Source organism: Halomonas citrativorans (genome assembly GCF_900163645.1).
GTDB lineage: Bacteria > Pseudomonadota > Gammaproteobacteria > Pseudomonadales > Halomonadaceae > Vreelandella > Vreelandella citrativorans.
In genome coordinates this window covers 57,265-114,935 of record NZ_FUKM01000011.1, presented here as the reverse complement: position 1 = coordinate 114,935, position 57,671 = coordinate 57,265, and the positions used below count along the sequence as shown (strand labels likewise).

Genomic DNA, 57,671 nt, shown 5'->3' with positions numbered 1-57,671 from the left:
AAGGCGACCGTTTTACCAGCGTGTATGCCGTTCGCTCAGGCAGCCTAAAACAGGTAACCAGCGAAGGTAATGGCAACGACCAGCTCACTAACTTCTTTTTGCCCAGCGAGCTTGTCGGATTGGACGGCATTGATGAAGAACACTACCCAGGCAGCGTGATTGCCTTGGAAACCACCACTATCTGCGAAATCCCCTTTGACCGGCTGGACCTGCTTTCAGAGGAGCTGCCAGAGCTTCGTGGCCAGCTATATCGCAGTATGAGCAAGGAGCTTCGCGATGACCGACGCATGATGCGCCTGTTGTCGCGCAAAACCGCCGACCAGCGGCTGGCCAGTTTCCTGCTGACGCTTTCAGAGCGTTTTCGGCGTCGGGGTTACTCCCCGTACAGCTTTAGGCTTTCAATGGCGCGTGCGGATATCGGCAATTATTTGGGGCTGGCGGTTGAGACGGTCAGCCGTATCTTGAGCCGTTTTCAACAGCAAGACGTGGTGGCCGTCTCAGGGCGGGAGGTTAACATCCTCGATATGCAGCGGCTTATAGCGCTTGCCGAAGAGGAAGAGCCAGTGATTAGCTCACGCTAAATGCTTCAATACGCCCCGCCATGAGCGCTTCCTGTTTGGCTTCCAGCCCCGCAAAGTCAAACAGGTCGCGGTCAGCTAGCTGCGAAGGCGCGACGTTAGTGACCGCTTTAAACATACTTTCCAAACGCCCCGGATGCTTTTTATCCCACTCGGCCAGCATTTCCTTAACAACCTGACGCTGCATATTCGGCTGCGAACCGCACAGGTTGCAGGGAATAATCGGGAACTCCATCAGGCGCGAAAACTCTGCGATATCCGCCTCTTTACAGTAGGCCAGCGGACGAATCACGATATTCTTGCCGTCATCGGAAAGCAGCTTGGGTGGCATTGCCTTCAGGCTGCCGCCAAAGAACATATTCAGAAACAGCGTTTCCAGAATATCTTCACGATGATGGCCAAGGGCGATCTTGTTGGCGCCAATTTCTTCGGCAAACCCGTAGAGCGACCCGCGCCTTAACCGCGAGCAAAGCGCGCAGGTCGTTTTGCCTTCCGGCGTTTTTTCCTTCACTACCGAGTATGTGTCGCGCTCCAGAATGCGGTACTCCACGCCGAGTTTTTCCAGATACCGGGGCAGTATATGCTCAGGGAAACCAGGCTGTTTTTGATCCATATTGACCGCCACCAGTGAAAAATTCACCGGCGCATTGCGCTGAAGATTGCGTAAAATCTCAAGCATGGTGTAGCTGTCCTTACCACCCGACAGGCACACCATGATCCGATCACCTTCATTGATCATTTGGTAATCGATAATCGCATTACCTACCTCGCGCCGCAGTCGCTTTTGCAACTTGTTGAATTCGCGCTTTTGTTTGGCATCCTCAAGCGCCGACTGGTCCTGTAGGTCAGGCGTCGGTGCAACGGTTGCTGCGGCGGGGTCAAAATGATCAAGGTGTTGCATGGTATAAGCACTGCCAATGGTAGAAGGAGCAGCCGCTATTCTAACAATACTCCCGTCGTTCACCCAACTGGCAAAATCACGTCGTCACTATGGTCATTACTACGGCTATCACTCTGGTTATCACTCTGGTTATCACTACGGTTATCACTACGGCCATCTGTATGGACGCCACTACGCTAGAAGCTAGCCCGATTGCGTCATATCACGCTGTAAGCGCATATACAGTAAGGCGCTTGCGGTGGCTTTGCCTAACAACCCTTGGGTCGAGATAGCAGGCACTTGCCAACAATCCAACGCCTCGGAAAACGGTTGGGAAGACTCCACTAGCGGATGTAAACGGCGTAATTGGCGCTGATGTAGTTTGGCCACATCGACCTGAACATTGGGCAGCCCAAACCCCAGGTGCGTTCTAAAGGCACTATTAAGCATGCAAAACTGCTGGTCCAGTTGCCACCCGACCAGCGGCCGGTTGCCAATAAAATCGGTAAACGCATGCAGTGTCTCGGCACAGGGGAGTACCGCCGTAGCGGTATTATAAAGCTGCTGATGCTGGCGCAGCGCCGCCTGGTCAACCGTTTGTGGGTCGGCAAACGTTGCCACCCACGGCTGGCTTGTGTGCACTTGCTGTTGATTAAGTACTACGGCAGCCACACTTAATACCGACGTTTCACCGGGTATTGATTCACAAGCCAGCGCCACTAGCTCTTCCCCCATATAGGGCTGAAAAAGCCAAGCGTAAGGCGAATTCGCATAGCGGCGCCGATCTCGCTCACGCTTAAATATTCTGCGCAGCGTTTGCCCCAGCAGTGCCATGCCTTTTTTACCGCCTTGCATAGCGCTGCTCATGAATACTCTAAATGGTAACGATAGGAGAGGCGCTGTTTAAAGTCTTTAACGATATGTAGCGACTCGCGCAATAAATCTCGCTCAAGCGACGAGAGCTCTTGCACCACCACGTGATTGGAGCGTGCATCGTCCATATCCTGCCCGCTAAGTTGCTGCTTGAGACGCAGCTCGGTCAACAGTGAAAGTGCCTCTCCTAAATCATCAGCTGTGCGTCGTTCAAGGCGGCCGTCATCAACCAGTGCCGTCAACCTGCCCAGCGTCGAGGTTACGCTGATGCGCCGCTCAAGCGCCATGGTACGTACACCGTGGACAATCGGGAAAATGCCGCCTTTTTTGATATCAATACCGTGCTGAGGCTTTTTAAGCGAGCCAAAAAGCGTCAGCGGTGTCGAAAAACGCAGAGCCGCACGTGCAAAGTAGGAAAGCAGAATTTCATCACGGGCACAGCGCTCAAATAGCGCCTCGCGCACGCTTTCAAGTAAACATGGATTACCTGCCATTGAGTGGGCATCCAGCATAATGGCAAGCCTCATTAAACTATCGCCATCGCGCACATTGGCCCATTGAGCAATACGCTTCTTCCACTGAGAAACGCTGGCAACCCACTCGGGATTAGAGACCATAATATTACCAGGGCACGGCGGGTAGCCCAGTTTTATGAGCGTCTCGGTTAAGGCCTGCATATCGTCGGCGACACTTGGCCACTGGGCGTCGTCGTCTAAAATCAGACCATTATCCTGATCCGTTTTCAAAATTTGCTCGCCGCGCCCTTCACTACCCATCACCATCAGGCAGCTATGCTGATGATGCTCCTCATTGATAACAAAATCCCAGGCCTTGCTCATAATCCGGCCATTCAAGGCCGCTAGCAGATCCATGGCAAAATTAAGCTTAACGCCTTGTGCCATAAGGGCTGTGACGAGTTCAGGGGTACGATGACTAGCAACCGCCAGCGTTTCCAGGTCATCAGCCTGCTCCACCTGCAGACTAACAACATAACTTCGGCTGGAAAAATAACTCAGCACATCCGTCAGCTCGACCACGCCTTTTAGCGCAGCCTGCTCCATCACCACAACGCGGGTAACCTTGTGCTGGGTCATTAATACCAAGGCTTCAAACAGGTACTGCTCAGGCGTTACCGTGACAAGGGAGAAGTGCGCTACCTGATCCACCAGAGTGGCTGGCGTGAAGCCGCTCACAACCAAGCCATTGAGCAAATCGGTTTTCGTCACCATTCCAAGCTTGCCCTGGGTTTCCACCAGCAGACTGTCGGCATGGCTTTCGTTAAGCTTTTCAACCGCCCCGGCAATAGTGGTAGAAGCATCCATCAGCAGGGGCGCTCGCATACATTCACTGATGCGGGCCAGCATAAAGCCTGCCATGGTGACACCACCGTCGGCGCGTTTTTCTGTCAACAAGCGCGCCTTGTGAGCAAGTGACTGCCTAAAGAACTGCTCAAAAGGAGGGTACTGGCGACAAAGCTGGCTAAACAGAAGGCTGGGCATGATGTAGCAAAGGCACTCCTGCTCAGCCTGAAAACGGTAGCGGCTTTTTCCGTTCAAGATGCTAATGGCGCCAAACAAGTCCCCTGCCGTGTAGTGCCCAATGTGAGCACTTGCCGCAGGCAAGGAGGGGTCTATCTCAGCGACGTCCCCCTTATGAATAAGAAAAACGTAAGCACCCTGCTCGCCCATTTCCAGGATAATGTCATCGCGGTCAAAATAGGCAAGGTCCATGCCTCGACGAACATGCTCGCGCCCCGTGTCATCAAGCAACGTAAATGGCAGTTGGGACAGATCAACATCAACCATGGGGCATGTCCTTACACTACAAAAGAAAAAAGCGACGTCCGTAAAATTGGAAGTACGTCAATCAACGGGTGAGGTACTTCTTTCTGGTTTACGGTGTTTAAGAGCCAGCCTACTACTTTTTATTAGTAACGGTAGAGTCAGACTACTGCCTAGCATAAGCCCTTCTCAATAAAGTAAACCAATTAACCCAAATAAGCCTGTACAAAACCTGCCACTAAGAAACACATACTACTCTATATACCTTTATCTATTATTCCAACGTCGCCCCGACGTTGGTTTAAACGACTAAAGTAGCACCTCCCCAGCAACTAACCGTTAGCATTGAACGCTATTTTAAAGTAGCAAATATTATCTTTTAACCAAACCCTAGACCATCGTTCAACTAACGAGTAGTCTGCTGAAAAAATGTACGTAAAAACGCTAATATTCAGCCATTTGAAACTCTTTATTTAGTCTATAATAGATAGTGATACCAAAGTCTGGGATTATTTTTTAGCGATTATTGTCCAGTATTGACAATGCATCATTCAGGGTAATTGCACAGTGCTAACCAAAACTTACCAAAATCTCATAGAACGCTTGTATCAACGGCAATAATCAATAACCAACCAAGAGACAAAACCAAGCGGTAGGTAGTTTTAGCGTGCAATTACCCTGACATGCTAAACGCTATTCCTGGTGAACTTTCCAAACCTAAAAACACAAGTGGAGAGCAACACAATGGCAGATGACAAATCCAATGCTGCGGAATACTGGAAAGCCAACGTTCGTTTAATTACCGGATGCCTTATTGTGTGGGCCTTCGTGTCTTACGGATGCGCGATTTTGTTTAGACCGCTTCTAGCAAGCATTCAAATAGGGGGAACAGACCTGGGCTTCTGGTTTGCTCAGCAGGGCTCGATCCTTACCTTTATTGCTCTGATCTTCTTCTACGCCTGGAGAATGAATCAGCTCGATAAGAAATTTGGCCTTGAGGAGTAAGTCAGAATGAGCCAATTTGCAATTAACCTGCTTTTTGTAGGCGCTTCCTTTGCGCTCTATATCGGTATCGCGATATGGGCGCGTGCGGGCTCCACAAAAGAGTTCTATGTGGCTGGCGGTGGTGTTCACCCGATCACTAACGGTATGGCCACAGCGGCCGACTGGATGTCAGCGGCCTCGTTTATTTCCATGGCGGGCCTGATCGCCTCTGGCGGTTACGCCAACTCAACCTACCTGATGGGCTGGACCGGCGGCTTCGTTATTCTGGCCATGCTGCTCGCTCCCTACCTGCGTAAATTCGGCAAGTTTACCGTTCCAGACTTTATCGGTGAGCGCTTCTATAGCCGTACCGCTCGGGTAGTTGCGGTTATCTGCCTGATTATCGCATCGGTTACTTATGTTATCGGGCAAATGACCGGGGCTGGCGTTGCCTTCTCACGCTTTCTGGAAGTACCCAGCACTTGGGGCATCTGGATCGCTGCGGGAATTGTTTTCCTGTACGCCGTCTTCGGCGGCATGAAGGGCATCACCTATACCCAGGTCGCCCAGTACATCGTACTGATTGTGGCCTACACCATCCCGGCTGTGTTCATTTCCATGCAGTTGACGGGCAACCCCATCCCAATGTTCGGTATGTTCAGCTCCCACACGGAATCTGGCCTGCCGTTGCTGCAAAAGCTTGATGATGTCGTCATGGCACTTGGGTTTCAGGATTACACCGCCGACGTCGACAACAAGCTGAATATGGTGCTGTTCACGCTCTCGCTAATGATCGGTACCGCTGGCCTTCCCCACGTTATCATTCGCTTCTTCACGGTTCCCAAGGTGGCTGACGCACGCTGGTCTGCGGGCTGGGCGCTGGTCTTCATCGCGCTGTTGTACCTAACAGCGCCAGCCGTCGCCTCCATGGCACGTCTGAACCTGATGACCACCATTTATCCGGAGCTAACCGGCCAGGTTGACAATTATGAGGAGGCCGGTGCCGAGCCAATCCTCTACGAAGATCGTCCTGAGTGGTTCCGCACCTGGGAAGAGACTGGCCTGATCACGTTCTTTGACTTTAACGATGACGGCCGCATCCAGTTCTATAACGATGCCAACGCTGAGTTTGACGTTATCGCTGATAGTCGCGGCTGGGAAGGCAATGAGCTGACGGTCAACAATGACATTCTGGTTCTGGCTAACCCAGAAATCGCCAACCTACCCGGCTGGGTAATTGGCTTGATCGCAGCGGGCGGTATTGCGGCTGCCCTCTCGACAGCGGCGGGTCTGCTTCTCGCTATCTCGTCGGCGATCAGTCATGACTTAATCAAGAACACGATCAATCCGAATATCAGTGAGAAGAAAGAGATGTTAGCAGCACGCATCTCAATGGGCGGGGCTATCTTGCTGGCCACCTATCTTGGCTTGAACCCGCCAGGGTTTGCGGCACAGACCGTCGCCTTGGCCTTCGGTATTGCCGGCGCCTCGCTGTTCCCGGTACTGATGATGGGTATTTTCTCAACTCGCATGAACAGCGCCGGAGCCGTGGCCGGTATGCTGTCAGGCTTGGTGTGTACCCTGCTGTATATCTTTACCTACCTCGGTTGGCTCTTTATCCCGGGCACCAACATGCTGCCCAATACGCCGGATAACTGGCTGTTCGGTATCTCCCCGCTCTCCTTCGGTGCGGTGGGTGCCATGATCAACTTTGCCGTTGCCTTCCTTGTCTCTAGCATGACGGCGCCGCCGCCTAAAGAGATCCAGGAGCTAGTGCAAAGCGTACGCTATCCAAAAGGTGCTGGTGCCGCAGTTGATCACTAAGCCATAATCGTTCCTGAATGCGCTCGCCAGAGCGCATTTCACGGAATCCATGTCGAACCGGGCTTCCTTTGGGAAGCCCGTTCTCTTTCAGGAAATCGCTTTATGATATGGCACTTGATTGCCGCTATTTTTGCTGCACTGGCCGCTGCGGGCATTGGTTTGATTCTGCGCAATCTATCTCGCAATCGGCTTCCTAAATGGATAGTGCCGGTGTTTGCGGGGCTGGGTATGCTCGGTTATCAGATTCACGTGGAGTACTCGTGGTTTGAGCACAAACAACAGCAGTTACCTGAATCATCCGTCGTCGTCAGTAGTGCCACCGGAACAGAAGTATGGCGCCCATGGACGTTTGTTTTCCCCATCACGACCCAGTTTAGCGTGGTGGATAGCGACAACATTATTACCCGCGATATTGAAGGCGACCAGGTGGTGGAGTTTATTCTTTACCAGTTCATTCGCCGTCATACCGACTTTGTGTCTACTCAACCCTATTTGCTGAACTGCGAAAGCCGTGAACTGGTGCCGCTAAGCAACGAGGCTGGCGAAGCGCAGTTGAGCGAACTTCGTCTCTTGCGCGAAACATCCACGCTGTTAGCCACCGTGTGCGGGAATGCCGGCGCATAGGAGAGACGCAAGCGTTGCTCTTCGCCTAGAATGGGCCTCTTTACACGCGCCGCTCGCTGGGCGAGATAAACGTTGGTGGGGGAAATAGGCATGTTTCACGGTGGGCTGCTGGTCGCGGTATCCTTTATTTATATCGCGATTCTCTTCGGTATTGCCTGGCACGGCGACCGCCGTGCCCGTACCCACGGCGCCAGCCGCCGACGCCCCCTCATGTATAGCCTGGCGCTGGCCATTTACTGCACCTCCTGGACATTTTACGGCGCAGTAGGCCAGGCAGCCACGGCAGGCTGGTCCTTTGCGAGTATTTTTGTTGGTCCTATCCTGACATTTTTACTGTTTTGGCCGGTTCTGGCCAAAATGATCCGCGTTGCCAAACACCAAAACGTCACCTCTATCGCGGACTTTATCGCCTCGCGCTACGGAAAGACTCAGTCGCTTGCCGCGTTTGCAAGCCTGGTCGCGCTGATCGGAACGCTTCCCTATATCGCGCTACAGCTAAAGGCCGTCTCGACCACGTTTAGCGTACTAACCGATGCCAGCGATAGCGTGGGAAGCCCGCTCTTTGGCGACACCGCCTTTTATGTAGCCGTTATTATGGCAGTCTTTGCCATTTTGTTTGGTACCCGTCATACCGATGCGACCGAGCACCATGAAGGCTTGATTCATGCCGTCGCGTTTGAATCCATCGTCAAACTTGTCGCATTTATTGTGCTAGGCGCGTTTGTTACCTGGGGTATGTTCGGTGGCTTGGGCGAGTTAATGGGGCACGCAGAGAGCCAGCTTGGCCTTCAGCGTCAACTCGCCAACCAGGACTTCGGCCAAAGCTTTTGGGCACAAACGCTGCTCGCGATGCTGGCGATCCTCTGCCTGCCACGTCAATTTCATGTGGCCGTGGTTGAAAATATTCACCCAGATGACGCCACCAAAGCCCGTTGGCTGTTTCCGCTTTATCTGTTGGCTATCGCTTTTTTCGTTGTGCCCTTGGCAGCAGCCGGATTACTGCTCTTTTCAGAGAGCGGCGTAGAGCCTGATACCTATGTGTTGGCACTTTCCATGGCCTCGGGCCATGAGTGGCTAACGCTGCTGACCTTCATTGGCGGGTTCTCAGCCGCCACCGGCATGGTGATTGTTGCAGCGGTCGCGGTTTCCATCATGATTTCCAATGAAATTGTTATCCCGGCCCTGTTTCGGTTGCGCTGGTTTGATACCAAAGCCCGCGACTACGGACGCTTGGTCCTGCGAGCCCGTCGCATCACCATTGCTGTCGTGTTGGCGATGTCCTACGGCTTTTACCGACTAATCGCCGAGCTCACTTCGCTTGCGTCTATCGGCATGCTCTCCTTTGCGGCCGCCGCGCAGTTTGCCCCTGCCGTCATTGGCGGGCTTTACTGGAAACGCGGTAACCGGCTGGGCGTTATCGTGGGGATGAACGCAGGCTTTGCCATCTGGGTTTACAGTCTCTTGATGCCCGCCATGACTAATGCCGGCGTGCTGCCCTTGGCATGGCTCTCTGACGGCCCTATGGGAATTGCCTGGCTCTCTCCCACCGGCCTTTTTGGCCTGAATCTGGGCGATAGCTTTACCCATGGTGTCATGCTATCGCTGGGCATTAACCTGTTTTGCTATATCTTCATCTCTCAGGTGACCTCGCAGCGAGTGGTTGAGCGTATCCAGGCCTCGCTATTTGTCGATAGTGTTGAAACTCGCCAGACCTCGGTGAACCGCCCGTGGACAGGCGCCACTACGGTGGGTGACCTAAAGGTATTATGTGAGCGCTTTTTGGGCGCAAGCCAGGTGGAACGGGCATTTGAGGATTATGCGCGCCGCCTGGGCAAGCCACTGGACTACAGCACACGTGCATCCATTGATGTTATTCAATTTACCGAGCGATTTCTTGCCTCGGTACTCGGCGCATCATCGGCACGCATTGTCGTTAACTCAGCGCTGCAAGGACGCGGAATCGGCATTTCCGATGTTATCTCTATTGTTGATGAAGCGTCACAGGTGCTGGAGTTCAACCGGGCGCTGCTACAGGCCACTATCGAAAACATTAACCAGGGGATTAGCGTTGTTGACCAAAATCTGTGCCTGGTCGTCTGGAACCAACGCTATCTTGAGCTGTTCCGCTTTCCCGACCATTTAATTCGCGTCGGCGCACCGATTGATCGCATCTTCCGCTATAACGCTCATAACAGCGAATATGGCCCGGGCGACCCCGAAGAGCATGTCCAGCTACTGCTGGATAATATCCGCGACGGTCATCCTCATCGCTACGTGCGCTATCGTCAGGATGGCAGCGTGCTGGAAGTTCAGGGTAATCCGATGCCCGGCGGTGGATTTGTTTACACGTACCAGGATATTACCCAGCAAAAGCGGATTGAAGAGGCACTGATTCGTTCCGAAAACAATATCCGTATTTACACCGATAATGTCCCTGCGCTCATTGCCTACTTTGATAAAGAGTGCCGCTACCTGTTTACCAACCGCGCCTATGAGCAAGCGTTTAGCATTGATCGTAATGCGGTGATTGGCCGACGCTTTGAGGATGTGTTGTCACTTAAGCAGTCAGAAGAGCGTGGCCCTTGGGTCGCCCGAGCACTGAACGGAGAGCGGGTAAGTTTTGAAGTCTCCATGCACGTCAACGATGTCATGCGCCATATGCTGGTGACCTATACCCCTCACTTTGGCGACAGCCAGTCGATTCTTGGCTTTTTCTCGCTTTATCAAGATATTACCGAGCGCCGTCAAGCTGAAATAGCGCTTGAAGAGACCAATGAAACACTAGAAGAGCGCGTTCGCGAGCGCACCCAAGCGCTTTCTGAAGCCAACGCCGCCCTGCGTCAGGAGAACCGTGTTCGCGCCGAGGCCGAGCAGGCCCTGCGTCAAGCCAAGCAACTGGCGGAAGATGCCAATGCCTCCAAGACACGCTTTTTGGCGGCAGCAAGCCACGATTTATTGCAGCCGCTGAATGCTGCTCGACTGTTTACGTCAGCGCTTATGCAAAACGTAACCACTCCAGATACGCAGCGTACCATCGGACATATTGATAACTCGCTACAGGCCGCTGAAGAGCTGTTGAGCACGTTGCTGGATATCTCCAAACTGGACGCCGGCGCGCTGACACCGCGCCGCAGCCACTTTGCACTCGCCGATATATTCCGCCCGCTGCGCGCTGAATTTGAAGTCATGGCCGATAACCGCGGCCTGGATCTCAACGTTGTGCCAACCCAGCTATGGGTTGATTCGGACCCGCAGATGCTGCGTCGAATCGTGCAAAACTTCCTCTCCAACGCGGTGCGTTATACGCAGGATGGGCATGTGCTGCTGGGCTGTCGTCGCCAAGGGCAACGGCTTTTAATAGAAGTCTGGGACAGCGGCCCCGGCATCCCCGAGTCCAAGCTCACGGAAATCTTCCAGGAGTTCCGCCGTCTGGATCAGGTATCGCGCCACAAGGAGAGTGAAAAAGGCCTGGGGCTTGGGCTCTCAATTGCCGACCGCATGAGCCGAGTGCTTGACCATCCGATTAAGGTTCGCTCCTGGGAAGGGACGGGCACGGTGTTCTCAGTCAGCGTGCCCATCGTAGCGGCCAGGGAAATCACCGCTGCCGAGCAAGAGCCTACCAACCGGCGCAGCGGCAATAAGCTAGCCGGTGTGCGCATTGTGTGTATCGACAATGAAACCCTGATTTTGGAAGGCATGACCGCCATGCTCAGCGGCTGGGGGTGTGAAGTCTTTACCGCCACCAGCATTGGGGGCGCTAAATCCATCCTGCGCAACATGGATGGCGACCCGGATGCGATCCTCGCTGACTATCACCTGGATAATGAAGTGACCGGTTTGATGGCTCTGGACGCACTGAGCGAGCGTTTATCGGGCGCGGTGCCCGGCATTGTGATTACCGCTGACCGTACCGAAGCCGTTGCGGATAAGGTCAAACGCGACGGCTATCAACTGCTGCTGAAACCGGTAAAACCTGCCGCCCTTCGTGCGCTATTGACCCGCACGTTACAGGCCAGCCGGGCCAATACATAGCCTATATGTACCGCAGAAAAAAAACCGCTTACGTTGCGCGTAAGCGGTTTTTTTTAATCACGCCACGAGAGCGTTTATGACTCGACTTTAGGCGGCTCAACTTCCAGTTTTTGAGCCGCAATGACCGCTTGTGTGCGCGAATGAACGCCCAGCTTGCGTAAAATCGCCGTCACATGGGCTTTAATCGTTGCTTCAGAAACGTTGAGCTCGTAGGCAATCTGCTTATTGAGCAACCCTTCGGTTAGCATATTCAACACACGAAACTGTTGGGGCGTTAACGAAGCAATCGCTTCGGCAAAGCGCGATTCCTCTTCACTGGTCTCTTCCAACACGTTAGCCAACGCTTCTGGCAGCCAGACTTCACCCTGAAGAATTTCGCCTACCGCTTCAGCAATCAGCTGCAACGACGATGATTTAGGAATAAAGCCCGAAGCACCATAGTCAATTGCCCGCCGCACGACGTAAGGTTCATCACTGCCCGATACCACCGCCACCGGAATATCCGGCATTTGGCCGCGCAACTGAATGAGCCCTGAAAAGCCATGCGCACCAGGCATGTGCAAGTCCAGCAAGATCAGGTCGGCATCAGGATGGCGATTGACCACTTCCGTTGTGGCTTCCATGGTGTCGGCTTCGACAATCTCAGCCTGCGGGGCTAATTGGCGCAAGGCCTGAGTGAGCGCTGCACGAAACAGCGGATGGTCGTCTGCAACGATAAACTTATGGGCTACTGCCATGGATATTCCTCCGGTTCCTCGTGCAGCGGAAATACGTGCCGCTACGACGCTAGGCTCAAACGGTCAACGCATGGTACCCCAAGGTTTCTTCATGCCCAAGCATACCTGCATATTTTGTCATCATTATGTCACCCTTTTAAACGCAACAGTGCCGGCCCTCTGGCCGGCACTACAACGCATAAGCGCAGTATGCTGCTATTTGCACTCTTTTTGGCTGACACTCATCAACTTACGTAGCATTCATCATGTTTAAGACACTGAGTAGTAAGCTACTATTGATTGGCTCGATGCTCAATCAATTCGTCAACCACTGAGGGGTCAGCCAGTGTACTTGTGTCCCCCAGGCCGTCACATTCGTTGGCCGCAATCTTGCGCAAGATACGCCGCATAATCTTGCCCGAGCGCGTTTTAGGCAGCCCCGGCGCCCACTGGATCACATCGGGGGAGGCAATAGGCCCAATATCTTTACGTACCCACTGGGTCAGCTCTTTCTTAAGCTCATCAGATGGCTCAATACTATCGTTCAGTGTTACATAGATATAGATGCCCTGTCCCTTGATATCGTGGGGGAAACCTACCACCGCCGCTTCAGCCACCGCCGAGTGCGCAACCAGCGAGGATTCTATTTCTGCGGTGCCCATGCGATGGCCCGACACATTAAGCACGTCATCCACACGTCCGGTAATCCAGTAATAGCCATCTTCATCACGACGGCAGCCGTCCCCGGTGAAGTACATGCCATCGTAGGTGGCGAAGTAGGTCTGCACAAAGCGTTCGTGATCGCCCCAGATAGAGCGCGCCTGCCCCGGCCAGGAATCAAGGATCACCAGATTGCCTTCAGCGACGCCTTCAAGCTGGTGGCCTTCGTTATCCACCAGTGCTGGCTGTACGCCAAAGAAGGGCAACGTGGCAGAGCCAGGTTTTAGATCCATTGCGCCTGGCAGCGGAGAAATCATGATGCCGCCGGTTTCCGTTTGCCACCAGGTATCCACAATGGGGCAATTTTCGTTGCCAATCACCCGATAAAACCACTCCCAGGCTTCCGGGTTAATCGGCTCACCTACCGAACCCAGCAGGCGCAGGCTATCGCGTGAGCTGGTGCTCATCACGTTGTCACCGTGGGCCATCAGGGCACGCACGGCAGTGGGCGCGGTGTACAGAATGTTGACCTTATGCTTATCAACAATTTCACCCAAGCGACCGTGAGTCGGATAGCTGGGCACGCCTTCAAACATCAACGTGGTCGCACCGTTGGCAAGCGGCCCGTAGACGATATAGCTGTGTCCGGTCACCCAGCCCACATCAGCGCTGCACCAATAGACCTCACCCTCTTGGTAATCAAACACATACTGGTGGGTCATGGCGGCGTAGGTAAGGTAGCCACCCGTCGTGTGCTTAAGTCCTTTAGGCGCACCTGTTGAGCCGGACGTATACAGGATAAACAGCGGATCTTCGGCGCCCATCGGCTCGGCGTCGCACACGGCTTGCTGTCGATCAACCAATTCATCAAACCAGAGATCGCGGCCTTCTTTCCAGTCGATGTCACCGCCGGTACGTTTTACGACCAGCACGTTCTTGCAGACGTCGGTGCCTTCGCGGGTAAGTGCTGAATCGACGTTCTCCTTGAGCGGCACGTGTTTGCCACCGCGCACTGACTCGTCGGCGGTAATAATCAGTTTGGAATCGGCACCAATAATCCGCTGGGCTACCGCATCGGGCGAGAAGCCACCAAAGACGACCGAGTGGACCGCACCAATCCGCGCGCAGGCAAGCATCGCCATGGCCGCTTCAGGGATCATGGGCATGTACATCGTCACCGTATCGCCTTTCTCAACACCCAGCGATTTCAGGGCATTGGCCAATTGGCAGGTGCGCTCATGCAGTTCACGGTAGGTAATATGCTTGGATTCATCAGGATTATCGCCTTCCCAGATAATCGCCGTTTGATCGCCGCGCTGTTCAAGGTGCCGGTCAAGGCAGTTGGCACTCACGTTGAGTACCCCATCCTCAAACCACCGAATATCCACATTATCCCGTTTAAATGAGGTGTTCTTGATGATGGTTGGCACTTTAATCCAATCAAGACGCTTGGCCTGCTCTGCCCAGAAACCTTCGGGGTCATCCTTGGACTGCTGGTACATGGCCGTGAACTTTTCTTTATCGGCCCAGGCGTTGGCGGCGATAGCATCGCGCACCGGATAGACGTTTTGATGTTCGCTCATAGTTGCCTCATGTCCGTGGAAACGCACTCTCAATAGGAATGTAGTCGGTATTATTCTTTGTTGCCCCGACACCACTGAATGTTCCCCTAGCATAAACCTCCCTTAGGCGGCTTCCTCTTAGACATTGGTATTAACATTTTTTATTTAAAAAACAGCAACCTGGATGACTTTCAACAATTATCGTAAGCGCTATAGACCAACGTCTCCTGGCAATGACGACAGCGATAGCGGCGCCCTTTGTTAACTAGCGCATGACGCCTGGCCGTCAACGGGTGTTCACGGCAGGCGCACTGATAGCGGTAAGGGGTGGGCTGAGCCTTATGAACGTCGAAGCGGTGGGTAACGTGAGGGGCTAGCCCAAACAAGTCCCGCATCACGGTTTTCCACTCTTGCCCATGCGGTTTTAAGCGTCGCCCATCACGTAGATGAAACACCAGCCAATGCGCCATCTCATGCGGAATCACATCGTTAAAGAACGCAGTACGATTGTCACTAAGCAAAATAAAATTAAACCGCAGGCCACCGCGCCCCAAATGGGCTTGCCCCGCTGAAGCGCCCTTTAAATCAAACCATACGCGGGGCCGCGGCAACTGCGGATACACTTCCAGGCAGCGCTGCCACGCTTGCTCGACCCGGCTTAATGCCGCTTTTTGTAGCGCCTCGGGTGACAGCGCCGCCAATTCATCTTCCGGCCAGGGCGGCAGCGGCAATGTGCCCGTTAGCGATGCACCTATTAGTGATAAACTTGTCATTAATGAATGCCTAGATGATGGTTACCCATTAGTATCATTTTTTAAACGACCCAACCCATGAGGCTTGCTATGGCAGAGCGCCCCGACGATGCAAACGCGCCAGAGACTGTCCCTCCGCAGCCACTGCTGACCGATGAGCAGCTCGACAGGCTGGATGATTTCCTCGACTCAGACCAGGTCGATGAAGACGCGCTGGACTTGATCTCCGCCCACGGCTTTCTCGTGGCACTCGCGGTAGCCCCCAGCGAAGTATCACCGGCACAGTGGCTCGTTGAGCTGTTTCAAGGCGAACCGCGCTATGCCGATGATAACGAGCGCAATGAAATTGTTAATCTGTTAACCCTGCTGCGCAACAACGCAATGGCCGTGCTGGAGCAAGGCGGACTTCCTGAACTGCCTTTTGATTTAACCCTGGATGGGCTGCCTGCGGAAGAAACACCGATTGGCGACTGGTGTGCGGGCTTTATGGAAGGCGTCTTCAGCGATGAAAGCGCCTGGTTCCAGGAGGATGAAGAAGCCGCGGCAACACTGCTTTTGCCCTTTATGCTGCTTTCCGGGCTATTTGATGATGAGCCCGACATGGCCGAGATGGCAAGCGACACTGCACACCAGGAAACCCTGGTAGCGCAATTGCCAGAGCTCGTGCTTGATTTGTATTTACATTACCGCGTTCCACCGGAAACGCCCAAACCCAAGCCGCGCAAAAAAACGCCTGCCAAGAGCCGCAAGCGCCGCTAAGTCAGTGTTAATTCAACCCAGTATCGTTACTTAAGCCGGGTAATCACTGAATCCAGCGTACCAAATATCCATTCAAAGGCGCGCTGCTTCCAGGAGCGCGCGGCCCACTCCTCGGCCAGCACTTCCTTGCTGGCCGAAAAATTACGCTCAAACATAGCGCACACATCCTGAGCAAGCCGCTCGTCCATAACTTCCTGATTGGCCTCCAGGTTCCAGTGCAGATTCCAGTGATCGAAGTTACACGAGCCAATACTCACCCAGTCATCCGCGAGTACAAATTTGGCATGAATAAACGTCGGCTGGAATTCGTAAATGCGTACGCCCGCTTTAAGCATCGACTGATAAAAACGTTGTCCTGCGTAACGCACGCTGGGGTGGTCATGCTTCGCACCGGGCAGCAAAAGGCGTACGTCCACGCCCCGCTTTGCGGCACGTGCCAAGCGGCGGCGCAGCGTAAACGTAGGCACAAAATAGGGCGTACAGAGCCAAAGGCGCTCCTGAACGCCGTGTACTTGCCGATAAAGCGAGTGACGAATCGCCTGATACCGGTAGCCCCGGCCCTGTATGGCGCGGCCAGTTGCTCCACCATCGAACGCTTCTGTCTGGCGCTGTTTGGGAAGCGACTCAGCAGGGCGCTTGTCCTCTGCGCGCGTTAAACGCGAGCGCCAAAGGCTGCGAAAAAGCATCTCCCAGTCGGCAATGACCGGACCTTCAATACGCACGGCAATGTCGTACCATGCCTCTAAAAATTCATCGACGGCGCCAAACCCACCGGTAAAAGCTATTTGCCCATCGACCACTATAATTTTGCGGTGGTCACGACTAAGGTTCCGGGCCAATGAGTGTAGTCCCACCGGATTGAAAAAGCGCAGCGCCACGCCCGCGTCAAGAAGTCGCTCGCGGTCGCTGCTAGCAAGCCCCTTGGAACCAAAGCCATCCAACAGCAGATACACCCTTACACCCCGCTGGGTTGCCGTTGTAAGTGCTTGTATAACCTGGTCAGCAAGCGCTCCCGACTCCATCAAGTAAAGCTCAACCAAGACATAGTGATTGGCGTGGTTGATGGCTTCAAGCATGGCGGGTAGAAAGCGAGACGCCTCGGGCAGCAGGGTAAACCGATTGCCCGCATGCCATGTCAGGGGCTGATACTTCATAGCGCTCTGCTCCTGATTAAATACGTCGTGAATGAGTAATGCGCATCGACTCAACGATGAAGCGACTGCTTAACATAGAGATCATAGCGGCTGGTCTTTCCCTCCAGCACATGCTGAGGCGCGGGGCCAGCAATCGGAGGGGCTTTACGGGGACGTTTGACCACCACTCGGTGTGTCGCTACCTCCAGGGCGACCTCCAACAAACGAGGCGCATCATCGTCATCGCCCGCCAGCTCGCGAAACAGACGCATCTCTTTTTTGACCAGCGCCGATTTTTCTCGATGTGGAAACATCGGGTCCAGGTGCACGACCTGTGGATCAAACGCGGCATCGACGACCAATGCTTCAAGCGACTGAGCCGCGTCGCCATGGCGCAAGGTCATGCGAGCGATGATATCAGCGATATCATACTCTTTAGCGGCTCTCAGCAGACCGTCTTCCAGCAGCGCGGCAATCGCGTCGACACGCTCAACCAGCAGCACATGAGCGCCCAGTGCGGCCAGTACAAAGGCATCCCGCCCAAGCCCTGCCGTCGCATCGACAACGCTTGGCGTCACGCCTTTAGCAAGCCCACACGCTTTGGCAACCAGTTGGCCTCGCCCACCGCCAAACTGACGCCGATGGGCTGCTTTACCCGCCACAAAATCAACGCTTAGCGGTTTACCATAGCGTTTTTCATCCCCTGCCAGTACTAAACGCCCCTCGCAATACGTAAGCGCCAGTCCTTCTGGGAGTACGGCCTTTTCAGGCAGGCTCATGCCGGCTTTTTCCAGGCAACGTTATTGCGCAAATACACCGGCTGAGCCAGGTGAGCCGGCTGACCTAACCCTGCTGCTAAATCATCGGCACCCAACCAGGCCATTTCTTCAGCGCGAGGTTCCATATCAACCAGGTGCTGGCTCATGCGCACTTGCACCGTGGCTGCAAAGCGCTCCCAAAGCGTAAAACCTGAGCCTACGCCGACCCAGTCAGTTTCATCTTCAGGTAGCGAAAACGCTTCCGGGGCCAACACGGCTTCAGCTTGCTCCAGACTCACGCTATCGTTCAAACAGTGCCATGTGGCCGCGTAGATCTCGCCCATACGCGCATCCAGAGCAGTGACGATATAGCGAAAGTGAAAGCGCCGATGGGCCTGGAGAGCCAACGCCTTGAGCGTTGAGACACCGAGTAATGGGCGGTCCAAACCAAAGGCCAGGCCTTGTGCCGTTCCGGTAGCGATTCTCAGCCCGGTAAATGAGCCCGGCCCTTGTCCAAAGGCAATGGCGTCGAGCGCCGCCGGTGTAATCTGCGCTTCAGCTAACAGCTCGTCCACCATCGGCATTAACCGCCGAGTATGCGCACGCGGCGTCATCTCGTAGCGCGCTAGACATTCGCGGTCAGCGCCGTTCTGACGTAGCAGTGCTACCGAGCAGGCGCTGGATGAGGCATCTAGCGCAAGAAGGTGTAACGACATAGCAATTCCGCACTCGTGATAAGTATTCGAACATTATACCTTTAGTGCACCCATACGACGATGGCCCGCGCTTGGCGGGCCATCGGCTTAGCGAACACCTTTTAATTAGCCAAGGGCTTCTTTTACCTGGCGCGTAATATCGGCAACGCTGCCTACGCCTTCAACACGGTGGTACTGGGGCGCTGCTTCAGCGTCCTTGTCTGCCCACTGCTGGTAGTAATCGACCAGCGGTGCCGTTTGATCGTGATAAACCGATAAGCGGTTACGCACGGTTGATTCCTGGTCATCTTCACGCTGAATAAGCTGCTCGCCCGTTACATCGTCTTTGCCTGGCTCTTTAGGCGGATTATGATCGACGTGGTAAACACGCCCGGATGCCGGGTGAACGCGGCGACCTGCCAGGCGGTTGACAATTTCTTCATCCGGGACAGCGATTTCAAGCACGTGGTCAATCTTCACGCCACCCTCTTTCATGGCATCGGCCTGAGGGATGGTGCGCGGGAACCCGTCAAACAGAAACCCGTTCTCGCAGTCTGGCTGGCTGATACGTTCTTTCACCAGGTCAATAATGATCTGATCGGACACCAGGCCACCACTGTTCATTATCTCTTTAACTTTTAGCCCCAGCTCGGTGCCGTCTTTGATGGCCGCGCGTAGCATATCCCCGGTGGAAATCTGAGGAATCTTGAACTGCTCGCAAATATATTGAGCTTGAGTCCCTTTCCCCGCGCCGGGGGCACCCAACAAGATTAAACGCATGGCCACTGCTCCTTGAATGTAAAACGCAATAAAATGAATTAACCGACAATAACCGGGCCACTCATGCGGCACAACTCCCCAAAAGCCTGAGAAGGGTATTTTTGTAAGATTTTTTAAATAAAACAGCCAAGTGATGCAAGCCTCGCGCACTAGCTGCCTCGTTTGAAGTGCTAAACGCAAACGGCGCCCATCACTGGGCGCCGTTGACTAAACCTTATTGCAGCTACTTTCTCATATACTTCTTCGTGGATTGCCGTGATACCGCATCAAACAGCGCCACGACAATCCACATCATGCCGACAACCTGATTACAGCAACAAGCGGCGAATATCGGTCAACACATCCGCCAGGAATGCCGTGAAACGCGCAGCATCCGCACCGTTAATTGCTCGGTGATCATAGGAAAGCGACAGCGGCATCATTAAGCGCGGCTGGAAGGCACTGCCATCCCAAACCGGCTTCATTTGGGCTTTGGAAACACCCAAAATAGCCACCTCAGGCGCATTCACGATCGGCGTAAACGCTGTGCCACCAATCGAACCCAGGCTCGAAATAGTGAAGCAGCCACCGGTCATCTCTTCCCGCTTGAGCTTCTTGGTTTGTGCCTTTTTACCCAGCTCTGCCATGTCCCTGGCAATCTCGATCAAGGACTTCTTATCGGCATCACGTAGTACCGGCACCATCAAGCCATCAGGGGTATCAACAGCAATACCGATATGAACGTAGTTCTTCCATACCAGCGTTTCGCCATCGCCTTTTAAGCTGACGTTAAACTGCGGGAATTTACGCAGTGCAAAGGCACACGCTTTCACCAGGAAGGGCAGCGGGGTTAACTTGGCCCCCTGTGCTTCGGCTTCGGCTTTCATCGACTTACGGAAGTTCTCAAGCTCGGTAATATCCGCTTCGTCAAACTGGGTCACGTGTGGCACGTTGAGCCAGCTACGATGCAGATTGGTCGCGCCCATTTTCAACAGGCGACCCATCGGCTTCTCTTCCACCTCACCGAACTGGCTGAAGTCGACTTCCGGAATCGGCGGAATACCGGCGCCACCCGTGGCGGCAGCTGCTCCGCCCGATGCTTGCGCCTTGCCCTGGTTCGCAATGACCTGCTTCACATAGGCCTGAACGTCCTCTTTGAGCACGCGCTCTTTGGGGCCGCTGGGCTTAACCAGGCCAATGTCGACGCCAAGCTCGCGGGCCAGCATACGCACAGCTGGGCCTGCGTGTACCAACTTGCCATCACGCGGCTTGTGCGCGGCCATTTGCGCTTCAGGGCTGGGCGTACCGCCCGCGGCTGATGCACTCTGCTTGGCAGTGCTCTTCTCAGCGGTTTTCTGAGCAGTCTCCTTCTTCGGCGCTGGCTTGGAAGCGGCTTTCTTCGCGCCCGCTACTTCCATATAACCAATGACATCGCCTTCAGAAACGGTATCACCCTCTTTAACGGTCAGCTCAAGGAGCTTGCCTTTATAGGGGCTGGGGACGTCCATGGAGGCTTTATCAGATTCCAGCGTGATCAACGGATCTTCTTCGCTGATCTCATCGCCTACTGCCACACCGATTTCAATAATCGGTACGTCGGTAGAGCCGGAAATATCCGGAACGCGAATCTCCTTGCGCTCTGGCTCGCCGCTGGCCGCGTCGTCTTCGCTGTCGTCGCTGCTGGCATCTTCAGGCTCGCTGTCGGATGCGCTCGCCTCTTCTTCAGCAGGCGATTCATCGTCAGCCTCGTCGCCACCTTCACCTTCGATTTCCATCTGGCCGATAACATCGCCTTCAGAAACCGTGTCGCCTTCTTTTACGGTAAACGCGACAATTTTACCGGTATGCGGGCTCGGCACGTCCATGGAGGCTTTATCAGACTCCAGGGTGATCAGCGTATCTTCAGCATCGATACTATCGCCTTCACTCACGGCGACTTCGATGATCTCAACGTTGTCAGAGCCGCCCAGATCGGGGACTTTGATATCCACGGTTTGCTTACCGCCCGCGGCTTTTTTAGGCGCAGGCTTGGAAACTTCCTGAGCCTGCTCTTTTGCCGGTGCTGCGTCTTCTTTCGAGCTGTCTTCTTTGGCCCTCTCATCAGACTGGCTTTCAGACGATGTGTCGTCGCTGCCTTCCGCTTCCAGCTCAACGATATCGTCGCCTTCGGAAACGGTATCGCCTTCTTTAACCAGCACTTTAACGACTTTACCGCCCTTCGGGGCCGGGATATCCATGCTGGCTTTATCAGATTCCAGCGTGATCAGGGTGTCTTCCGCTGCAATGACGTCGCCTTCCGACACCGCGATCTCGATGATTTCGACACCTTCGCTACCGCCGATGTCGGGCACTTTGATGATTTCGCTACTCAAGGTCGCGCTCCTTTCAAATCGGATCGAGCCGGCGGGTACTTAACCCGCCGGGCAGCGGTTTAGCTGGTCAGCGGGTTCGGCTTGTTAGCGTCGATGCCATATTTGTTCATGGCTTCGCCAACCTGCTTACGTTCAATCTCGCCACGCTCAGCCAGTGCACGCAGGGCCGCTACAACAACGAAGTAACGATCTACCTCGAAGAAGTAACGCAGCTTCTTACGCGTGTCAGAACGACCATAGCCATCGGTACCCAGAACAGTATAGTCACCTGGCACCCATGCACGGACCTGATCCGCATAGAGCTTCATATAGTCCGTCGAAGCAATGACCGGACCGTCACGGCCTTCCAGACATTTCGTAACGTGCGGCTTGTTGGCCTCAACGTCCGGATTCAGGAAGGATTCACGCTCAAGCAGCAGCGCTTCACGACGCAGTTCGTTAAAGCTGGTCACGCTCCAGATGTCAGCGCCAATACCCCAGTCTTTTTCGAGCAGCTCAGCGGCAGCCTCCACTTCACGCAGAATGGTGCCAGACCCCATCAGTTGAACGCGGCCCTTGTCGCCCTTCGTCTCACGCAGCAGGTACATGCCTTTGACGATATCGTCGACCGGTACGTTTTCAAGCTCCGGATGCTCATAGTTTTCGTTCATCACAGTCAGATAGTAGAAGCAGTTCTCTTTATCAGTGAACATGCGCTTCAAGCCATCCTGAACGATGACGGCGACTTCGTGACCGTACGTGGGGTCGTAGCTACGGCAGTTAGGAATGGTCGACGCTTGGATTAAGCTGTGGCCATCCTGGTGCTGCAAACCCTCGCCGTTAAGCGTCGTACGCCCAGCGGTACCACCGACCATAAAGCCACGTGCCTGTAGGTCGCCTGCGGCCCATGCCAAGTCGCCAATACGCTGGAAGCCAAACATCGAGTAGTAGATGTAGAACGGCAGCAGCGTAAGGTGGTTATTGCTATAAGACGTAGCAGCCGCCATCCACGCTGACATCGCGCCGGCTTCAGTAATACCTTCTTCGAGAACCTGACCTTTCTGGTCCTCGCGGTAGTACATGATTTGGCCTTTATCCATCGGCTCATACTTCTGGCCTTCGGCGGTATAAATGCCGAGCTGACGGAACATACCTTCCATACCAAAGGTACGCGCTTCATCAGGGATAATCGGAACGACCAGCTTGCCAAGCTTCTTGTCTTTAACCAAGCCATTGAGCACGCGCACAAAGGACATGGTGGTCGATACTTCACGACCTTTTGAACCCGCCATTTGCGTGGCAAAGGTTTTATCTTCAAGCGTGGGGATTTCCAACGCTTCAAAATCGCTTTTTCGGCTGGGCAGGTAGCCGTTTAAGCGCTCGCGTTGCAGGTGCATATACTTAAGCTCGGGCGAATCATCTTCCGGCTTGTAGTACGGCACTTCTTTGAGCTGCTCATCGGAAAGCGGAATACCGAAGCGGTCGCGGAAGGTCCGCAGTGCTTCGTACTCCATGCTTTTCACTTGGTGCGCTTCGTTGGCTGCTTCGCCATCGCCGCTGCCCATACCGTAACCTTTTACCGTATGCGCTAGGATAACCGTCGGCTTACCGTTAGAGGTATTGACGGCTTCATGATAGGCCGCGTAAACCTTGAACGGGTCGTGGCCACCGCGGTTGAGCTTCCAGATATCATCATCGGAAAGATCTTTAACCATCTCTTCGGTTTCAGGATACTTACCAAAGAAGTGCTCACGGGTATAAGCGCCGCCGTTAGCCTTGTAGTTCTGGTACTCACCGTCGACCGCTTCATCCATGCGCTTTTGAAGGATACCTTTGTTATCCTTCTCAAACAGCGGATCCCAGTGGCGACCCCAAACCACCTTGATGACGTTCCAACCAGCACCGCGGAAAACGCCTTCAAACTCGTCCATTACGCGGGAGTTACCGCGTACAGGGCCGTCCAGACGCTGCAAGTTACAGTTGATAACGAAGATCAGGTTATCCAGGTTCTCACGGCCTGCCAGTGAGATGGCACCCAAGGATTCCGGCTCATCACACTCGCCATCGCCCATGAAACACCAGATCTTGCGATCGTACATGTCTTTCATTTCGCGATGATGCAGGTACTTCATCACGTGGGCTTGGTAGATCGCCTGGATTGGGCCAAGGCCCATGGAGACGGTCGGGAACTGCCAGTAATCCGGCATCAGCCAAGGGTGCGGATACGACGACAAACCATCGCCATCTACTTCCTGACGGAATCTATCCATCTGATCTTCAGACAGACGGCCTTCCAGGAAGGAGCGTGCGTAAATGCCCGGCGCTACGTGGCCCTGGATGTAGATCAGGTCGCCAGCGAAGTCATCTTTAGGCGCACGGAAGAAGTGGTTAAAGCCCACATCATAAAGGGTTGCCGATGACATAAAGCTGGCAATGTGGCCGCCAAGCCCGGGGTTGGCCCGGTTATTACGAATGACCTGGGCAATCGCGTTGTAGCGAATCAAGGAGCGAATGCGACGCTCCATGAATAGATCACCAGGCATCCGCGCTTCACGATGAAGCGGGATCGTGTTGCGGTGCGGGGTTGTCACCGAGAAGGGTACCTTCATCCCGTCCCGGCGCAATCGATCCGCCAGGCGGGTCATCAGGTAACGGGCGCGATCTTCGCCCTCACGATCCAGCACCGATTCCAAGGATTCCAGCCACTCCGTGGTTTCGACCGGATCGAGATCTTCTCTTGTCTCCAGACTCATAGAGGTCTCTCCGAATGACGATAAATGACATGAGCCCCGCCAACCCGTACGGGCTTGGGGCAGCTGCGGTGATTGATGGCCACCGCAGAAAAGCATTTGCGCGGTAACGCTAATGTTTTTTTAGCTCTATATTCAATGAGCTACAGACATCTGAATGTAGTAAAGCTACATAAATGTCGTAAAAGTTAGCCTTTTGTATATAGGAAGATACCGCAAAGTCGCCACGCTGCCAATTCCGGAGCAGTGGAAAAGCGTATCGAAAACAAACTATTGCGCTGCAACATAGACGTTTCGACAGTGCGACCTATTACCATTTATGCGTAGGCAGTGTAGCTAAACTACCGTTTTATTTTCTTGTCGCTGAACAACTTAATCGTCCTTTTTAAAGCGTATCAAGGTGAATTTTCGCCAAACGCTGGTAAAAATAGGCCCAATCAAAGGCGGGTCCTGGGTCCGTTTTACGCAGCGGCGCGATATGAGCATGGCCAGTAATTCGTGACGCATCAAGCGCTGGGTAACGAACCATTAACCACTGAGTGACTTCTGCCAGCGCGTGGTACTGAGCCTTGGTAAAGGGCGTTATGTCATCACCTTCCAACTCAATGCCCAGTGAAAAGTCATTCAACGTCTGCCGCCACTGCATGGCGTGGCCATCCCACCAGCGTGAACGCCCAGCGTGCCAAGCGCGCTGACCCGTATTCACGAACTGCACGCACTCACCATCACGCCGGATAAGCAGGTGCGCTGAAACGCGCAAATGGGCAATCGCGGCAAAAAAAGGGTGCTGCTCCATTGCCAGTTGATTAGTGAACAGCGCCTCTATCGCATCACCACTAAATTGCCCAGGAGGTAAGCTGATCGCATGCAGTACCAATAAAGATACTTCGTCAGTAGGTCGCGCATCATAATTGGGCGAGTCAACCCTGCGCGCCCTGCCCCACCAGCCGTCGTGTGTCTGGTCATTAATCACCCACAAAGTCTCCTTTACGTCGCGCTCTTTTCACTGCTCTCATTAGCGGCTCTCTTTTACTATAATGCCGGTCTCATTTGATCATGCCCAGAGAGCTCACCGCCATGAATAACCAAAATGCGCTAGCTGAAGAGATCAGCACCTGCGTGACTCGCCTGATTAACGAAGATATAGGTTCAGGCGATATTACCGCCCAGCTAATTCCCGAGGACCAGTGGGCAACGGCGACGGTGATTACCCGCGAGTCTGCAGTGCTGTGTGGAGCTGCGTGGGTCGATGAAATTTTTCAGCAGTTGGATGAGCGCGTCACGCTTCGCTGGCTAGCCGCTGACGGTGACTTGCTGGATGAAGGCCAAGGCTTTTTGGAACTGGAAGGCCCGGCACGTAGTTTGTTAACCGGGGAGCGCGCGGCGCTCAACATGTTACAAACGCTGTCTGCCACGGCAACCACAACGCGCCGCTACGTCAACTTGATTGAGGGTACCGGCGTTCGCCTGCTCGATACCCGCAAAACGCTTCCCGGCCTGCGTTTGGCGCAGAAATACGCCGTTACGTGCGGCGGAGGCCACAATCATCGAATAGGTCTTTGGGATGCATTCTTAATCAAGGAGAACCACATTTCGGCATGCGGCGGCATCAAGGCCGCGGTGAGTCAGGCAAGGGCACTTGCCAGGGATGTGCTGGTAGAGGTGGAAGTGGAGACCTTTGAAGAGCTTGACCAGGCATTGGCGGCCGGAGCTGACATCATCATGCTGGATAATTTCGCACTTGAAGATTTGTACGTAGCAGTCGAACTGAACGGCGGGCGCGCCACGCTTGAGGCCTCAGGCAATGTCGATGCGGCTACACTCAAAGCGATTGCCGATACGGGGATCGACTGTATTTCCAGCGGCGCGCTGACCAAAGATATCCAATCAATTGATCTTTCCATGCGAATTACCCGCAGCTATAGCGTATAGCCAGGCTCAACTTCAGAGTTAGTCTCAGGCTCAGGTTTCAATCGCGCTCAAGCGCTTTTCCATCCGATAGCGCTGAAGTGACTCACCGCTTCGTTCAACCCACTGCTCGCCCAGGTTTTCCCAGCCTCGGCGCAGCAGGCGGTCATAAAGCATCAGGCTCGCTTCAATCTCTATGCGATCAACTCCCTGCTCCAACAGCATACGCTCAGCATGAATCAACAGTGTGGTGCCAATGCCACGCCCGGTCAGCGAAGGCCACACATACAGCGTTTCGATACGCCCTTCCTTAGCATCAAGCTCAAGGAAGCCGACACAGCGGCCGTCGCACACCGCCACCAGTGTGGTGTAAAGCGCGTGGCGAACCGCCCAGGCGCTGGCTTCTCGGGGCAACGCATTGGCCCAGGCGCGCCGCTGGCTCAGCTCATAGTGGCTGGCTGCGCCTTGCATGACCGCATGGTAAAACACTTCTGCCTGGTCGGCGGCGTCGCGCGCTAGAGCGGCGCGGTAGGTCACCCTGGCCGCCGGGGCTTTTGGCGCAGAAAGCTCCTCGGTCGTTGGCATGCATCACCTCTAAGCAGTTATCGAAATGGGGATCAAGCAAACATTCGGCGTATAACGTCAGGCTGCCTTATACTTGGCCGCCTATCTCAGCATAAGGCAGTAGCATGCACAATGCCCCTGACAATGCGTCCTTTACGCTGACGCCTATCGGTTACGTTGTCAGCGACTACCCGGACAAGTTTGGCATACCCCGCCAACCGGGCCTGGCGCAGGCGGCCAACGCCAGTCTCGTGCTAACGGCACCCTATAACGACCCATTAACGGTGCGTGGGTTGGAGGATTTTAGCCATCTTTGGGTGTCATTTATTTTTCATCAAAGCCCAGAGCGTTGGACGCCATTAGTACGCCCACCACGGCTTGGGGGCAACCGCAAGGTAGGCGTATTTGCCAGCCGCAGTACCCATCGACCTAATCGGCTGGGCCTCTCGCTGGTAACGCTTGCCGGTATCGACACACACCAAGGGGTTCGTTTAAGACTCGAAGGCTGCGATTTAGTGAGCGGCACCCCGGTGGTCGATATCAAGCCCTACCTGCCCTGGGCCGAAGCACGCCCTGAAGCTGTCGCCGGTTTTGCGCCGCAAGCCCCCGCGTTGCTGCCAGTCACACTCAGCCACGATGCACTGGATACGTTGGCACGCCGCGTTGATAGCGCAAGCTTGCATGCATTGATCGAACAAGTGCTTGGACAAGACCCACGCCCCGCTTACAAGCAAAGCGAGGAGTCTGGGCGTGTCTATGGCGTTAGGCTGCGCGATGTCGATGTGAAGTTTCGAGCCCTACACAACGACGAAGCCACCACGTTAGAGGTGGTGGCTATCGACATCATGACTGGCTAGTGCGGGCGATCAGGCAGGAAAGGTGATTCCCAAGCGTCGGCCTACTTCTTCGTAGGCTTCGATCACGCCGCCCAGGCCTTGGCGGAAGCGGTCTTTATCCAGCTTCTCTCGGGTATTGGCATCCCACAAACGACAGCCATCCGGTGAAAACTCATCGCCCAATACCACTTCCCCCTTGAAAACGCCAAACTCAAGCTTGTAGTCCACCAGCAGCATGTCGCCTTCGGCAAACAGTTGCTTTAATACATGGTTAACCTTGAAGGTCAGCGTTTTCATCTTGCCCAGCTGCTCGGGCGTTGCCCAACCAAAGGTTTCTGCCAACGACTCGTTGATCATCGGGTCGCCTTTTTCGTCGTTCTTCAAGAACAGCTCAAAGGTAGGCGGCGTAAGTGCAACACCTTCTTCAACGCCCAAGCGTTTTACCAGCCCACCCGCAGCGATGTTGCGTACCACGCACTCGACCGGAATCATCTGCATTTTTTTAACAAGGCTCTCGGTATCAGAGAGTTGTTTTTCAAAATGCGTAGGGATACCGGCCTCTTGCAAACGCTCCATAATAAACGCGTTGAAGATGTTATTGACCATCCCTTTACGGGCCAGCGCTTCTTTCTTCTTACCATCAAAAGCGCTGGTGTCATCACGAAACTGCAGCACCAGCAGATCCGGATCATCGGTGTGATATACAGATTTTGCCTTACCGGCATAAAGTTCTTGGCGCTTTTCCATGACAGCTCCGAAAGGGATCAAATAAACAGATTAACGTAAATAGCCAGCAACACGTTCTAACAGCTCACGCTGGTCATCGGCATTAAACTCACGCTCACTGGCATTCACCGCGCGTAAAATGGTCTGATTGCCATCGGGCTGCAGAACAATACGTATTTCCTGGGGCATCTTGCGCACATCGGCACTAAATACAATTTGCAGCGGGTTGCGACCGCGTTCAGTCTCGGTCATGTATTCCACCAGGAATTCATGACGCTCCGGGTTGGTAGCTAGCAGATTACGCTGACCTTGCAGGGTGAAATCCAACGCGAGATAGTGATTGAGTTCAGCCCAAACACGATCAAGCGGCTGGGGAATGACAGCCTCCCACTCATCACCCTGCTGACGGAGCTGTAGCGTTTGCTGGGTATTCAAGCGCTGGGCATTCCAGGAGGAAGCCACGCTCTGTGACGCACTACGCGCCCCCAGGAACTCTTCCAACGCGTCGAGGCAGCTCGTCATGGTCTGGCCACCACGTTCACAGCGCACTTCGCTGCTGCCAGAACGCATGGCACTTTGCAGACGTAAATCGGCCTGCGACGTTACGATAACGCCCTGCGACGCATCGCTTTGCTCCACACCTAGTTGACGGCTACGCGCAAAGGATTCCAGCTGCGGCCAGACGGCGCCCGTATCGGCTGCCACCACTAGCCAACTTTGGCTACCTGCCTCCCGGCGCTCCACGTATTCGGGCTCTAGACCACTGCCAATCGACAGCGACTGAGGAGCGCGTATTTCCGCAGCTTCTTCGATGCGGGCACCCTGCATGGCTGCTTGAGGAACGGGCAGTGCATCCTGATAGCGCTGAGCATTGCGGGTCTCTGGCAGCACCAGAGGGGGCGCCGGAGCGGCTTCCGTGTAATCCAGGTTACGGTCGTGGTAATAACCATCGCGCGCGCAACCTGCCAGAGCGACAGCCGTTACGAGTGCCAGCGGTATCCATTTAAGCGCACGTTTTTCAAGCACAAAGCTCATCAAGCCACCTTAACAGTCAACAAATCAGTTAACCGACAGCACATCACTGTGCTCCCGGTAACAAAGGGTATCGCGCTGGGTGTAATGAAAGAGCATTACTCCTCAATCACGTCCGCCAGTTGCAGCGCTTCACTAACAGTGGCGTGGTACTTCTCGGATAACCATGTCAATGGCAAACGAATACCTGCATCCATATACCCCATCCGGTTAAGCGCCCATTTTACCGGTATAGGATTGGATTCGATGCCCAGATTAGTATGCAGCGGCATTAAACGGGTATTAATTTGATGCGCTTTATCTGCATCGCCAGCGACAGCGGCCGCACATAGCTCATGCATTGCCTTAGGGGCAACGTTCGCTGTCACCGAAATATCCCCATGTCCACCCATCAGCATAAACTCGCAGGCCGTCGCGTCATCACCGGAATACAGCATAAAGTCACTGCCCTTTAAGCGCGAAATTAGATCTTCTGCGCGTTCAAGGTTTCCAGTGGCATCTTTCAAACCGATGATGTTATCAACGCCTGCCAAGCGTACAACCGTTTCATTGTACAGGTCAGAGCAGGTACGCCCCGGCACGTTATACATGATAACCGGTAGTTTGCTGCCTTCTGCCACCGCCTTAAAGTGCTGGTACAAGCCTTCCTGTGTCGGCTTATTATAATAGGGGCAAACGGACAAACAGTAATCAGCCCCTACTTCACTGGCGTACCGAGCAAGCTCAACGGCTTCAGACGTCGCATTGGCGCCCGTACCGGCGATCACCGGAATGCGCCCATTGACCTCCTCCACCACACTACGGATCACATCAAAGTGCTCTGCAAACGTCATGGTCGTGGGCTCGCCAGTGGTGCCTGCGGCAACGATGCCGTCTGTTCCGTTATCAAGGTGGAAATTCACCAGACGACGAAGCGCCTCCCAGTCGATGTCGCCATTGACTTTCATCGGCGTCGCCAGGGCGACGATGCTGCCTGTGATCATCCGTTTATTCCTCACCTGCAAAATTATGAGACCAAGCCCAACGTGGACATCCAGACAAGGCGCCGAACCGCTCTTTTGCGCATCATGGCGACTGCCCGTTTGGGCCTACAGAGGGTAAATGGTACTCAGGCGATTCGAGCCTGTACAGCGCAAACCGCTGTGAGTTTGTGATGCACACCTATCCTGCCTTTGACATGCCGCCTCAGGTTGCGTGTAATCACCCTTATAAGTCGTCAACGATTAGGAGTCTGTATGCATATCGAAGTAGGCCAACCTGTCCCCGATTTCTCTGCAAGTGCGACGGGCGATACGACAATTACGCTGTCGGAACTACGTGGAAAACAGGTCGTTATCTATTTTTACCCCAAGGCCAGCACACCCGGTTGCACCACCGAAGGCGGCGATTTCCGCGACCATAAAAAAGCGTTCGATAACGCGAATACGGTTATTTTAGGAGTGTCTCGGGATGGTTTGCGTGCCCAGGAAAATTTTAAAGCCAAGCAGGATTTTAACTTCCCGCTCATTTCCGACAAGGATGAAACCGTCTGTACGATATTTGATGTTATCAAACTGAAAAAAATGTACGGCAAGGAGCATCTGGGCATTGAGCGCAGTACTTTCTTAATTGATGCAACAGGCAACCTTGCCAACGAATGGCGTGGCGTTAAAGTGCCAGGCCACGTAGAGGAAGTGCTTGCTGCCGCTGAAGCACTAAACGCGAGTCGTTAACAAAAACGCCCGTCCGGTGTCGTCACCGAGCGGGCGTTAACTTTTCAAAAGACTCAGCGTGTTAAGCCAAGGGTATTGTTAACCCTTGGGCAGTGGCCATGCGGTCTTATGACTCCGCCTGGATAATACCCTCTTCCGTATTCTGCTCACGAACACCCCGCGGCCAAGCGTAGACCAACGCTTTTAGGAGCGTGGCCAACGGAATGGCGAAAAACACGCCCCAGAAGCCCCAAATACCGCCAAAGAAAAGCACCGCGACAATAATGGAAACTGGGTGAATATTATTGGTTTCAGAAAACAGCACTGGCGACAGAACGTTTCCATCCAGCGCCTGAATCACGCCATAGGCAACCAGCACGTAAATAAACTGATCGCTTAATCCAAAATGAAAACCTGCTACCGCCATGACCGGCAGTGTAGCCACCGCAGCGCCGATAAAAGGCACCAGCACCGAAAAGCCCACCAGAACGGCCAGCAGCGCTGTATACGGCAAGCCAAAAAAGGTAAAGGTGCAAAACGCTACCGTACCCACAATGATGATTTCGATGAACTTGCCTCGAATATAGTTCGCAATCTGATGATCCATTTCCTGCCAGATGCGCGTTAACAGCGCACGCTTTTGTGGCAACAGCGAAACCGCGAATCCAACCAGTGCCTCGCGGTCCTTCAGCATAAAGAAGACCAGAATGGGCACAAGGACGAGGTAAATAATCAGCGACATGACATTACCCAAAGAGGCCAATGAGAGCGTCAGCGCACGCTGGCCTAGCTGGCTAATTTCACGGCTTGCTACACCGATCCAGCTTTGCATTTGATCAGGCGTAATCAAGTTAGGGTAGCGCGCCTGCATCTCATCCAACCACCCCTGGCCGCTGGCAAACATTCGCGGCGTTTCATGTACAAACCCTACCAATTGATTCCAAATCAGCGGCATTAAAATGAACGCAAGGGTTAACAGGACACTGATAAAGGCTAGAAAAATAAGAATAACGGCTAAAAGATGCGGTATCCCTCTTCTCGTTAAAGCGCTCACCACCCCTTGCAGCAGAAAAGCCAGAACCAGCGCGGTAAAGAACGGCGCCAGCATGTGGCCAAACCAGATAATGGCCGTAAAGCCAGCCACCAATACCAGCAATAAGACGAGCGCTTCTTCATCAGAGAAATAGCGTTCAATCCAGCTTTTAAGAATAGTACGCATGGTCATTAGTGTGCCTCTCCCGCCTTACGTATCCAAAAAAAGTACGTACCTTCATGCTGCTCTCGCGCCTCCATCTCATGGTTGCCTTGATCAGTAAACGACGCGATATCGCGCCATGAGCCTGCATCAGTGGCACGCACTTCAAGCAACTGCCCAGCCGCCAAACCGGCTAGCGCCTGTTTCGTCTTGAGTAACGGCATCGGACACGGCAGCCCACACGCATCAAGCACCACGTCTGGATGAAAACGTACGAATAATTCAGACATACCTGCTCCCTAAAAATGCCTGCATGATCTCGCCATTGTTGCATAAACGGTTTATGTTGCGATGATCACTGTTCACTTGATTTAACGGCACTTCACAGCATCAATCAATGTCACAGCGGTAATCGCTGCGCTTTACCCTTATCAATGAGGATGCCATGCCGCACTTACGGACTGCTTATCCCCGCGGGCTCTGCGCGCTAATTGTTGCTTGCAGCATTAGCGTCTCAAGCCCGCCAAGCTACGCACTTAATGACTATCATCTGCCCACGCTTGGCGGTGCCTCGTCATCAGCCAGCAGTGAAGAGTTCCGTTTGGGCCGAGCATGGCTACGTCAGTTCCGGGCCCAGGCGCCTCAATGGCAAGACCCTATCGTAAGCGATTACCTAGAAAGCCTTGTGGCGCGCCTGGTGCCATACAGCCAATTGGGAGACCTGCAAACGACGATGGTGATGGTCGATAACCGATCACTGAATGCCTTTGCCGTTCCCGGTGGCGTGGTAGGGATCAATTCCGGGCTTTTTGCCTTTGCTGAGGATGAAGGTGCTTTCGTCTCGGTGATTGCTCATGAGCTTGGCCACTTATCACAGCGCCACTACGCCCGAGGCAGCGCGCGAGCAGAACAGACGCAGCTTCCTGCCATGGCCGCCATGCTGGCGGGCATGCTGGTAGCGGCCAGCGGAGGTGGCGAAGCGGGTCTTGCCGCCGCCATGGGCTCACAGGCTGCCCTGATCCAGGACCAGCTCAGTTACTCAAGACGTTTTGAGCAAGAGGCTGACCGTATCGGCTTACAGGCGATGGCCGATGCTGGCTACGACCCTCATGCCATGGTCCGCATGTTTTCTGCCATGCAACGCTTGGCGCGACTACAAGGCGGCAACCCTCCTGAGTTTCTATTGACCCACCCTGTTTCAGATAGCCGCTTAAGCGATGCACAAGGGCGTGCCTCGCAGCTCAGCGTGGCCAACACATATACCAGCAATACGCTTTACGACATGATGCGCGCTCGCGCCCTATTGAGCATTTACCAAAACTCCCCGCAACAAGCCTCTTCCCGCCTTGCCCAGGATGACGCAGAAGAGCCGGCGCGACGCTATCTAGATGCGTTAATTACTGCGCGTAATGGTCAAACGGATCAAGCCTTACAAATGCTCGATCAACTGGCCACTGAGCTACCGGATTACGGCATGCTGCCTGCGTCTGCGGCAAGCGTCGCGCTGGATGCCCAACGCTACGATGAAGCCATTACCCGCAGCCAGCGCCTTTTGAGGCTGATGCCGTCTTATCTGCCCGCCCAACTGATTTTGGCAGAGGCACAACTGCAGCGAGACCCAGAAGCCGCTTATCAGCTCCTGCGTAACATAACAGCGCAAAACCCTGAATACCCTCCAGGCTTTAACCTGCTGGCAGAGGCCGCAGGGCGAAGCGGGCACAACGGCTGGGGGCATTTGGCGCGCGCCGAGCATTTACAGCTGACAGGGCGAGTCGACCGAGGCATTCAGCAACTCTCACTGGCTCGCAACGCGGCCGAGCAAGAGAACGACCAGCAAGCGCTTGCACGTATTGAACAGCGCCGAGAAGCCTTTATTGAATACCGTAAAGCGCTGGATGACTTTTAACGACTTAACGCTTTGAAATTAATAGCACGCACGTATAAAGCTCCTGGCCTGCGAAGGGCCAGGAGCCTGATTGGCTGATCACAGCGTGAAGCTGTCCTATTTAACGTTGAAATTCAGCATACGCTCAAGCGGCTTTAGCGCTTTCTGGCGTAGCGACTCATCAACATGAATTTCCCCACTGCCGTAGCGCAGCGCATCCGCCAGATTATCCAATGCATTCATGGCCATCCACGGGCAATGTGCGCAGCTTCGGCAAGTAGCGCCATTACCGGCTGTCGGCGCTTCAAACAATGTCTTGTCCGGCACCGCTTGCTGCATCTTAAAGAAAATGCCGCGATCTGTTGCCACAATAAGCTGGTTATTGGGCAAGGTTTGAGCGGCCTTGATTAACTGGGACGTCGACCCCGCCACATCCGCCATATTGACCACCGAGTCCGGCGATTCAGGATGCACCAGCACCGCCGCATCAGGATAAAGGCGTTTTAAGTCTTCAATACCTTTCGCCTTGAACTCTTCATGCACAATACAGGCGCCGTCCCACATCAGCATATCAGCACCGGTTTTTTTCTGAATATACCCCCCCAGATGCTTATCCGGCGCCCAAAGGATTTTTTCACCTTTTGCCTGCAAATGCTCAATGACGTCAACTGCAATGGATGACGTCACCACCCAGTCAGCACGCGCTTTTACAGCTGCTGATGTATTGGCATACACCACCACGGTTCGGTCGGGGTTCGCATCGCAAAAGGCGCTGAACTCATCTACCGGGCAGCCAATATCCAGCGAACAGGTTGCCTCCAGCGTGGGCATCAATACGCGTTTTTCAGGCGAAAGGATTTTGGCTGTTTCTCCCATAAAACGCACACCTGCCACAATCAACGTAGTAGCATCATGCCGGGCACCAAAGCGCGCCATTTCAAGGGAGTCTGCCACGCAGCCACCGGTTTCTTCCGCTAACTGTTGGATAGCGTCATCGGTGTAGTAGTGCGCGACCAAGACCGCATTGTGCGTGTGCAGCAGTTGCTTTATCTCTTCGACACGCGCCTGGTCTTCTGCGGGAATACGAGTAGGGCAATACGGGCTAGGGAGCGGAGCATCAAGCTCAGCTTGAGAAGTCATAATAGTCATCGTGTCTACCACTGTGACGAACAGGGAATCCCCCTGTTAAACACTAGTCGCGACCTGTGTCATCCACACATGCCGCTCGCGATTGCAACAGGCCGCTGCGTCTCTCGCGGTGACCTACTGCGCTACTAACTATTTCTCTAAACTGTTTTCTCTTAACAGCTTTCTCTAATGAACTTTTCTTAATCACATTGCATGAAGCCATTGTGGTGGCAAATTGTTGTCTTCTGCAAGTGGTATATTGCGCGGCTGTGCACATCAGGCACACAGCAAAACGCCCCTGGCAGCAAGCTACCAAGGGCGTTGAATTTGGTGGGTCGTGTAGGATTCGAACCTACGACCAATTGATTAAAAGTCAACTGCTCTACCAACTGAGCTAACGACCCAAATTTTTGCTTACCGTGCTGACATAGCGGTATGTCTAATTACGCTGTTCGATGGTGGGTCGTGTAGGATTCGAACCTACGACCAATTGATTAAAAGTCAACTGCTCTACCAACTGAGCTAACGACCCCTTCGAACGGATGCATATAGTACAGACCATGCTCAGCCATGGCAAGAAGTTTTTAACTTTCCCCCGCACTGCACCCACAGGATTAGCCTTTGATCCCGCAGTGTAATTAAAGCGGGTTTCATGGCCCATGCGAGTCTCTGCCGCCACGATCATGCCTGGTACAACAACGATCGTTTTAAGGTACCCAGATACTTAAAAGCCAGCCATCAAGCGATTGATGGCTGGCCAGTGCGAACCAATTTTCCACCCCTGGTTTGGGTAGTTATAAAATTAGCGGCGTTTAGGCTTGCGCATTGTCTGTACCGGACGACGCTTATTTTTGTCGCGGCTCCAACGGTTCTTCTCGTCAGGCGTCAGCTCAGGCACCTTACGTGCTTCAAGGTTAGCGATCGTGGCGAGATCATCGACTTCGTCTTGCGAAAGCTCGACCCACTCTCCCGCTTTAGCACGCTTATCAATAAAGATGTTGCCGTAACGCACACGCTTCAGGCGGCTAACCGTAAGCTCCTGGGATTCCCACAGGCGGCGCACTTCGCGGTTACGTCCCTCAAGAATGACGACGTGGAACCAGGTATTGATACCTTCACCACCAAACTCTTGCACATCGGTAAAGCGCGCGGGGCCATCTTCCAGCATAACGCCATCCACCATCGCTACGATGTGTTCGCGCTTTACTTCGCCCATTACGCGCACGGCGTATTCACGCTCAACCTGGGTTGAGGGGTGCATTAACCGGTTGGCAAGCTCGCCATCGGTCGTGAAAAGCAGCAGACCGCTGGTATTGATATCCAGTCGGCCAATGGCAATCCAGCGCTCGCCTTTTAGCCGTGGCAAACGCTCAAATACGGTGCGACGGCCTTCCGGGTCTTTACGGGTGCACAGCTCGCCTTCTGGCTTGTTGTACATGATGACGCGACGCGGCGCTTCATTCTCGGGTCGCAGCGTAACGGGGCGGTCATCGAAACTTACTTTATCGCGAATTTCAACGCGGTCACCCAACTTGGCGACCTGGCTGTTGACCTTTACTCGGCCATCAGAAATAGCGGTTTCCATTTCGCGCCGCGAACCCAGCCCCGCTCGGGCAAGCACTTTCTGGAGTTTTTCACTAACGGGAGGGGTGTTGTTACTCTGAGTCATGATCGTCTGACCTCATATCATTGGTCTGCGTGCGTGCGCTGTCATCATGTGAGCGCTGCGCACGTGCCGCAAGTCGAGCTTCTAAATCAGCAAAACTTAGCGGCTGGGTTAACGCCGTCTCGGCGTGGTCGTCGGCTCTCTCAGCCGTCTTGGGTGGCGCATCCTGCACGCTTTCTGGCGCTTCGTCCAGTGTTTCTTTGGGCTTCGCTTCCTCACTCCCCTCTTCGAGGAGAGCCTCTTGTGAAGCCGGTAACTCAGCCTCTTCTCTCTCCTCCCAATTAACCAATTCATGCATGGGGGGAAGTGCATCCAGTGTTTTCAGGCCAAAATCGTCCAGAAAGCTTCGTGTAGTGGCGTAGACGGCTGGCCGCCCGGGCACATCGCGGTGGCCAACAACACGAACCCATCCACGCTCCATTAAGGTGCGCATGATCGAACTGCTCACGCTGACCCCGCGTACTTCTTCGATATCACCACGGGTAACAGGCTGCCGATAGGCAATCAACGACAGCGTTTCAAGCAGCGCACGCGAATAGCGCTGGGGGCGTTCGTCCCAGAGGCGTGACACCCAATGCGCAAGGCGTGGCTGAATACGCAGCTGAAAACCTGATGCGGTTTCCACTAACTCTAACGCGCCCTCTTTATGGCGCAGAGCAAGGCGCGCTAATGCGTCACGCAACTCTCGTCTCGGCGGGCACTCATCGTCGATAAATAACGTTTCGAGCCGCTCGACATCCAACGGTTCGCCTGCGGCGAGCAGCGCGGCTTCTATAATGTTGTCTAAGGTGGTGTCCTTCATGGTGCCTCCTCATCAGGCTCAAAGGCAGGCTCAAAGGCGCCGTCTGCTTCCTCAACAGCAAGCGTTTCAAAAGCGGCTTCTTCATCCACTATCGCGCCGCTGCGCGCCCGTACATGGATAGGAGAAAGTGGTGCGTTCTGGACAATTTCGATCATTGCCTCTTTCGCTAGCTCCAAAATAGCCATAAAGGTGACGACCACGCCTGCCCGCCCCTCTTCCATGGTAAACAGGGCTTCAAAAGGTGTGTAGCGTTGGTGTGCGCTGTCTTCGCTGAGCTGCTCCATGATCTTGAGCATACGCTCACGGGTAGACAGTACCTCACGGCTAATCTGATGGGACTGCGTTAATTCGGCACGTTTAAGGATATCGGAAAGAGCACTCAGCAGTTCGTCCAGTTCTACATCCGGGTGAATCACCCGCGACTCAAGCGGGGGTAAACCAGCCTGTACGCTAAACCAATCACGCCCTACGCGAGGCAATGTATCCAGCGTTTCAGCAGCGGCTTTTAAACGCTCATACTCTTGCAGGCGACGAATCAGCTCTGCCCGAGGGTCCTCTTCATCTTCGCCCTCCGCTTTGGGCGGCCGAGGCAGTAGCGAGCGCGATTTAATTTCCGCCAACATCGCGGCCATCAGCAAGTACTCACCGGCAAGCTCGATCTCCATCGCCTGCATCAGCTCTACGTACTCAATGTACTGGTGGGTAATCGCGGCCACGTTGATCGTCAAGATGTCTAAATTTTGCCGACGAATAAGGTAAAGCAAGAGATCCAGCGGTCCTTCAAAGGTTTCCAAAAAAACGCGCAGCGCCTCGGGAGGAATATACAAATCCTCCGGCAGTTGAGTAATGGGCTCATCGAACAGCCGCCCAAGCACCTCGACGATTGGCTCTTGTGCCAACATAGCCATGCGTTCAGGATCAGCGGTGGCGTTTTGTGTGTCGCTCACTCAGTCGGTATCTCTTGGTCAGTGGGCATTAGGCTCTGTCTGAAAAGTGTCTGCGCTCGACAATACGGCGTTAAAAATTGGCTCAAAATACTCATTTACACATGTAAACTCCGTTTTTTCGCCAATTTTTGCCTTGTCTTGTCTTCGCTCGTCGACTTTTCAGACAGACCCTAGAAAGCAGTGTAACAAAGTCAGCACCTGACGTTGCGCCTGGCGCACGGTGCGTTAGCCTGCTTCGGCAGCTTTACGATAGCGTCCTTCGTAGTCGAAGAGCTTGTCGCGAATCTGGAAATGTCGGCCCACCTTGCGCCCGACCACAAAATCCGGATAGCGCAAGCGGCGCTGCTCGCTAATAACGTCCTCTGGCTTGAGGGGTTGCCAGGGCGTACCCGGAGCGCGCACATGCCGACGTAAAAAGGCGGCATAAAAGGCGCGGCGCTGGGCGGGGGTTTCCAAAGCAAACCACTCAGAGAGTGTTGTGCCATCCTCATCGTAATAGGTCACTTTCAGACGCGGCAGGCCACGGCCATTAAGGGTTGCGTCCAATTGCATGCCACTTACCCGCAATACTCGGGCATCTTTTAATTTGAGTGCATCTTTAAGCTTGTCATCAGCATCCACCAACAGCTGTTCGCAGCCGTGGCAGCGACGCGCCGCAATATCATTCTCAGCGCCACAGCTATCGCACACCTTGAAGCGAAAGCGAAAATCACACTGGTGGCGCTTGCCTTTATCATCTTCAAGCAGCCCTTGGCAGCGGCGTCCAAAATGCTCAATGACCAGTTCGCCATCGAGCTTGCCCCAAAACAGATTAGCGTGGCCACAGGCCGGGCATTCAACCTGCACCGGCTCGTTGTCGCCCGGCGGTTTTGGCTCGCCCACTTCCGGTGCGTAAAGGTCCCAGGGATTGCCCGCGTAATCCAAAATAAGGCAATCCTGCTTACCTGGCGAGAGTCGAAGCCCCCGGCCCGCAATCTGCTGATAAAGGCTGACTGACTCCGTAGGCCGAAGCATCGCTATCAAATCTACATGCGGCGCATCAAAGCCGGTCGTCAGTACCGAGACATTCACCAGGTATTTAAGCTCACGCGCCTTAAAGGCATCGATCAGCTTAGTACGCTCCACCGACGGGGTCGCTCCGGTAATCAGTGCTGCCTGGCCGGCAGGCAAATACCCCATGATCTCTTCAGCGTGGGCGACAGTTGCCGCAAATATCATCACCCCATGCCGCTCAGTGGCGCGCTCAATAATCTGGCTGATAATCATGGGGGTGGCGCGGTTGCCTGCCACGACGCGATTCAGCTCCGCTTCACGGTAATGGCCGTTTTCTGCAGGCGCCAGCATGGAAAAATCATACCCTTCAATCGCCATATCCAGGCGTTTAGGTTCGGCAAGATAGCCCTGCTTGACCATCAAGCGCAGCGGCTGTTCGAACACGCAGTCACGAAAAAAGCTCGCGTCGCTGCCACGCACCATGCCGTGGTAATGGCGATGGTAGATAAAGCCTTGGCCTAGCCGGTAAGGCGTCGCGGTCAGCCCTAACACTTTCAAATTCGTGTTCTGTGCCCGCAGGTGATCAATCACTTGGCGGTAGCTTGCGTCTTTATCAAGCGACACCCGGTGGCACTCATCAATGACCAGCAGAGTGAAGCCTTCGTCATTGAACGCCTCCAGATTACGCACTACCGACTGCACCGAGCCAAACACGACCTGGCGCGACGCTTCCTTGCGCTTTAAACCCGCGCTGAAGATATCGGCTTTAAGCCCATAGGCCTGATACTTGGCGTGATTCTGCTCCACCAGCTCGCGTACATGCGCCAATACCAGTACGCGACCTCTCGCCAAGCGGGCCAGTTCGGCAATCACCAACGACTTCCCGCTTCCCGTAGGTAATACCACCACCGCGGGTTCGCTGGACGCACGGAAATGCGTAACAACACGTTTCACCGCGTCCGTTTGGTAAGGGCGTAAAGCAGGTGGTGGCATACAACTCCAACAGCCAGAAAATTACTTTGCTGGCTCAAGCGGGCAAGAGCAGCCAAGAACAGCGTTAGCCATAACGGCGGCCCAAGGGCCGCCGTTATGTGTTACGCATGGCTTAACGGCGTGAGATATTAACCGACCCAAACACGCGCGTTGCGGAACATGCGCAGCCAGGCACCATCTTCTGTCCACTCTGCCGGACGCCAGGAGTTGGTTACCGCGCGGGTAACGCGCTCCGGATGAGGCATCATGATCGTGACGCGGCCATCGGAGGTGGTTAACCCGGTGATACCTGACGGCGAACCGTTAGGGTTAGCCGGATAGCGCGTGGTCACCTGCCCATAGTTATCAATGTAACGAAGCGCAATCTGATTGCTGGATTGCATGCTACGCAGGTGCGCAGTATCGCGGAACTCAGCACGCCCTTCCCCATGGGCCACCGCAATAGGCAGCAGGGAACCTTCCATGCCGGCCAGTAGAACCGAGGGCGTTTTTTCAACGCGCAGCATGGCTACCCGCGCCTCAAACTGCTCGGACTCGTTACGCACAAAGCCTGGCCAGTTTTCAGCACCTGGAATCAATGACTTCAACTGCGAAAGCATCTGGCATCCGTTACACACGCCCAGCGAGAAGCTGTCTTCGCGGGTAAAGAAGGCGGCAAACTGATCGCGTGCCCGCTCGTTAAACAGCACGGATTTCGCCCAACCACCACCCGCACCTAGCACATCGCCGTAAGAGAAACCGCCACAGGCAACGAGCCCTTTGAACTCATCAAGAGCAACACGGCCTTCCAGAATGTCACTCATGTGAACATCAATGGCTTCAAAGCCGGCTTTATCAAACGCCCAGCCCATCTCGACCTGGCCATTAACGCCCTGCTCACGCAGTACCGCAACAGCGGGCTTGGCCATATTGATAAACGGCGCGCTGACATCCTCATTAATATCAAACGTGGGCGTCGCCGAGAGGCCAGGGTCACGCGTATCGAGCAGGTTGTCGAACTCGTTTTTAGCGCACTCGGGATTATCACGCAGTGCCTGCAGGCGATAGCTGGTTTCAGACCAGGTACGCTGTGTCAGTTGGCGCGTGGTTTCCAGCAGCGGCTCTTCAAACAGAGTTACTCGCACCTGGTCGTCGTAACGCGGCCGGGCGATAACGCCACAGGTTTCAATACCCGCTACTGCAAATTGCGCTAACACCTCTTCGGTGTGTTCGCGGTTGACCTGAATCACCGCACCCAACTCTTCCGAGAACAGCGCATTAAGCGCCTCAACGGGCTCGTCGATCATCCAGTCAAGCTTGATCTCAAGGCCGGCGTGCGCCGCAAAGGCCATTTCCAACAGCGTGACCAACAAGCCGCCATCGCTACGGTCATGGTACGCCAGCAGCTTACCGTCACGATTAAGCCCCTGAATCACCTCAAAGAAGGCTTTGATATCTTCTGGGTCGTCGACATCCGGGCAGGTATCGCCTACCTGACCATATACCTGCGCCAGCGCAGAGCCGCCCAAGCGGTTTTGACCGTTCCCCAGGTCGATCAGAATAAGATCCGACTCATCTTGATCCAGGTTGATCTGTGGCGTCAGGGTTGCCATCGCGTCAGTCACAGGCGCGAAGCCGGTAATCACCACTGACAGCGGTGATGTAACGCTTTTCTCTTCGCTATCCCCTTGGTCACTCACATCCTGCCAGGACGTACGCATCGACATGGAGTCTTTGCCGACCGGCACCGCAATACCTAACGCCGGGCAAAGCTCCATCCCCACCGCGTGAACCGCATCATAAAGCGCCTGGTTTTCGCCAGGGTGATCAGCGGCGCTCATCCAGTTAGCAGAAAGCTTGATATCGCTTAGCTTGGCAATGGGCGCTGCCGCGAGATTCGTAATCGCCTCGGCAACCGCCAGGCGTGCGCTGGCGGCGGGGTTAATCAAGGCAACCGGCGGACGCTCCCCCATCGCCATCGCTTCACCGGCATGGGTGTCATAACTGGCCGTTGTGACCGCTACATCTGCAACCGGCACCTGCCAAGGGCCGACCATTTGGTCACGCGCCACCTGGCCTGTAATTGAGCGGTCGCCAATGGTAATCAAGAAGCTCTTGGAGGCCACGGCGGGCAGGCGTAGGACGCGATCAAGCGCCTCACGCAGGTCGAGATTATCCAGCATTACACCGGAAAGCTCTGGCGCATGGCGCTCAAAGCTGCGCTGCATTTTCGGCGCTTTACCGAACAGCACGCTCATGGGCAGGTCAATCGGCTTGCTGTTGAAGTGGCCATCGCGCACTTCAAGGTGGTGGTCAGCCTGCGCTTCACCCACCACCGCATAGGGGCAACGCTCGCGCTTACACAGCGCATCAAACGTTGCCAGGTCCTCAGCCGCAACGGCCAGCACGTAGCGCTCCTGCGCTTCGTTACACCAGATTTCAAGCGGGCTCATACCCGGCTCAGCATTAGGCACCGCACGTAAATCGAACAGCCCACCCCGGTTGCCGTCTTTAACAAGCTCCGGCAGCGCGTTGGAAAGACCACCCGCCCCCACATCGTGGATAAAGCAGATCGGGTTTTTGTCCCCCATCGCCCAGCAGCGGTCAATCACTTCCTGAGCGCGTCGCTCGATTTCCGGGTTTTCACGCTGTACCGAAGCAAAGTCCAGGTCGGCACTTGAGGTGCCAGAAGACATGCTGGAGGCCGCGCCGCCGCCCAGGCCGATCAACATCGCTGGGCCACCCATCACAATCAGCTTACCGCCGACAGGAATATCGCCCTTTTGAACGTGCTGGGCGCGAATATTGCCGTAACCACCCGCCAGCATGATCGGCTTGTGGAAACCTCGACGCTCAATACCGCCCTCGTTGAGGGTGTCCTGCTCATAGGTACGGAAGTAACCGGTAAGGTTTGGGCGGCCAAACTCGTTATTAAACGCCGCGCCGCCAATCGGGCCTTCCAGCATGATGGCAAGGGCGGACTGCATGCGCTCGGGCTTGCCATAATCAAACGCTTCCCAAGGCTGTACAAACTCGGGGATACGCAGGTTGGAAACGGTAAAACCGGAAAGGCCCGCTTTGGGCTTACCGCCGATACCGGTGGCACCTTCATCGCGAATCTCACCACCCGAGCCTGTCGCCGCACCGGGGAACGGTGCTATCGCGGTGGGATGGTTATGGGTTTCCACCTTCATCAGAATGTGAATCGGCTCCTGATGCGTCCCGTACAGCGCACGCTCTCCCTCAGCACCGGTCAGCGGCGTGGGATAAAAACGACCCGCCTGGCTGCCTTTGATAACGGCGGCGTTATCGCTATAGGCTGACAAGACGTTTTCAGGAGAGGTTGCAAAGGTGTTCTTGATCATCTTGAACAGCGAATGGGTTTGCGGCTCGCCGTCAATGATCCAGTCCGCGTTGAAGATTTTATGTCGGCAGTGCTCAGAGTTCGCCTGGGCGAACATCATTAGCTCAATGTCGGTGGGGTTGCGCTGAAGCTCGTTAAAGGCATCAACCAGGTAGTCGACTTCGTCATCGGCAAGCGCCAAACCCAACTCACGGTTAGCGGTTACCAGCGCATCGCGTCCGCTGTTTAAAATATCCACGCTACCCAGCGGTGCCGGGTCGTGGTGAGCAAATAGCGCCGCCGCTTCAGCCGCGTCATTAAGCACGGTTTCGGTCATTCGGTCGTGCAGCAGCGCCATCAGCGCAGCCAAGCTCTCTTCGCTGGGCGCACGGCTAAACCCTACCCGATAATCAACGCCACGCTCTATGCGGCGAATGCCCGACAGCCCACAGTTATGCGCAATATCCGTCGCTTTTGATGACCAGGGCGACTGGGTACCCAACCGCGGTACGACCAGAAAACGTTTAGCGTCGGCAGGTATCTCGGCATGGGTAGGGGTGCCGTAATCCAACAGTTGCGCCAAACGCTCGTGAGAGGCATCACTGAGTTCTTCACGGTGGTCAATCAAATGAACATAGTGGGCAGACAGCGCCTCCACCTCGGGAACACGTTCACGCAGCACCGTTAGCAACCGTGTATGACGGAAGGTAGAAAGGGCGGGCGCGCCTCGCAATTCGAGCATATCCTGAAGCCTCTAGAGCAGGGAGAATTCGTGCAGGGAAATAGCAGGCCGCTAGGCGACCCCTTAAATGACACTCATTGAGCCCTATGATACTGGAAAGCGGCGGCCACACGAAATCAACAAGGTGACAGCATGGCGATGGCTGGGTATTGTGGCTGCCTGTTTCATGCCGACAAGACCTTATGCCGACATTGATTTATGCCCATTTTTTAGCGCACACTCGCCTTTATTTAACCTTATTTATCATCACCTTATTGGTGCTTGCGCCCACGTTGCCCAAGGTGCCACATGGTGAGCATTTAACGCATATCCAGGCAAAAGATTTTATCACGGCTCAAACGCGCAACACGCCCACGACCTACTACGAAGGCCGCCAAGGACCCACTGGGTTTGAGTATGAGCTGATGCATCAGTTTGCCGAGTATTTGGGAGTAAGCCTCAACCTCAACGCCAAACATCACCCTGAAAGCGTATTGTCGGCCGTGCGTGAACAGGGCGATTTTGGCGCTGCCGCCCTGCCTCTACTCCCTGACGCATCCGATGTGCACTACACCCGCCCCATCATTCAAATGCAACCACTGCTGGTGTACCGGCGCGGTTTACACGGCATAAAGGCACCCAGCGACCTGGTAGGCCTTGAGATTGGCACGCTAAGCCAGGCAGGTACCAGCGAAGCGCTGCGTGAGTTGCAGCGCGACTACGCTGACTTAAGCTGGAAAGAGTCTCACGAGCTGGATGTCGATGAACTGCTTGTCCAGGTCGAGAGCGGCGTGCTGGACGCAGCGGTTATTTTTGATCATCAGTTCCGGCTTAACCGACTCTTTTTCCCCAATGTAGAGCGCGGCTTTTTAATGGGCGACCCGCTTTCCATGGTATGGGCGCTTCCTCGCGGCCGCGGTTTAGGACTACTAGAAGCCGCCAATGACTTCCTACAAACCCTTCAGGAAAATGGCACGCTCGACCACCTGGTTAACCGCTACTTTGGCCATGACGATTATTTAGAGTACGTGGGTACACGCACCTTTTTAACGCACCTGGATGCACGTTTACCCCAGTTTGCCGACCTGTTTAAACAGGCGGCACGTGACACAGGTTTTGACTGGAAACTGCTGGCGGCAGTGGGTTATCAGGAATCCCACTGGGACGCGGAAGCGGTGTCACCCACCGGCGTGCGAGGCGTTATGATGCTCACCCACCCTACCGCCAGCGAAATGGGTGTGGATAACCGCCGAGACGCGGCGCAAAGCATTGATGGCGGCGCCCGCTACCTGCGCAGCCTAAAAGACCGCCTGCCTGAAAGCATTACCGGAGATGATCGTCTTTATATGGCCATGGCGGCCTACAATGTTGGCCTTGGTCACCTTTACGATGCACGTAAAATTACCGAAGAGCTCGGTGGGGACCCCAACCGTTGGCAAGATGTTCGCGAGGCGCTTCCCCTGTTACAGCAACAGGAGTGGCATAGCCAAACGCGCCACGGCTATGCGCGTGGTGGTGAGCCGGTCATTTATGTGCGCAACATCCGGCGCTACTATGAGATGCTTGAGTACGTTGAGCACAGCCGTCAGCAATTTTTCCAGTTAGGTCAAACCGCAACCGGCGGTTCTCTCCTACTGCCATTTGAGTTAATTCCGCCGTTGAATCAATAGCCTCACTACAGAGCCTTCCAGCTCGAGCCCACGTTGCCCTTCGTGGTTAAAGAAAATTTCTGGTGTTTGGATTACGCTTTTCAAATAGCAGGTAAAAACGTACTGGCGATTACAAGCGTTTATCCTGCGCCTGCGACCAAGGCATTGTACCTCAGTACTTTATGCCAACCTGGTTGGATAAGCAGTTGGCCATGTCTGGTTAAACCAATAGAAACGGGGTAGATAGATAAGAGTTGGTTACATCAAAAACCATTAATGACTTCGCCGGAAGGCATGCACAGCCATCAGCTAACCGACCACGTACTGTTTCCTACTTGGCAGGCGGCTTCCGCCAGATTCAGGTTCAAGGGAGTGACGATGAAAGACACTGAACTGACGCAGCGTAAGAACGACCATCTGGATATCGTGCTACACCCACGCCAGGCCGTCGGTACCCTTCGTCCAGGTTTTGAACACTGGCGCTTTGAGCATTGTGCGCTGCCGGAATTAAACCTGGATGATATTGATCTGGGGACTTACCTGTTCGGGCAACCTCTAAAAGCGCCCATCCTCATCAGTTCGATGACCGGCGGAGCGAATCGAGCCAAGGATATCAACCGGCACTTGGCAGAGGCCGCTCAAACGCTGGGCCTTGCCATGGGCGTGGGTTCACAACGCGTGGCCATTGAAGGCGAAGCCAACTGGGGCCTCACGAGCGAACTGCGCCGAATTGCTCCCGACATCCCATTGCTGGCCAACCTGGGAGCCGCCCAAATTAAAGGCGAACGCGGGCTTGATTATGCCCGACGCGCGGTCGATATGATCGAAGCTAACGCACTCATTATTCATCTCAACCCGCTACAGGAAGCGCTACAAACAGGTGGAGATCGCGATTGGCGAGGCATACTCACCGCCATTGAGCGCACCGTTGCCGCACTGGAAGTGCCTGTGGTGGTCAAGGAAGTTGGGGCTGGGCTTTCTGTTTCTGTGGGTCGCCAACTTGCCGAAGCAGGCGTGGCGATGCTGGACGTTGCGGGTGCGGGTGGCACCAGTTGGGCGGCAGTTGAAGGCGAGCGCGCCAGCACACCTCAAGCGCGTGCCATCGCCATGGCCTTCGCCGACTGGGGAATCCCCACCTCACAAGCACTACACGATTTGCGCCAGGCACTGCCCGGTATGCCGCTGATCGCTTCAGGTGGGGTTGCCAGCGGTATTGATGCGGCTAAAGCGCTCGGTTTAGGCGCTCATCTGGTAGGTCAAGCCGCGGCGGTGCTGAGCAGTGCCACCACCTCAAGCGATGCCGTTATTGAGCACTTTCAAACGCTCATTGAGCAGCTGCGCGTTGCCTGTTTTTGTACCGGCAGCGCTGACCTGGTCGCATTAAAGCACGCGACGCTTACGCAGGCTGAGGCGGGGGCATGAGCCACTACGCAGTCATATCACCACTATGATATAACCACGTTAACGCACTCCAAGCCTTTGCTCTGCCACTCATTGTGCGTGGCCGTTTATCCCGCGGTTTCTTGACACGCCAGAGAGCTATAAAACACGCTAGCGCCTTGCTGCAAAAAACGCTTTTAATAACTTGCTGGCCGATGGCGCCAGCACGCCCGCCGTCACCTCCACATGGTGATTAAACCACGGTTGGGCCAGCAGGTTAGCCTTGGACTCCACCATACCGGTACGAGGCTCAGCAGCGCCATAAACCAAACGCTTTAGGCGTGCATGCACAATGGCGCCCGCGCACATCATGCACGGCTCCAACGTGACATACAGCGTACACCCTTCCAGCCGGTAGTTGGCACTCTGCTGCCCGGCTTCACGCAGGGCACGAATTTCCGCATGGCCGCTAGGGTCACAGCTAAGCACCGGCGCATTGTGGGCAGCGGCGAGAATCTCTCCTTCGCTATTCACCACTACGGCCCCTACCGGCACTTCACCCGCCTCAGCCGCCAAATGCGCCTGTTCAAGGGCGCGGTGCATGTAAAATTCATCGCTGCGTATCAAGGCAAACTCCGCTAAGGTAGCAAAATGATGGTAGCAACGGCGGCCTCGCCGTATGTGATATCCGCCACTATGGGCAACAATAGATAGCACCAAGGATACCTGGAATGACCGACGCGCTGAATACGTTAGTAAACCTGCTTGAGCTTGAAGTCCTCGAAGAGACACTCTTTCGAGGGCAAAGCCAGGACCTGGGCTTTCCTCAGCTTTATGGTGGACAGGTGCTTGGTCAAGCGCTCGCGGCGGCCTCACGTACAGTACCTGCTGAGCGTCATCCGCACTCTCAACACGGTTACTTTCTTCGCCCTGGCGACCCGCACCGCCCAGTGGTCTATCAGGTGGATAACGTACGCGATGGCGGGAGCTTTACCACGCGCCGCGTTACGGCGATTCAAAAAGGCCGACCGATCTTCTTCTGTAGCGCGTCGTTTCACAGCCCTGAAGAAGGTTTTCATCACCAGCGCGCCATGCCCCATGTCGAGTCGCCGGAAGCCTTGATTGAGAGCGGCGCCGCCAAGCACTCACGTTTTCCGGGCCACCCTATCGAGTTTTTACATATTAAAGGCAATCCGGATAGCGGCGACCCGGCCGGGCAGTGTTTATGGTTTCGCTTTGCAGGCACGCTGCCTGATGCCCCCGCCCTGCACCGGCACTTGCTCTCCTACGCCTCTGATTTCAATCTACTGACCACCAGCCTACTGCCCCACGGCATTCAGTTCACTGACCCAAAACTGCGTATCGCAAGCCTTGACCACGCGCTATGGCTCCATGAGGACGCACGGCTGGATGAGTGGCTTTTATACGTGATTGATTCCCCTTGGGCAGGCAACTCGCGAGGCCTGGCACGCGGTCATATCTATCGCCGTGATGGCCGCTTAATTGCCTCTACCGCCCAAGAAGGGCTGACACGCATGCATGACGCGCCGATTCGCTAAGCTTCGTACAAAAGCCTTTAGAAACCGCCCCTTAAAAGCACAACGCCCGCAGCAAGTGCGGGCGTTGAAAGAAGCCATCAAACCGGCGTGTTAAACACCCGAAACATCACTGGCCATAAGCCTCATTGATCGTTTTGAGGGGGTAGTGAGCCGGGTACGGTTTGCGCGCCACGCCTGAATCTACTGCCGCCTGAGCCACTGCGGAAGAAACGCGCTCCAGCAAGCGAATATCGACCGGCGTGGGGATAATGTACTCACGACCAAAGCTCATTTCCGTACGCTCATAGGCATTTAGCACTTCCTCGGGAACCGGCTCGCGGGCCAGATCCTTAAGTGCATGCACAGCGGCAAGCTTCATGGCTTCGTTAATCCGTGTAGCGCGCACATCCAACGCCCCACGGAAAATAAACGGGAAGCCCAACACGTTGTTTACCTGGTTAGGGAAGTCTGAACGGCCGGTCGCCATAATCACATCCGGGCGCGCTTCACGGGCAACGTCAGGATGAATTTCTGGGTCCGGGTTGGTGCAGGCGAAAATCACCGGGTCAGCGGCCATCTTTTTAACCTGCTCAGCCGACAGCAAGCCCGGGCCGGAAAGACCGATAAACACATCGGCGCCGTCGATAGCATCATCCAGAGTGCGCATTTCGGTATCCAGCGCAAACTCTGCCTTGTACTCATTGATACCATCACGGCCGGTATGGATAACGCCACGGCGATCCAGCATCACCAGGTTCTCTTTTTTGGCGCCACAAGAAACCAGTAGGCGCATGCAGGCAATAGCAGCCGCACCGGCCCCCATGCAAACGATCTTCACGCTATCTATCGTTTTACCAGCGATTTCCAACGCGTTCAGCATACCCGCGGCCGTTACAATAGCCGTGCCGTGCTGGTCATCGTGAAAGACGGGGATATTGCAGCGCTCAACCAGCGCTTTTTCAATCTCAAAGCACTCGGGCGCTTTGATATCTTCAAGATTAATGCCGCCCCAGGTATCGGCAATGCGGGCAACGGTGTCGATAAACGCCTGCGGGCTTTCTGCGTCTACCTCAATATCTACCGAGTTGATCCCGGCAAAACACTTGAACAGCACGCCCTTGCCTTCCATCACCGGCTTACTGGCCAGCGGGCCAAGATTCCCCAAGCCTAAAATGGCGCTGCCATCGGTAATAACGGCGACCAAATTACCCTTGCCCGTATAACGGTAAGCATTTTCAGGATCGCGGGCAATTTCGCGAACCGGCTCAGCAACGCCAGGGCTATATGCCAGTGCCAAGTCCCGGGCTGTTGCGGTGGGCTTGGTTAACTCCACCGATAGCTTGCCGGGAATCGGTTTCGCATGATAGTCCAGTGCTGCCTGCTTATTTGCATCCGTCATAATGAGGGTCCAATTAGCCTAAAGTAGATATAAGTGCTTCCAGAATATAGAAAAACTCAAGACGCCTCAAGCGCGTCGTCAACTCAAAAAGAAAACGCTTTTTTTAGCGATTTTTCCTTCACGTTAATTACTTTTACCATCTATTTGCTGAATCTTATGTAAAAGCACTTTAGCTATAACGCATTGCTTATTGCTGTATGGCAGCATTTATGAAAACCCCTTCCACCTAGCCATTTGTCCATTAAAATATGCGTTTATAGAAAATTAGCCCATAAAAAAACCCACGCCGTAGCGTGGGTTCTTCTCACAAGCACTTAGTACAACGTACGTAACAAAAAGTACGCAACGTACTTGCGGTGTGGCTGACCCGTCAGGATTAGCCGCGCTTAACAGCAGCGCCGAAACGCTTGTTAAAGCGCTCTACACGGCCACCGGTGGTCGCTTGCTTCTGCTTGCCCGTGTAGAACGGGTGGCAGTTGGAGCATACGTCTAGCGAGAAATCCTGGCCAGAAGTAGAGCCCACCTGGAAGCTTGCACCGCAAGAGCAGTTAGCGGTGACCGTGTTGTAATTCGGGTGAATACCTTGTCTCATCGTGATGATCTCTCAAGCGGTATGCCGCCACCTGATCCGTTGCCAGGCACCGCATACGGGTTTGGAAAAACTACTAACCGGTTAACCGTCTGATCGTTTAGATTCAGAGCGGCCGCATATTTTAGCAAAACTTATCGCCGGAGGCCAATTGCCTGACACTGTTTCTTTGCAGGTGCTAAAAGTCGCCTTGCCGTCCCCACTCCGACGCCTGTTTGATTACCTGCCCGCCAGCCGCACTCCCCCTTGCGGCTGGCAGCCAGGGCTTCGTGTACGCGTACCCTTTGGGCGTCGCGAAGTGGTAGGCGTGGTAGTTGAACTGGCTGCCACCAGTGAACTACCACGCAGCCAGTTACGTGCTGTCAGCGAAGCGCTGGACGATGCGCCACTTCCCAATGACTGGCTGTGGCTATGCCGGTTTGCCGCACGCTACTACCAACACAGCATGGGCGATACGCTCCACCATGCACTGCCTGCACGGCTGCGCCAAGGCCACCCGATGGCTGGGCGCACGCAAACGCTGTGGTTTGCCGTAACGCATACCCAGCCGGATTTAAGCCGAGCGCCCAAACAAGCCGAGCTGTATGCGCTTTTATGCCAACATCCGCACGGCCTGCCTTCGCGGGCCGTCAGCGCCCACGGCTTTAGCCGCGACCAGCTGCTAGCACTGGGCAAGAAGGGGCTGGTCACCCACCAGGAAATCACCCTGACCGCCCCCGAGACGCCGAGTGGCAGTTTGCTTGCCACACCGGCACTGCCGCTCAATCGTGAGCAGGCCACCGCCCTTGCGGCGCTACACGAAAAGCTTGAAAGCTACCACCCTTGCCTGCTTGAAGGCGTTACCGGCAGCGGCAAGACAGAAGTGTATCTTCAGCTGATTGAAGCGATTGCCGCCAAAGGCAAGCAGTCGCTGGTACTGGTGCCGGAAATCGGCCTGACGCCGCAAACCCTGGCGCGCTTTAGAAGCCGTTTTCGAGTACCCGTGGTGGCACTCCACTCCGGCTTAACCGACCCCGAACGGCTGGACGTTTGGGAAGCCGCAGCAAACGGGCGGGCGCTGATTATCATCGGAACGCGCTCGGCGATCTTTACCCCGCTTGCGAACCCAGGCGCGATCATTGTCGATGAAGAGCACGACGGCTCTTACAAGCAGCACGACGGGCTGCGTTACCACGCCCGCGACCTGGCCGTTGCACGCGCTCATTATCACGGCATTCCACTACTGCTGGGCAGCGCCACGCCTTCGCTTGAGAGCCTACAGCAGGCGCTTTCCGGTAGTTATCGCCACCTGCGCCTTACTCAGCGGCCCAGCCGTCATCAGCCCGCCAAGCTGGAGCTTCTTGATTTACGCCACCAGCGCCGCCAGGGGGGCCTGCTACCGGGTGCTATTAAAGCGATCAAAAGCACCCTGAGTGCGGGCAAGCAGGTGCTGATTTTCATCAACCGGCGCGGCTTTGCGCCGACGCTTGCCTGCCACGCCTGCGGCTGGATGGCGGAATGCGGCCAGTGCGATTCACGCATGACGCTGCACCGCCAGCCGCCGCTACTTGCCTGCCACCACTGCGATAGCCGTCGCGCCCTGCCGGATGCCTGCCCCGAGTGCGGCAGTGGTGACTTACGTGCGCAGGGAAGCGGCACCGAGCGTACCGAAGAGACGCTCCAGGGCCTTTTCCCCAAGGTAACCGTGCACCGTATTGATCGCGACAGCACCCGCAAGAAAGACAGCTTTGAGCAGATTCTAAAAGAGATTCAGCGTGGCGAGCCTTGCCTGCTGGTGGGTACGCAGATGCTTGCCAAGGGGCACCATCTGCCCCACGTCACGTTGGTGGTTGTGGTGAATGCTGACGGCGGCCTTTACGCCGCCGACTTCCGTGCCCTGGAGCATAGCGCGCAGTTGCTGGAACAGGTGGCCGGGCGCGCAGGACGTGCAGCCGACCAGGGGCGGGTACTGGTGCAAACACTGCATCCGGATGACCCTCACTTAGGGCTGCTGGCCGAACAGGGCTACGGAGCATTGGCGAGAAACTTGCTGGAAGAGCGCCGCCAGGCACACCTGCCGCCATTCACGTTTATGGCGCTACTACGGATCGAAAGCCCCCAGGAACCGGCTGCCCTTGCCTTAGCGCAACAGGCGGGCCAAGCGCTGCGCGAGTGGCTGAAAACGTCAGGCCTTACCACTTACTGCTTGGGCCCCGTGCCTGCGCCCATGGAGCGACGTCAAAATCGCTACCACATGCACTTGATGCTGACCGCCAATAAGCGCAGTCAATTGCACGTGGCGGCCAGTTGGCTGGTGCAATGGCTTGAGGCCAACCGCGAGGCGCGCAAGGTGCGCTGGTCGATTGATATCGACCCTCAAACGCTTGCCTAGCCTGCGTCGCCGCCGTTGAAAATAGCCAGGATTGCCAAGGGCACTTATGCAAGGATCGCATCAACACCTTTGAAACTGCGCGCCAAATGCTGATAATGGCCGCTTTGCTGATGCACTTCGTAAGTGCGCACTTGCACACGCCGCCACCGACGTTACCCGGATACCTAAATGAAAGACACGATTGTTTCCCTGCTCAACGGCGCCATTGATGCGCTTAAGCACCAAGGCGTGCTGCCTGATGACCTTCAGCCCAACATCAAAGTTGACCCCACCAAAGACAAGGCGCACGGCGATTACGCCACGAACCTGGCACTCATGCTGGCCAAGCCTGCCGGTAAAAACCCTCGTGAGCTGGCCGAGACGTTGATTGCCGCGCTGCCAGAAAGCGATGCAATTCAAAAAACCGAAATTGCTGGGCCCGGGTTTATCAACTTTTTTGCCGCCCCTGATGCCGCCGCCCAAATTGTGGCGCAAGTGCTGGATAGCGGCGACGCCTTTGGCCGCAGCATGATGGGCAAGGCGGAAAAAGTGCAGGTCGAATTTGTATCGGCCAACCCAACAGGCCCGTTACATGTAGGCCACGGCCGAGGTGCCGCGATTGGCGACTGCTTGTGCCGCCTGCTGGAAGCAACCGGTTACGATGTCACGCGTGAGTTTTACTACAACGATGCAGGCGCGCAGATTGCCAACCTGGCCCGCTCGGTACAGGCGCGCGCCAAAAACCTGGGCCCTGATGATGAAAGCTGGCCGGAAGACGGCTATCGCGGCGAATACATTACCGATGTCGCCAACGACTACCTGGCGGGCAAAACGGTTACCGCTGATGATCGCGAAGTAACCGCCAAGGCAGACGCTGATGACCTGGACGCCATTCAGGAGTTTGCCGTTGCTTGGCTGCGCCGCGAACAGGATCTGGACCTCAAGGCCTTCGGCGTTGAATTTGACGTGTACTTCCTGGAGTCATCGCTTTATCAGGACGGCAAGGTCAACGAAGCGGTTGCAAAACTCGTCGCCAACGGCCACACCTATGAAGAAGATGGCGCCATGTGGCTGCGTACCACTGACTTTGGCGATGACAAAGACCGCGTCATGCGCAAGCGTGAAGGCGGCTATACCTACTTCCTGCCCGACGTTGCTTACCACCTGGATAAATGGCAGCGCGGCTTTACCACCGTCATTAACGAGCAGGGGGCCGACCACCATTCGACCGTTACCCGTGTGCGAGCGGGCCTTCAAGCGCTGGAAGTGGGCATCCCCAAAGGCTGGCCCGACTACGTACTGCACCAGATGGTGATGGTCACGCGCTCTGGCGTTGAAGTAAAACTCTCCAAACGGGCAGGCAGCTACGTTACGGTGCGCGACCTAATTGATGAAGTGGGCCGTGATGCCACGCGCTTCTTCCTCGCTGCACGCCGCGCCGACTCACAGCTAACTTTCGATATTGACCTGGCGCGCTCACAGTCCAACGACAACCCGGTGTACTACATTCAGTACGCCCACGCGCGCGTAAGCAGCATGCTGCGTAAAACTGAGGCAGCGGGCCAGCCTTTTGATCATGCCTTGGCGCTTGCCAACCTCGCGCTGCTGGACAGCGATCAGGAAAAAGCCGTGCTTAACCGCCTGGCGCGCTACCCAGAAGTGGTTCAAAACGCGGCGAAAAACCGCGAACCGCAGCAAGTGGCGCAGTATCTACTGGACCTGGCGGGGGATTTCCATACCTGCTACAACGCGGTCAAAGTCATGGTCGAAGACGATACGCTGCGTAACGTGCGTCTCTCGCTGGGTCTGGCAACCCGTCAGGTACTGCGTAATGGCCTGGACTTGATGGGCGTTAGCGCCCCCGAGGAGATGTAAGCCATGGCCAGCCCGCGCAAAAAGCCTGCCCGCTCTCGCCAGGGCGCTACCTCGCAGCGTAAAGCCCCTCGCTCTTCCAAAGGCAGAGGATTTCGCCTGCCGGGGTGGCTATGGGGTCTTGCCGGTTTGGCCGCAGGCTTTTTCCTTGCTCAGCACCAGCACGGCACGGCGCCCTGGCAGAACACGCCAAGTGACCAGCCGCAGGCAACGGTACTCTCCAAACCCGAAAGTGCCGAGCGTGCAGCCGCCAGGGAAAACGAAACCGCAAGCGAACCCTCGATGCCCACGTTCGAGTTCTATACCTTGCTGCCTGAAACCGAGGTCATAGCCCCAGGTGTAACGCTTCCTTCAAGCGTTACCCGCCCAGAAGTTGCCGAGCAAGTTGATGTACAAGACGCCGAGAGCGCCTCGACACAAACATCATCAACTGACGACCCTATCGCTCAGGTGATTGCGGCCAACACGCGACCAGAAGAGCAGACAAGTACCGCGCAGCCGGCAGCCCCCGCCAGCACCAGCGCGCCTAATCGCTACGTATTGCAGGCCGCTTCGTTTCGTGAGCTAAGCGATGCCGAGCAACTACGCAGCCGGTTACGCAACTTAAGCCTACTGGCGCAAATCAGCGAAGTGCAAGCGGGCGGCGATACGTGGCACCGTGTCCAGGTAGGCCCTTACGAAGACACACGCGAGTTGAACCGCGCTCAGGATTTAATGACCACGCAAGGCATTGAACCCTTGTTGATACAGCTGCAAAACTGATTTTAAGAACCGGGTCTCAAACGAATAAAGCGGTAGGCGTTACCCAGCGGGCGGTTGATTTTTTATCAGCCGCCCGCACTTTATTGTTCATCGTCTTTTATAGGCGGTCGCTCTATCATCGTTTAAGCGGCCGTTCAGTTATCGGGAGCACGCCTCCCCCAAGGAGTTATCTCCATGACCACTATCGTATCCGTACGTCGCGGTAATCAGGTTGCCCTGGCAGGCGACGGCCAGGTATCACTTGGCAACACCGTGATGAAAGGCAACGCCAGCAAGGTGCGTCGCCTCTACCGTGGCAAAGTGCTCGCCGGTTTTGCGGGCGGCACCGCTGACGCATTTACGCTGTTTGAGCGCTTTGAAGCCCAGCTTGAAAAGTATCAGGGTCACTTGACCAAGGCGGCCGTTGAGCTAGCCAAAGACTGGCGCACCGACCGTGCCCTGCGCCGGCTGGAAGCGTTGCTTGCCGTCGCTGACCACAGCGCCTCGCTGATCATTACCGGCAACGGCGATGTAGTTGAGCCTGAACGCGGCATTATCGCGATTGGCTCAGGCGGCAACTTTGCCCAGGCAAGCGCCCGAGCGCTACTTGAGAATACCGAGCTTTCCGCGCGTGAAATCACCGAAAAATCGCTCCAAATTGCCGGTGACATCTGTGTATTCACCAACCATCACGTGACGCTCGAAGAGCTGAATATCAACGAACGTTGAGGCTGACTTAATGACTCAGATGACACCCCGCGAAATCGTCCACGCACTTGATCAATACATCATCGGCCAGCAAGACGCCAAGCGCGCCGTTGCCATTGCACTGCGCAATCGCTGGCGCCGCATGCAGCTTGACGACGACCTGCGTCCTGAAGTAACCCCGAAAAACATTTTGATGATCGGGCCGACCGGCGTGGGTAAAACCGAGATTGCGCGTCGCTTAGCGAAACTCGCCCGTGCACCGTTTATCAAAATAGAAGCCACTAAATTTACCGAGGTAGGCTACGTTGGCCGCGATGTGGAATCCATCATTCGCGATTTGATGGAATCGGCCATGAAAATGGTACGCGAGCATGCCAAAGAGGAAGTCGGCCATCGTGCGGACGATGCCGCTGAAGATCGCGTGCTTGATGCGCTTCTGCCGCCGCCCCGCGGCCAGGAAGACAAGCCTCGTGAAGACTCCAGCACGCGTCAAAGCTTTCGCAAAAAACTGCGCGAAGGCCAGCTGGACGATAAAGAGATCGATATAGAGGTATCTTCCCAGAGC

The 57,671-nt window shown here is 55.0% G+C and carries 46 protein-coding genes and 2 tRNA genes (2 of these 48 only partly in view); 18 read left to right on the top strand and 30 right to left on the bottom strand.

Annotated features, from left to right (window positions below):
- A protein-coding gene (gene fnr, locus CZ787_RS02960) for a fumarate/nitrate reduction transcriptional regulator Fnr (protein ID WP_087106005.1) crosses the window boundary here: on the top strand, nucleotides 1–581 show its 3' portion. The gene continues 172 nt to the left of window position 1, outside the view; the window shows 581 of its 753 coding nt (coding positions 173–753); its start codon lies beyond the left edge, outside the window; its stop codon occupies nucleotides 579–581.
- On the opposite strand, the gene ttcA is transcribed toward fnr, so the two are convergent.
- The 3 genes from ttcA to CZ787_RS02945 all read right to left on the bottom strand — a co-directional run bounded on the left by ttcA (nucleotide 568) and on the right by CZ787_RS02945 (nucleotide 4,136).
- Nucleotides 568–1,479: a tRNA 2-thiocytidine(32) synthetase TtcA gene (gene ttcA, locus CZ787_RS02955; protein ID WP_087106003.1), complete on the bottom strand. Its 912-nt coding sequence runs from the start codon at nucleotides 1,477–1,479 to the stop codon at nucleotides 568–570. The two genes, fnr and ttcA, sit on opposite strands and share 14 nt — an antisense overlap.
- A gap of 183 nt (nucleotides 1,480–1,662) precedes the next feature.
- A complete protein-coding gene (locus tag CZ787_RS02950) occupies nucleotides 1,663–2,325 on the bottom strand; it encodes a DNA polymerase III subunit epsilon (RefSeq protein ID WP_225733820.1) in 663 nt (220 codons plus the stop codon).
- A complete protein-coding gene (locus CZ787_RS02945) occupies nucleotides 2,322–4,136 on the bottom strand; it encodes a putative nucleotidyltransferase substrate binding domain-containing protein (protein WP_087106001.1) in 1,815 nt (604 codons plus the stop codon). The genes CZ787_RS02950 and CZ787_RS02945 overlap by 4 nt, the downstream gene beginning before the upstream one ends.
- A gap of 720 nt (nucleotides 4,137–4,856) precedes the next feature.
- Between CZ787_RS02945 and CZ787_RS02940 the strand changes: the two genes are divergently transcribed.
- From CZ787_RS02940 to CZ787_RS02925, 4 genes are all read left to right on the top strand, one after another.
- Complete coding sequence (locus CZ787_RS02940) at nucleotides 4,857–5,117, top strand: DUF4212 domain-containing protein (RefSeq protein ID WP_087105999.1); 261 nt, start codon at nucleotides 4,857–4,859, stop codon at nucleotides 5,115–5,117.
- A 6-nt stretch (nucleotides 5,118–5,123) separates the two neighbouring features.
- On the top strand, nucleotides 5,124–6,920 hold the full coding sequence (locus CZ787_RS02935; RefSeq protein WP_087105997.1) for a sodium:solute symporter family protein: 1,797 nt from the start codon (nucleotides 5,124–5,126) through the stop codon (nucleotides 6,918–6,920).
- A 102-nt stretch (nucleotides 6,921–7,022) separates the two neighbouring features.
- A complete protein-coding gene (locus CZ787_RS02930; RefSeq protein ID WP_087105995.1) occupies nucleotides 7,023–7,544 on the top strand; it encodes a hypothetical protein in 522 nt (173 codons plus the stop codon).
- A 90-nt stretch (nucleotides 7,545–7,634) separates the two neighbouring features.
- On the top strand, nucleotides 7,635–11,576 hold the full coding sequence (locus CZ787_RS02925; protein WP_087105993.1) for a NahK/ErcS family hybrid sensor histidine kinase/response regulator: 3,942 nt from the start codon (nucleotides 7,635–7,637) through the stop codon (nucleotides 11,574–11,576).
- Between the two features lie 74 nt (nucleotides 11,577–11,650).
- Here CZ787_RS02925 and CZ787_RS02920 read toward each other — a convergent pair whose 3' ends face one another.
- The 3 genes from CZ787_RS02920 to CZ787_RS02910 all read right to left on the bottom strand — a co-directional run bounded on the left by CZ787_RS02920 (nucleotide 11,651) and on the right by CZ787_RS02910 (nucleotide 15,287).
- On the bottom strand, nucleotides 11,651–12,313 hold the full coding sequence (locus CZ787_RS02920) for a LuxR C-terminal-related transcriptional regulator (RefSeq protein WP_016916171.1): 663 nt from the start codon (nucleotides 12,311–12,313) through the stop codon (nucleotides 11,651–11,653).
- A gap of 272 nt (nucleotides 12,314–12,585) precedes the next feature.
- Nucleotides 12,586–14,535 carry an acetate--CoA ligase gene (gene acs, locus CZ787_RS02915; protein WP_087105991.1) on the bottom strand — a complete coding sequence of 650 codons (1,950 nt, stop codon included), beginning with the start codon at nucleotides 14,533–14,535 and terminating at the stop codon, nucleotides 12,586–12,588.
- A 170-nt stretch (nucleotides 14,536–14,705) separates the two neighbouring features.
- Nucleotides 14,706–15,287 (bottom strand): SprT-like domain-containing protein, encoded by a 582-nt coding sequence (locus tag CZ787_RS02910; RefSeq protein WP_087105989.1) that lies wholly within the window; start codon nucleotides 15,285–15,287, stop codon nucleotides 14,706–14,708.
- Nucleotides 15,288–15,356: 69 nt separating this feature from the next.
- Here CZ787_RS02910 and CZ787_RS02905 point away from each other — a divergent pair, with 69 nt between their 5' ends.
- Complete coding sequence (locus tag CZ787_RS02905) at nucleotides 15,357–16,025, top strand: YecA family protein (protein WP_087105988.1); 669 nt, start codon at nucleotides 15,357–15,359, stop codon at nucleotides 16,023–16,025.
- A gap of 26 nt (nucleotides 16,026–16,051) precedes the next feature.
- Here CZ787_RS02905 and CZ787_RS02900 read toward each other — a convergent pair whose 3' ends face one another.
- The 7 genes from CZ787_RS02900 to ampD form a co-directional block, all read right to left on the bottom strand.
- The gene (locus CZ787_RS02900) at nucleotides 16,052–17,179 is read right to left on the bottom strand and encodes a phospholipase D-like domain-containing protein (RefSeq protein ID WP_087105986.1); all 1,128 of its coding nucleotides are present in this window, start codon (nucleotides 17,177–17,179) and stop codon (nucleotides 16,052–16,054) included.
- Between the two features lie 50 nt (nucleotides 17,180–17,229).
- Nucleotides 17,230–17,937 carry a class I SAM-dependent methyltransferase gene (locus CZ787_RS02895; RefSeq protein ID WP_087105984.1) on the bottom strand — a complete coding sequence of 236 codons (708 nt, stop codon included), beginning with the start codon at nucleotides 17,935–17,937 and terminating at the stop codon, nucleotides 17,230–17,232.
- On the bottom strand, nucleotides 17,934–18,632 hold the full coding sequence (tsaB, locus tag CZ787_RS02890; protein ID WP_087105982.1) for a tRNA (adenosine(37)-N6)-threonylcarbamoyltransferase complex dimerization subunit type 1 TsaB: 699 nt from the start codon (nucleotides 18,630–18,632) through the stop codon (nucleotides 17,934–17,936). The genes CZ787_RS02895 and tsaB overlap by 4 nt, the downstream gene beginning before the upstream one ends.
- A 105-nt stretch (nucleotides 18,633–18,737) precedes the next feature.
- Nucleotides 18,738–19,391 carry an adenylate kinase gene (adk, locus tag CZ787_RS02885; RefSeq protein WP_087105981.1) on the bottom strand — a complete coding sequence of 218 codons (654 nt, stop codon included), beginning with the start codon at nucleotides 19,389–19,391 and terminating at the stop codon, nucleotides 18,738–18,740.
- A 308-nt stretch (nucleotides 19,392–19,699) separates the two neighbouring features.
- Nucleotides 19,700–21,742: a pyruvate dehydrogenase complex dihydrolipoyllysine-residue acetyltransferase gene (aceF, locus tag CZ787_RS02880; protein WP_087105979.1), complete on the bottom strand. Its 2,043-nt coding sequence runs from the start codon at nucleotides 21,740–21,742 to the stop codon at nucleotides 19,700–19,702.
- 59 nt (nucleotides 21,743–21,801) lie between these two features.
- Complete coding sequence (gene aceE / locus CZ787_RS02875) at nucleotides 21,802–24,474, bottom strand: pyruvate dehydrogenase (acetyl-transferring), homodimeric type (RefSeq protein ID WP_087105977.1); 2,673 nt, start codon at nucleotides 24,472–24,474, stop codon at nucleotides 21,802–21,804.
- A 382-nt stretch (nucleotides 24,475–24,856) separates the two neighbouring features.
- Nucleotides 24,857–25,441, bottom strand: coding sequence for a 1,6-anhydro-N-acetylmuramyl-L-alanine amidase AmpD (gene ampD / locus CZ787_RS02870; protein WP_087106031.1), 585 nt, complete (start codon nucleotides 25,439–25,441; stop codon nucleotides 24,857–24,859).
- A gap of 107 nt (nucleotides 25,442–25,548) precedes the next feature.
- Here ampD and nadC point away from each other — a divergent pair, with 107 nt between their 5' ends.
- Nucleotides 25,549–26,403, top strand: coding sequence for a carboxylating nicotinate-nucleotide diphosphorylase (gene nadC, locus CZ787_RS02865; protein WP_087105974.1), 855 nt, complete (start codon nucleotides 25,549–25,551; stop codon nucleotides 26,401–26,403).
- Between the two features lie 30 nt (nucleotides 26,404–26,433).
- On the opposite strand, the gene CZ787_RS02860 is transcribed toward nadC, so the two are convergent.
- Nucleotides 26,434–26,964 carry a GNAT family N-acetyltransferase gene (locus tag CZ787_RS02860; protein ID WP_087105972.1) on the bottom strand — a complete coding sequence of 177 codons (531 nt, stop codon included), beginning with the start codon at nucleotides 26,962–26,964 and terminating at the stop codon, nucleotides 26,434–26,436.
- 104 nt (nucleotides 26,965–27,068) lie between these two features.
- On the opposite strand from CZ787_RS02860, the gene tsaA reads away from it, so the two are divergent.
- A complete protein-coding gene (gene tsaA / locus CZ787_RS02855) occupies nucleotides 27,069–27,800 on the top strand; it encodes a tRNA (N6-threonylcarbamoyladenosine(37)-N6)-methyltransferase TrmO (protein ID WP_087105969.1) in 732 nt (243 codons plus the stop codon).
- Nucleotides 27,801–27,809: 9 nt separating this feature from the next.
- On the opposite strand, the gene purC is transcribed toward tsaA, so the two are convergent.
- From purC to dapA, 3 genes are all read right to left on the bottom strand, one after another.
- Nucleotides 27,810–28,526 (bottom strand): phosphoribosylaminoimidazolesuccinocarboxamide synthase, encoded by a 717-nt coding sequence (purC, locus tag CZ787_RS02850; RefSeq protein WP_087105967.1) that lies wholly within the window; start codon nucleotides 28,524–28,526, stop codon nucleotides 27,810–27,812.
- 30 nt (nucleotides 28,527–28,556) lie between these two features.
- Complete coding sequence (gene bamC, locus CZ787_RS02845) at nucleotides 28,557–29,540, bottom strand: outer membrane protein assembly factor BamC (RefSeq protein WP_087105965.1); 984 nt, start codon at nucleotides 29,538–29,540, stop codon at nucleotides 28,557–28,559.
- Nucleotides 29,541–29,635: 95 nt separating this feature from the next.
- Nucleotides 29,636–30,520, bottom strand: coding sequence for a 4-hydroxy-tetrahydrodipicolinate synthase (gene dapA / locus CZ787_RS02840; RefSeq protein ID WP_087105963.1), 885 nt, complete (start codon nucleotides 30,518–30,520; stop codon nucleotides 29,636–29,638).
- A gap of 252 nt (nucleotides 30,521–30,772) precedes the next feature.
- Between dapA and CZ787_RS02835 the strand changes: the two genes are divergently transcribed.
- Nucleotides 30,773–31,249 carry a peroxiredoxin gene (locus CZ787_RS02835; protein WP_087105961.1) on the top strand — a complete coding sequence of 159 codons (477 nt, stop codon included), beginning with the start codon at nucleotides 30,773–30,775 and terminating at the stop codon, nucleotides 31,247–31,249.
- A gap of 106 nt (nucleotides 31,250–31,355) precedes the next feature.
- Here the strand turns inward: CZ787_RS02835 and CZ787_RS02830 are convergent, their stop codons facing one another.
- Both CZ787_RS02830 and CZ787_RS02825 read right to left on the bottom strand, forming a co-directional pair.
- Entirely contained in the window at nucleotides 31,356–32,453 is a 1,098-nt protein-coding gene (locus tag CZ787_RS02830) for an AI-2E family transporter (RefSeq protein WP_087105959.1), read from the bottom strand.
- Nucleotides 32,453–32,713 (bottom strand): sulfurtransferase TusA family protein, encoded by a 261-nt coding sequence (locus CZ787_RS02825; RefSeq protein WP_087105957.1) that lies wholly within the window; start codon nucleotides 32,711–32,713, stop codon nucleotides 32,453–32,455. Before CZ787_RS02825 ends, CZ787_RS02830 begins: the two co-directional genes overlap by 1 nt.
- A 155-nt stretch (nucleotides 32,714–32,868) precedes the next feature.
- On the opposite strand from CZ787_RS02825, the gene CZ787_RS02820 reads away from it, so the two are divergent.
- A complete protein-coding gene (locus tag CZ787_RS02820) occupies nucleotides 32,869–34,329 on the top strand; it encodes a M48 family metalloprotease (protein ID WP_087105955.1) in 1,461 nt (486 codons plus the stop codon).
- Between the two features lie 96 nt (nucleotides 34,330–34,425).
- Here CZ787_RS02820 and nadA read toward each other — a convergent pair whose 3' ends face one another.
- The 8 genes from nadA to purL all read right to left on the bottom strand — a co-directional run bounded on the left by nadA (nucleotide 34,426) and on the right by purL (nucleotide 44,901).
- Complete coding sequence (gene nadA, locus CZ787_RS02815) at nucleotides 34,426–35,457, bottom strand: quinolinate synthase NadA (RefSeq protein WP_087105952.1); 1,032 nt, start codon at nucleotides 35,455–35,457, stop codon at nucleotides 34,426–34,428.
- Between the two features lie 307 nt (nucleotides 35,458–35,764).
- Nucleotides 35,765–35,840, bottom strand: a tRNA-Lys gene (locus tag CZ787_RS02810).
- Between the two features lie 52 nt (nucleotides 35,841–35,892).
- Nucleotides 35,893–35,968, bottom strand: a tRNA-Lys gene (locus tag CZ787_RS02805).
- Between the two features lie 270 nt (nucleotides 35,969–36,238).
- Nucleotides 36,239–37,105: a 23S rRNA pseudouridine(2605) synthase RluB gene (rluB, locus tag CZ787_RS02800; RefSeq protein ID WP_087105950.1), complete on the bottom strand. Its 867-nt coding sequence runs from the start codon at nucleotides 37,103–37,105 to the stop codon at nucleotides 36,239–36,241.
- Nucleotides 37,092–37,904 carry an SMC-Scp complex subunit ScpB gene (gene scpB, locus CZ787_RS02795; RefSeq protein WP_087105948.1) on the bottom strand — a complete coding sequence of 271 codons (813 nt, stop codon included), beginning with the start codon at nucleotides 37,902–37,904 and terminating at the stop codon, nucleotides 37,092–37,094. Before scpB ends, rluB begins: the two co-directional genes overlap by 14 nt.
- Nucleotides 37,901–38,812 (bottom strand): segregation and condensation protein A, encoded by a 912-nt coding sequence (locus CZ787_RS02790; protein WP_087106029.1) that lies wholly within the window; start codon nucleotides 38,810–38,812, stop codon nucleotides 37,901–37,903. The genes scpB and CZ787_RS02790 overlap by 4 nt, the downstream gene beginning before the upstream one ends.
- 264 nt (nucleotides 38,813–39,076) lie before the next feature.
- Nucleotides 39,077–40,837, bottom strand: a complete 1,761-nt coding sequence (locus tag CZ787_RS02785; protein ID WP_087105946.1) for a DEAD/DEAH box helicase — start codon at nucleotides 40,835–40,837, stop codon at nucleotides 39,077–39,079.
- Nucleotides 40,838–40,965: 128 nt separating this feature from the next.
- A complete protein-coding gene (purL, locus tag CZ787_RS02780) occupies nucleotides 40,966–44,901 on the bottom strand; it encodes a phosphoribosylformylglycinamidine synthase (protein WP_087105944.1) in 3,936 nt (1,311 codons plus the stop codon).
- 182 nt (nucleotides 44,902–45,083) lie between these two features.
- Here purL and mltF point away from each other — a divergent pair, with 182 nt between their 5' ends.
- Both mltF and fni read left to right on the top strand, forming a co-directional pair.
- Nucleotides 45,084–46,550: a membrane-bound lytic murein transglycosylase MltF gene (gene mltF, locus CZ787_RS02775; RefSeq protein WP_087105942.1), complete on the top strand. Its 1,467-nt coding sequence runs from the start codon at nucleotides 45,084–45,086 to the stop codon at nucleotides 46,548–46,550.
- A gap of 357 nt (nucleotides 46,551–46,907) precedes the next feature.
- Complete coding sequence (gene fni, locus CZ787_RS02770; protein ID WP_087105940.1) at nucleotides 46,908–47,951, top strand: type 2 isopentenyl-diphosphate Delta-isomerase; 1,044 nt, start codon at nucleotides 46,908–46,910, stop codon at nucleotides 47,949–47,951.
- Nucleotides 47,952–48,080: 129 nt separating this feature from the next.
- Here the strand turns inward: fni and tadA are convergent, their stop codons facing one another.
- Nucleotides 48,081–48,533, bottom strand: coding sequence for a tRNA adenosine(34) deaminase TadA (gene tadA, locus CZ787_RS02765; RefSeq protein ID WP_217883834.1), 453 nt, complete (start codon nucleotides 48,531–48,533; stop codon nucleotides 48,081–48,083).
- 107 nt (nucleotides 48,534–48,640) lie between these two features.
- Between tadA and CZ787_RS02760 the strand changes: the two genes are divergently transcribed.
- Nucleotides 48,641–49,468: an acyl-CoA thioesterase gene (locus CZ787_RS02760; protein ID WP_087105938.1), complete on the top strand. Its 828-nt coding sequence runs from the start codon at nucleotides 48,641–48,643 to the stop codon at nucleotides 49,466–49,468.
- A 106-nt stretch (nucleotides 49,469–49,574) separates the two neighbouring features.
- Here the strand turns inward: CZ787_RS02760 and CZ787_RS02755 are convergent, their stop codons facing one another.
- Nucleotides 49,575–50,846, bottom strand: a complete 1,272-nt coding sequence (locus tag CZ787_RS02755; RefSeq protein WP_087105936.1) for a malic enzyme-like NAD(P)-binding protein — start codon at nucleotides 50,844–50,846, stop codon at nucleotides 49,575–49,577.
- Between the two features lie 376 nt (nucleotides 50,847–51,222).
- Complete coding sequence (gene rpmE, locus CZ787_RS02750) at nucleotides 51,223–51,438, bottom strand: 50S ribosomal protein L31 (RefSeq protein ID WP_087105934.1); 216 nt, start codon at nucleotides 51,436–51,438, stop codon at nucleotides 51,223–51,225.
- 148 nt (nucleotides 51,439–51,586) lie between these two features.
- Between rpmE and CZ787_RS02745 the strand changes: the two genes are divergently transcribed.
- From CZ787_RS02745 to hslU, 5 genes are all read left to right on the top strand, one after another.
- Complete coding sequence (locus CZ787_RS02745) at nucleotides 51,587–53,806, top strand: primosomal protein N' (RefSeq protein ID WP_087105932.1); 2,220 nt, start codon at nucleotides 51,587–51,589, stop codon at nucleotides 53,804–53,806.
- Nucleotides 53,807–53,974: 168 nt separating this feature from the next.
- Nucleotides 53,975–55,660, top strand: a complete 1,686-nt coding sequence (gene argS, locus CZ787_RS02740; protein ID WP_087105930.1) for an arginine--tRNA ligase — start codon at nucleotides 53,975–53,977, stop codon at nucleotides 55,658–55,660.
- 3 nt (nucleotides 55,661–55,663) lie between these two features.
- Nucleotides 55,664–56,419: an SPOR domain-containing protein gene (locus CZ787_RS02735; protein WP_087105927.1), complete on the top strand. Its 756-nt coding sequence runs from the start codon at nucleotides 55,664–55,666 to the stop codon at nucleotides 56,417–56,419.
- Nucleotides 56,420–56,593: 174 nt separating this feature from the next.
- Entirely contained in the window at nucleotides 56,594–57,127 is a 534-nt protein-coding gene (gene hslV / locus CZ787_RS02730; RefSeq protein ID WP_018918810.1) for an ATP-dependent protease subunit HslV, read from the top strand.
- A 10-nt stretch (nucleotides 57,128–57,137) separates the two neighbouring features.
- A protein-coding gene (gene hslU, locus CZ787_RS02725; protein ID WP_087105925.1) for an ATP-dependent protease ATPase subunit HslU crosses the window boundary here: on the top strand, nucleotides 57,138–57,671 show its start. 789 nt of this gene lie beyond the right edge of the window; only the first 534 of its 1,323 coding nucleotides appear in the window; the start codon lies at nucleotides 57,138–57,140; its stop codon lies off the right edge, out of view.

What these genes read in the sequence shown, in the direction of transcription:
- CZ787_RS02930 (WP_087105995.1), top strand. Translation starts at nt 7,023, where the DNA reads ATGATATGGCACTTGATTGCCGCTATTTTTGCTGCACTGGCCGCTGCG.
- CZ787_RS02950 (WP_225733820.1), bottom strand. Translation starts at nt 2,325, where the DNA reads ATGAGCAGCGCTATGCAAGGCGGTAAAAAAGGCATGGCACTGCTGGGG.
- CZ787_RS02825 (WP_087105957.1), bottom strand. Translation starts at nt 32,713, where the DNA reads ATGTCTGAATTATTCGTACGTTTTCATCCAGACGTGGTGCTTGATGCG.
- argS (WP_087105930.1), top strand. Translation starts at nt 53,975, where the DNA reads ATGAAAGACACGATTGTTTCCCTGCTCAACGGCGCCATTGATGCGCTT.
- CZ787_RS02895 (WP_087105984.1), bottom strand. Translation starts at nt 17,937, where the DNA reads ATGAGCCTGCCTGAAAAGGCCGTACTCCCAGAAGGACTGGCGCTTACG.
- CZ787_RS02735 (WP_087105927.1), top strand. Translation starts at nt 55,664, where the DNA reads ATGGCCAGCCCGCGCAAAAAGCCTGCCCGCTCTCGCCAGGGCGCTACC.
- adk (WP_087105981.1), bottom strand. Translation starts at nt 19,391, where the DNA reads ATGCGTTTAATCTTGTTGGGTGCCCCCGGCGCGGGGAAAGGGACTCAA.
- fni (WP_087105940.1), top strand. Translation starts at nt 46,908, where the DNA reads ATGAAAGACACTGAACTGACGCAGCGTAAGAACGACCATCTGGATATC.
- CZ787_RS02755 (WP_087105936.1), bottom strand. Translation starts at nt 50,846, where the DNA reads ATGACGGATGCAAATAAGCAGGCAGCACTGGACTATCATGCGAAACCG.
- hslV (WP_018918810.1), top strand. Translation starts at nt 56,594, where the DNA reads ATGACCACTATCGTATCCGTACGTCGCGGTAATCAGGTTGCCCTGGCA.
- bamC (WP_087105965.1), bottom strand. Translation starts at nt 29,540, where the DNA reads ATGAGCTTTGTGCTTGAAAAACGTGCGCTTAAATGGATACCGCTGGCA.
- CZ787_RS02790 (WP_087106029.1), bottom strand. Translation starts at nt 38,812, where the DNA reads ATGGCTATGTTGGCACAAGAGCCAATCGTCGAGGTGCTTGGGCGGCTG.
- tsaA (WP_087105969.1), top strand. Translation starts at nt 27,069, where the DNA reads ATGCACAATGCCCCTGACAATGCGTCCTTTACGCTGACGCCTATCGGT.
- mltF (WP_087105942.1), top strand. Translation starts at nt 45,084, where the DNA reads ATGCCGACATTGATTTATGCCCATTTTTTAGCGCACACTCGCCTTTAT.
- CZ787_RS02900 (WP_087105986.1), bottom strand. Translation starts at nt 17,179, where the DNA reads ATGAAGTATCAGCCCCTGACATGGCATGCGGGCAATCGGTTTACCCTG.
- purC (WP_087105967.1), bottom strand. Translation starts at nt 28,526, where the DNA reads ATGGAAAAGCGCCAAGAACTTTATGCCGGTAAGGCAAAATCTGTATAT.
- purL (WP_087105944.1), bottom strand. Translation starts at nt 44,901, where the DNA reads ATGCTCGAATTGCGAGGCGCGCCCGCCCTTTCTACCTTCCGTCATACA.
- CZ787_RS02910 (WP_087105989.1), bottom strand. Translation starts at nt 15,287, where the DNA reads ATGACAAGTTTATCACTAATAGGTGCATCGCTAACGGGCACATTGCCG.
- nadA (WP_087105952.1), bottom strand. Translation starts at nt 35,457, where the DNA reads ATGACTATTATGACTTCTCAAGCTGAGCTTGATGCTCCGCTCCCTAGC.
- aceE (WP_087105977.1), bottom strand. Translation starts at nt 24,474, where the DNA reads ATGAGTCTGGAGACAAGAGAAGATCTCGATCCGGTCGAAACCACGGAG.
- tsaB (WP_087105982.1), bottom strand. Translation starts at nt 18,632, where the DNA reads ATGTCGTTACACCTTCTTGCGCTAGATGCCTCATCCAGCGCCTGCTCG.
- CZ787_RS02785 (WP_087105946.1), bottom strand. Translation starts at nt 40,837, where the DNA reads ATGCCACCACCTGCTTTACGCCCTTACCAAACGGACGCGGTGAAACGT.
- scpB (WP_087105948.1), bottom strand. Translation starts at nt 37,904, where the DNA reads ATGAAGGACACCACCTTAGACAACATTATAGAAGCCGCGCTGCTCGCC.
- ttcA (WP_087106003.1), bottom strand. Translation starts at nt 1,479, where the DNA reads ATGCAACACCTTGATCATTTTGACCCCGCCGCAGCAACCGTTGCACCG.
- CZ787_RS02920 (WP_016916171.1), bottom strand. Translation starts at nt 12,313, where the DNA reads ATGGCAGTAGCCCATAAGTTTATCGTTGCAGACGACCATCCGCTGTTT.
- CZ787_RS02830 (WP_087105959.1), bottom strand. Translation starts at nt 32,453, where the DNA reads ATGACCATGCGTACTATTCTTAAAAGCTGGATTGAACGCTATTTCTCT.
- CZ787_RS02945 (WP_087106001.1), bottom strand. Translation starts at nt 4,136, where the DNA reads ATGGTTGATGTTGATCTGTCCCAACTGCCATTTACGTTGCTTGATGAC.
- rluB (WP_087105950.1), bottom strand. Translation starts at nt 37,105, where the DNA reads ATGACTCAGAGTAACAACACCCCTCCCGTTAGTGAAAAACTCCAGAAA.
- dapA (WP_087105963.1), bottom strand. Translation starts at nt 30,520, where the DNA reads ATGATCACAGGCAGCATCGTCGCCCTGGCGACGCCGATGAAAGTCAAT.
- CZ787_RS02935 (WP_087105997.1), top strand. Translation starts at nt 5,124, where the DNA reads ATGAGCCAATTTGCAATTAACCTGCTTTTTGTAGGCGCTTCCTTTGCG.
- CZ787_RS02760 (WP_087105938.1), top strand. Translation starts at nt 48,641, where the DNA reads ATGACCGACGCGCTGAATACGTTAGTAAACCTGCTTGAGCTTGAAGTC.
- nadC (WP_087105974.1), top strand. Translation starts at nt 25,549, where the DNA reads ATGAATAACCAAAATGCGCTAGCTGAAGAGATCAGCACCTGCGTGACT.
- CZ787_RS02820 (WP_087105955.1), top strand. Translation starts at nt 32,869, where the DNA reads ATGCCGCACTTACGGACTGCTTATCCCCGCGGGCTCTGCGCGCTAATT.
- acs (WP_087105991.1), bottom strand. Translation starts at nt 14,535, where the DNA reads ATGAGCGAACATCAAAACGTCTATCCGGTGCGCGATGCTATCGCCGCC.
- CZ787_RS02905 (WP_087105988.1), top strand. Translation starts at nt 15,357, where the DNA reads ATGGCAGAGCGCCCCGACGATGCAAACGCGCCAGAGACTGTCCCTCCG.
- CZ787_RS02925 (WP_087105993.1), top strand. Translation starts at nt 7,635, where the DNA reads ATGTTTCACGGTGGGCTGCTGGTCGCGGTATCCTTTATTTATATCGCG.
- CZ787_RS02860 (WP_087105972.1), bottom strand. Translation starts at nt 26,964, where the DNA reads ATGCCAACGACCGAGGAGCTTTCTGCGCCAAAAGCCCCGGCGGCCAGG.
- CZ787_RS02835 (WP_087105961.1), top strand. Translation starts at nt 30,773, where the DNA reads ATGCATATCGAAGTAGGCCAACCTGTCCCCGATTTCTCTGCAAGTGCG.
- rpmE (WP_087105934.1), bottom strand. Translation starts at nt 51,438, where the DNA reads ATGAGACAAGGTATTCACCCGAATTACAACACGGTCACCGCTAACTGC.
- CZ787_RS02940 (WP_087105999.1), top strand. Translation starts at nt 4,857, where the DNA reads ATGGCAGATGACAAATCCAATGCTGCGGAATACTGGAAAGCCAACGTT.